Origin of the sequence: Taibaiella koreensis (genome assembly GCF_003545715.1) — a bacterium.
Taxonomy (GTDB): domain Bacteria; phylum Bacteroidota; class Bacteroidia; order Chitinophagales; family Chitinophagaceae; genus Taibaiella; species Taibaiella koreensis.
This window is the reverse complement of the sequence record NZ_QVNU01000011.1, coordinates 57,672-115,342: the sequence shown is the minus strand read 5'-3', so window position 1 is coordinate 115,342 and position 57,671 is coordinate 57,672. Positions and strand designations below refer to the sequence as shown.

Annotated in this window: 52 protein-coding genes (1 of these 52 only partly in view); 22 read left to right on the top strand and 30 right to left on the bottom strand. The window is 51.3% G+C overall.

The window, feature by feature from the left end:
- The 3 genes in view from DZK30_RS24960 to DZK30_RS24950 are tightly spaced (at most 57 nt apart) and all read left to right on the top strand, a layout consistent with a single transcriptional unit that may run on beyond the window.
- A protein-coding gene (locus DZK30_RS24960) for a hypothetical protein (protein ID WP_118976928.1) crosses the window boundary here: on the top strand, window positions 1-2,358 show its final stretch. It extends 2,493 nt beyond the left edge of the window; the window shows 2,358 of its 4,851 coding nt (coding positions 2,494-4,851); its start codon lies beyond the left edge, outside the window; the stop codon is at window positions 2,356-2,358.
- Window positions 2,359-2,370: 12 nt separating this feature from the next.
- Window positions 2,371-4,197, top strand: a complete 1,827-nt coding sequence (locus tag DZK30_RS24955; protein WP_118976927.1) for a hypothetical protein — start codon at window positions 2,371-2,373, stop codon at window positions 4,195-4,197.
- Window positions 4,198-4,254: 57 nt separating this feature from the next.
- Window positions 4,255-4,950 (top strand): glycosyltransferase family 2 protein, encoded by a 696-nt coding sequence (locus tag DZK30_RS24950; RefSeq protein ID WP_118976926.1) that lies wholly within the window; start codon window positions 4,255-4,257, stop codon window positions 4,948-4,950.
- Here the strand turns inward: DZK30_RS24950 and DZK30_RS24945 are convergent.
- Genes DZK30_RS24945 through DZK30_RS24935 form a run of 3 tightly spaced genes read right to left on the bottom strand, consistent with a single transcriptional unit; the run spans window position 4,917 to window position 7,034 of the window.
- Window positions 4,917-5,612: a glycosyltransferase family 32 protein gene (locus DZK30_RS24945; protein WP_118976925.1), complete on the bottom strand. Its 696-nt coding sequence runs from the start codon at window positions 5,610-5,612 to the stop codon at window positions 4,917-4,919. The genes DZK30_RS24950 and DZK30_RS24945 overlap by 34 nt on opposite strands.
- Complete coding sequence (locus DZK30_RS24940; protein ID WP_118976924.1) at window positions 5,609-6,283, bottom strand: glycosyltransferase family 32 protein; 675 nt, start codon at window positions 6,281-6,283, stop codon at window positions 5,609-5,611. Before DZK30_RS24940 ends, DZK30_RS24945 begins: the two co-directional genes overlap by 4 nt.
- Window positions 6,252-7,034 carry a glycosyltransferase family 2 protein gene (locus DZK30_RS24935; RefSeq protein WP_162903451.1) on the bottom strand — a complete coding sequence of 261 codons (783 nt, stop codon included), beginning with the start codon at window positions 7,032-7,034 and terminating at the stop codon, window positions 6,252-6,254. Before DZK30_RS24935 ends, DZK30_RS24940 begins: the two co-directional genes overlap by 32 nt.
- Window positions 7,035-7,219: 185 nt before the next feature.
- On the opposite strand from DZK30_RS24935, the gene DZK30_RS24930 reads away from it, so the two are divergent.
- From DZK30_RS24930 to DZK30_RS24920, 3 genes are all read left to right on the top strand, one after another.
- The gene (locus DZK30_RS24930; protein ID WP_118976922.1) at window positions 7,220-8,257 is read left to right on the top strand and encodes a bifunctional transcriptional activator/DNA repair enzyme AdaA; all 1,038 of its coding nucleotides are present in this window, start codon (window positions 7,220-7,222) and stop codon (window positions 8,255-8,257) included.
- 366 nt (window positions 8,258-8,623) lie between these two features.
- On the top strand, window positions 8,624-9,094 hold the full coding sequence (locus DZK30_RS24925; protein ID WP_118976921.1) for a carboxymuconolactone decarboxylase family protein: 471 nt from the start codon (window positions 8,624-8,626) through the stop codon (window positions 9,092-9,094).
- Window positions 9,095-9,178: 84 nt separating this feature from the next.
- The gene (locus tag DZK30_RS24920; protein WP_118976920.1) at window positions 9,179-9,517 is read left to right on the top strand and encodes a YciI family protein; all 339 of its coding nucleotides are present in this window, start codon (window positions 9,179-9,181) and stop codon (window positions 9,515-9,517) included.
- A 68-nt stretch (window positions 9,518-9,585) separates the two neighbouring features.
- Here DZK30_RS24920 and DZK30_RS24915 read toward each other — a convergent pair whose 3' ends face one another.
- On the bottom strand, window positions 9,586-9,939 hold the full coding sequence (locus DZK30_RS24915) for a hypothetical protein (protein ID WP_118976919.1): 354 nt from the start codon (window positions 9,937-9,939) through the stop codon (window positions 9,586-9,588).
- Between the two features lie 210 nt (window positions 9,940-10,149).
- Between DZK30_RS24915 and DZK30_RS24910 the strand changes: the two genes are divergently transcribed.
- Both DZK30_RS24910 and DZK30_RS24905 read left to right on the top strand, forming a co-directional pair.
- The gene (locus tag DZK30_RS24910) at window positions 10,150-10,956 is read left to right on the top strand and encodes an AraC family transcriptional regulator (protein ID WP_205529564.1); all 807 of its coding nucleotides are present in this window, start codon (window positions 10,150-10,152) and stop codon (window positions 10,954-10,956) included.
- Window positions 10,957-11,021: 65 nt separating this feature from the next.
- Complete coding sequence (locus DZK30_RS24905) at window positions 11,022-11,495, top strand: VOC family protein (protein ID WP_205529563.1); 474 nt, start codon at window positions 11,022-11,024, stop codon at window positions 11,493-11,495.
- A 5-nt stretch (window positions 11,496-11,500) separates the two neighbouring features.
- Here DZK30_RS24905 and DZK30_RS24900 read toward each other — a convergent pair whose 3' ends face one another.
- From DZK30_RS24900 to DZK30_RS24890, 3 genes are all read right to left on the bottom strand, one after another.
- Complete coding sequence (locus DZK30_RS24900; protein ID WP_118976918.1) at window positions 11,501-12,718, bottom strand: efflux RND transporter periplasmic adaptor subunit; 1,218 nt, start codon at window positions 12,716-12,718, stop codon at window positions 11,501-11,503.
- Window positions 12,719-12,741: 23 nt separating this feature from the next.
- Window positions 12,742-17,070, bottom strand: coding sequence for a CusA/CzcA family heavy metal efflux RND transporter (locus DZK30_RS24895; protein ID WP_118976917.1), 4,329 nt, complete (start codon window positions 17,068-17,070; stop codon window positions 12,742-12,744).
- A gap of 80 nt (window positions 17,071-17,150) precedes the next feature.
- Complete coding sequence (locus DZK30_RS24890; protein WP_162903450.1) at window positions 17,151-17,480, bottom strand: DUF6660 family protein; 330 nt, start codon at window positions 17,478-17,480, stop codon at window positions 17,151-17,153.
- Window positions 17,481-17,594: 114 nt separating this feature from the next.
- Between DZK30_RS24890 and DZK30_RS24885 the strand changes: the two genes are divergently transcribed.
- Together DZK30_RS24885 and DZK30_RS24880 are read left to right on the top strand one after the other, a co-directional pair.
- Window positions 17,595-19,184, top strand: coding sequence for a Na+/H+ antiporter (locus tag DZK30_RS24885; RefSeq protein WP_118976915.1), 1,590 nt, complete (start codon window positions 17,595-17,597; stop codon window positions 19,182-19,184).
- Window positions 19,185-19,487: 303 nt separating this feature from the next.
- Window positions 19,488-19,925 (top strand): hypothetical protein, encoded by a 438-nt coding sequence (locus DZK30_RS24880; protein ID WP_118976914.1) that lies wholly within the window; start codon window positions 19,488-19,490, stop codon window positions 19,923-19,925.
- Between the two features lie 35 nt (window positions 19,926-19,960).
- Here the strand turns inward: DZK30_RS24880 and DZK30_RS24875 are convergent, their stop codons facing one another.
- From DZK30_RS24875 to DZK30_RS24830, 10 genes are all read right to left on the bottom strand, one after another.
- Window positions 19,961-20,476, bottom strand: coding sequence for a hypothetical protein (locus tag DZK30_RS24875; protein ID WP_162903449.1), 516 nt, complete (start codon window positions 20,474-20,476; stop codon window positions 19,961-19,963).
- A 147-nt stretch (window positions 20,477-20,623) separates the two neighbouring features.
- On the bottom strand, window positions 20,624-21,217 hold the full coding sequence (locus DZK30_RS24870) for a hypothetical protein (RefSeq protein ID WP_118976912.1): 594 nt from the start codon (window positions 21,215-21,217) through the stop codon (window positions 20,624-20,626).
- A gap of 247 nt (window positions 21,218-21,464) precedes the next feature.
- Complete coding sequence (locus DZK30_RS24865; RefSeq protein WP_240432992.1) at window positions 21,465-23,294, bottom strand: ABC transporter ATP-binding protein; 1,830 nt, start codon at window positions 23,292-23,294, stop codon at window positions 21,465-21,467.
- A 323-nt stretch (window positions 23,295-23,617) separates the two neighbouring features.
- A complete protein-coding gene (locus DZK30_RS24860) occupies window positions 23,618-24,736 on the bottom strand; it encodes a LamG-like jellyroll fold domain-containing protein (RefSeq protein ID WP_162903448.1) in 1,119 nt (372 codons plus the stop codon).
- A 158-nt stretch (window positions 24,737-24,894) separates the two neighbouring features.
- A complete protein-coding gene (locus DZK30_RS24855) occupies window positions 24,895-25,635 on the bottom strand; it encodes a LytR/AlgR family response regulator transcription factor (protein WP_118976909.1) in 741 nt (246 codons plus the stop codon).
- Window positions 25,632-28,619: a histidine kinase gene (locus tag DZK30_RS24850; protein WP_118976908.1), complete on the bottom strand. Its 2,988-nt coding sequence runs from the start codon at window positions 28,617-28,619 to the stop codon at window positions 25,632-25,634. The genes DZK30_RS24855 and DZK30_RS24850 overlap by 4 nt, the downstream gene beginning before the upstream one ends.
- Window positions 28,620-28,888: 269 nt before the next feature.
- Window positions 28,889-29,080 carry a cold-shock protein gene (locus DZK30_RS24845; protein WP_118976907.1) on the bottom strand — a complete coding sequence of 64 codons (192 nt, stop codon included), beginning with the start codon at window positions 29,078-29,080 and terminating at the stop codon, window positions 28,889-28,891.
- A gap of 98 nt (window positions 29,081-29,178) precedes the next feature.
- Window positions 29,179-29,400, bottom strand: coding sequence for a hypothetical protein (locus DZK30_RS24840; protein WP_118976906.1), 222 nt, complete (start codon window positions 29,398-29,400; stop codon window positions 29,179-29,181).
- A gap of 212 nt (window positions 29,401-29,612) precedes the next feature.
- On the bottom strand, window positions 29,613-32,312 hold the full coding sequence (gene gyrA, locus DZK30_RS24835) for a DNA gyrase subunit A (protein ID WP_118976905.1): 2,700 nt from the start codon (window positions 32,310-32,312) through the stop codon (window positions 29,613-29,615).
- 382 nt (window positions 32,313-32,694) lie between these two features.
- Window positions 32,695-33,279, bottom strand: coding sequence for a hypothetical protein (locus DZK30_RS24830; protein ID WP_118976904.1), 585 nt, complete (start codon window positions 33,277-33,279; stop codon window positions 32,695-32,697).
- A 109-nt stretch (window positions 33,280-33,388) separates the two neighbouring features.
- Here DZK30_RS24830 and DZK30_RS24825 point away from each other — a divergent pair, with 109 nt between their 5' ends.
- Window positions 33,389-33,931, top strand: coding sequence for a glutathione peroxidase (locus DZK30_RS24825; RefSeq protein ID WP_118976903.1), 543 nt, complete (start codon window positions 33,389-33,391; stop codon window positions 33,929-33,931).
- A gap of 103 nt (window positions 33,932-34,034) precedes the next feature.
- Here DZK30_RS24825 and surE read toward each other — a convergent pair whose 3' ends face one another.
- On the bottom strand, window positions 34,035-34,859 hold the full coding sequence (gene surE, locus DZK30_RS24820; protein ID WP_118976902.1) for a 5'/3'-nucleotidase SurE: 825 nt from the start codon (window positions 34,857-34,859) through the stop codon (window positions 34,035-34,037).
- Between the two features lie 18 nt (window positions 34,860-34,877).
- On the bottom strand, window positions 34,878-35,672 hold the full coding sequence (locus DZK30_RS24815; RefSeq protein ID WP_162903447.1) for an ABC transporter permease: 795 nt from the start codon (window positions 35,670-35,672) through the stop codon (window positions 34,878-34,880).
- Between the two features lie 147 nt (window positions 35,673-35,819).
- Here DZK30_RS24815 and DZK30_RS24810 point away from each other — a divergent pair, with 147 nt between their 5' ends.
- A complete protein-coding gene (locus DZK30_RS24810; RefSeq protein WP_205529562.1) occupies window positions 35,820-36,404 on the top strand; it encodes a hypothetical protein in 585 nt (194 codons plus the stop codon).
- Between the two features lie 41 nt (window positions 36,405-36,445).
- The gene (locus tag DZK30_RS24805; protein WP_118976899.1) at window positions 36,446-37,102 is read left to right on the top strand and encodes a hypothetical protein; all 657 of its coding nucleotides are present in this window, start codon (window positions 36,446-36,448) and stop codon (window positions 37,100-37,102) included.
- Window positions 37,103-37,147: 45 nt separating this feature from the next.
- Here the strand turns inward: DZK30_RS24805 and serC are convergent, their stop codons facing one another.
- The 5 genes from serC to icd all read right to left on the bottom strand — a co-directional run bounded on the left by serC (window position 37,148) and on the right by icd (window position 42,830).
- The gene (gene serC, locus DZK30_RS24800; protein WP_118976898.1) at window positions 37,148-38,209 is read right to left on the bottom strand and encodes a 3-phosphoserine/phosphohydroxythreonine transaminase; all 1,062 of its coding nucleotides are present in this window, start codon (window positions 38,207-38,209) and stop codon (window positions 37,148-37,150) included.
- Window positions 38,210-38,246: 37 nt separating this feature from the next.
- The gene (gene radA, locus DZK30_RS24795) at window positions 38,247-39,620 is read right to left on the bottom strand and encodes a DNA repair protein RadA (protein ID WP_118976897.1); all 1,374 of its coding nucleotides are present in this window, start codon (window positions 39,618-39,620) and stop codon (window positions 38,247-38,249) included.
- Window positions 39,621-39,764: 144 nt separating this feature from the next.
- Window positions 39,765-40,541 (bottom strand): SH3 domain-containing protein, encoded by a 777-nt coding sequence (locus tag DZK30_RS24790; protein WP_118976896.1) that lies wholly within the window; start codon window positions 40,539-40,541, stop codon window positions 39,765-39,767.
- 29 nt (window positions 40,542-40,570) lie between these two features.
- Window positions 40,571-41,110 carry a hypothetical protein gene (locus DZK30_RS24785; protein ID WP_118976895.1) on the bottom strand — a complete coding sequence of 180 codons (540 nt, stop codon included), beginning with the start codon at window positions 41,108-41,110 and terminating at the stop codon, window positions 40,571-40,573.
- Between the two features lie 364 nt (window positions 41,111-41,474).
- Window positions 41,475-42,830, bottom strand: a complete 1,356-nt coding sequence (gene icd / locus DZK30_RS24780; protein WP_118976934.1) for an NADP-dependent isocitrate dehydrogenase — start codon at window positions 42,828-42,830, stop codon at window positions 41,475-41,477.
- A gap of 165 nt (window positions 42,831-42,995) precedes the next feature.
- Between icd and DZK30_RS24775 the strand changes: the two genes are divergently transcribed.
- Window positions 42,996-43,952, top strand: a complete 957-nt coding sequence (locus DZK30_RS24775; protein ID WP_118976894.1) for an MlaD family protein — start codon at window positions 42,996-42,998, stop codon at window positions 43,950-43,952.
- A gap of 128 nt (window positions 43,953-44,080) precedes the next feature.
- A complete protein-coding gene (locus tag DZK30_RS24770; RefSeq protein ID WP_118976893.1) occupies window positions 44,081-45,010 on the top strand; it encodes an NAD(P)/FAD-dependent oxidoreductase in 930 nt (309 codons plus the stop codon).
- A gap of 155 nt (window positions 45,011-45,165) precedes the next feature.
- Here DZK30_RS24770 and DZK30_RS24765 read toward each other — a convergent pair whose 3' ends face one another.
- Window positions 45,166-45,360: a cold-shock protein gene (locus tag DZK30_RS24765; RefSeq protein WP_118950158.1), complete on the bottom strand. Its 195-nt coding sequence runs from the start codon at window positions 45,358-45,360 to the stop codon at window positions 45,166-45,168.
- Window positions 45,361-45,523: 163 nt separating this feature from the next.
- Between DZK30_RS24765 and DZK30_RS24760 the strand changes: the two genes are divergently transcribed.
- Window positions 45,524-47,461 carry a T9SS type A sorting domain-containing protein gene (locus DZK30_RS24760; RefSeq protein WP_118976892.1) on the top strand — a complete coding sequence of 646 codons (1,938 nt, stop codon included), beginning with the start codon at window positions 45,524-45,526 and terminating at the stop codon, window positions 47,459-47,461.
- 216 nt (window positions 47,462-47,677) lie between these two features.
- The gene (locus DZK30_RS24755; RefSeq protein WP_118976891.1) at window positions 47,678-49,357 is read left to right on the top strand and encodes a S41 family peptidase; all 1,680 of its coding nucleotides are present in this window, start codon (window positions 47,678-47,680) and stop codon (window positions 49,355-49,357) included.
- 43 nt (window positions 49,358-49,400) lie between these two features.
- On the opposite strand, the gene atpA is transcribed toward DZK30_RS24755, so the two are convergent.
- The 5 genes from atpA to atpB form a co-directional block, all read right to left on the bottom strand.
- Window positions 49,401-50,978 (bottom strand): F0F1 ATP synthase subunit alpha, encoded by a 1,578-nt coding sequence (gene atpA, locus DZK30_RS24750; protein WP_118976890.1) that lies wholly within the window; start codon window positions 50,976-50,978, stop codon window positions 49,401-49,403.
- 59 nt (window positions 50,979-51,037) lie between these two features.
- Window positions 51,038-51,598: an ATP synthase F1 subunit delta gene (atpH, locus tag DZK30_RS24745; RefSeq protein WP_118976889.1), complete on the bottom strand. Its 561-nt coding sequence runs from the start codon at window positions 51,596-51,598 to the stop codon at window positions 51,038-51,040.
- Window positions 51,599-51,648: 50 nt separating this feature from the next.
- Window positions 51,649-52,143: a F0F1 ATP synthase subunit B gene (gene atpF / locus DZK30_RS24740; protein ID WP_118976888.1), complete on the bottom strand. Its 495-nt coding sequence runs from the start codon at window positions 52,141-52,143 to the stop codon at window positions 51,649-51,651.
- 120 nt (window positions 52,144-52,263) lie between these two features.
- Window positions 52,264-52,512 (bottom strand): ATP synthase F0 subunit C, encoded by a 249-nt coding sequence (atpE, locus tag DZK30_RS24735; RefSeq protein WP_118976887.1) that lies wholly within the window; start codon window positions 52,510-52,512, stop codon window positions 52,264-52,266.
- A gap of 56 nt (window positions 52,513-52,568) precedes the next feature.
- Window positions 52,569-53,693: a F0F1 ATP synthase subunit A gene (gene atpB / locus DZK30_RS24730; protein ID WP_118976886.1), complete on the bottom strand. Its 1,125-nt coding sequence runs from the start codon at window positions 53,691-53,693 to the stop codon at window positions 52,569-52,571.
- 326 nt (window positions 53,694-54,019) lie between these two features.
- Here atpB and DZK30_RS24725 point away from each other — a divergent pair, with 326 nt between their 5' ends.
- The 5 genes from DZK30_RS24725 (at window position 54,020) to DZK30_RS24705 (ending at window position 57,659) form a co-directional block, all read left to right on the top strand.
- Entirely contained in the window at window positions 54,020-54,277 is a 258-nt protein-coding gene (locus DZK30_RS24725) for an acyl carrier protein (RefSeq protein ID WP_118976885.1), read from the top strand.
- Window positions 54,278-54,281: 4 nt separating this feature from the next.
- Window positions 54,282-55,181, top strand: a complete 900-nt coding sequence (locus DZK30_RS24720) for an LpxL/LpxP family acyltransferase (protein ID WP_118976884.1) — start codon at window positions 54,282-54,284, stop codon at window positions 55,179-55,181.
- Window positions 55,182-55,342: 161 nt separating this feature from the next.
- Window positions 55,343-55,735, top strand: coding sequence for a 3-hydroxyacyl-ACP dehydratase (locus DZK30_RS24715; protein ID WP_118976883.1), 393 nt, complete (start codon window positions 55,343-55,345; stop codon window positions 55,733-55,735).
- 51 nt (window positions 55,736-55,786) lie between these two features.
- On the top strand, window positions 55,787-56,401 hold the full coding sequence (locus tag DZK30_RS24710) for a hypothetical protein (protein ID WP_118976882.1): 615 nt from the start codon (window positions 55,787-55,789) through the stop codon (window positions 56,399-56,401).
- Between the two features lie 106 nt (window positions 56,402-56,507).
- Window positions 56,508-57,659: a beta-ketoacyl-[acyl-carrier-protein] synthase family protein gene (locus DZK30_RS24705; protein WP_162903445.1), complete on the top strand. Its 1,152-nt coding sequence runs from the start codon at window positions 56,508-56,510 to the stop codon at window positions 57,657-57,659.
- Window positions 57,660-57,671: the final 12 nt, after the last annotated feature.

Genomic DNA, 57,671 nt, shown 5'->3' with positions numbered 1-57,671 from the left:
AACCAAAGGCTCAACGCGCTGCGTGGCATCCGGGATGGCAGCAGTGCCCGCAATATGGGTATTTACCTGGGAGCTTATGGCTGGGTAACCGATGTGCGCCGCACTACAGATCTGCAACCTGTACCGCCACCTACGCAGGATGGCCAGTTTGAGAGCGGCATTGTGCACGACCTCAGCAACAAAGGTTATATCCATGCCCCTTCGATCAACCAGGCCGTTACCGGCGCGGTGATGCTTAGCGGATATACCGACAGGGCAAACAGCAATATGGAAAACCCTTTATCCGTCAATCTTTCTTCAGAGCGTGTAAGAGCAGCGCTCGATATTATGGATGGGATAAGGAACGGGCAAAACCTTAGTGTGCTGCTCGGCTTTGAGCTGGAACGCCGGTTGCATACCTTCCATAATGCGCTTAATGTAAATCCGCTGATCCAGAACCTGAGGCGGTATTACCCGGTCGATGCCTTCGTAGTCGATCCCAATACGCAACCCGGTATTGTGGATAAGGTAAAAGCCAGGAATGTAATCAATGGCGCAAAGGTCATAGAGATATATAAGACAGACGGGAACATCAGTACCATAGCTGCAAACGGAGGTATCGGCAGTGGCGATCCGCTGTACAATCCGCTGCAAACTGAGATAGACTGGATATGGGACCTGATGGACGCTGTGGGCGATATTGCCATGGCGGAGGGCTTGTTTCATGTAGTGCAGGGCAACCCGGTAAAAGGGGGCGCCATCGCCGATGCCATATCCAAAGGCAACCTGGTGGCGGAGCCCGATGTGGTGAGCTCCCCCAAGTCGGGCCTCGAAGTAGGACAGCGTTTCACCATGCATTTCACGACTGCCGATGTGTCGGAGCTGTTCAATGACTGGGATGGTGGGGTCGACAGCCGCAGGAAAGACGCCGAGCCCTATATCAACAAATGGCTGTCGGGAATACTGCCTGCCCCTGGCAATATCATCTGTACGGTGACCGACCAGGACCATAACAGCCAGGTAGTGACGGCAGCGGAGCTTGCGCTGCAGCCTGCCGATCTTATGTACCTGGTAGGCGAGGAACTGGCTGACGACGATTCGATGCTTTCCCTTATCGTAAAAAAGTATGTCAGGAAAACCTACGGCTATACAAGGGCGACCACACTGACCATTAACTACGCACCGACCACCGGAGCCAGTAATATTTCCTTTACAGAAGTACTACCCGTATTGCTTTATGCCCGTAAAGTGATCACGGCTTCCCGTCCGCTGACTACCCACGATTACATGCTGCCGGGAGAAGCCCAGGAGACGCTGAGGCTGTATAATATTACCGAGATCAATACCCGGGCGACAACGGCCAGGTCGGTACTCATTACCGCAAAGAATGATCTGAATACGGCGCTTACAGGACCATTCAGCTTCACCGCGGTATCCGATGCGTTGTACGTGCTGAGTCGGTTTGGTTTTGAGCAAACGGTATATGAGTTTATCAACGATACCGATGCGGAAGCTGAGGAAACACTAAAAGCCTGGGGCGCCTCTGTGCTCGCACAGGCACAGGCACGGATCACGGCCAGCAATTTCACCATTCCGGTGCCGGGGCCCGCCGATGATCCTGTTCCCTTTGTCAATGGGGCGATTGATAGTCTGAAAGCTATATTTGGCGGATCCTTTGCCGTATTGCCCCTGTTCAGCATCCGGCCCCAGGAGCAGGCCTATTTTGTCCCGATGCTCAACGGTAGCAGCTCCCTGCTGCAGGACAATGGCAATCAAAGCAATGAACTGCTGATGGATGAATGGCTGGGTAGCATCGCCAAGGTGCGTAAGAATGCTGCCGATTACGAAATGCTCTCTATCCTGGCAGGTGCAGTGCAATTTACCGCTTTTGCCTCAAGACCCTTCCTGCCGCTGCAGATCCCTTATGCCGGCGATAGCACCGAACGCTGGCTTGGCGCCGCCGTGAATGCCGGCAATACCGCCGCGCTCAAGGAAGGCAGGATCGCTATTGGCGCCTCGCTGCCGGCCAGCTATGAGCTGACCGGTGACCAGGCCGGTATCCTGGTCGACGAATGGATCGATGTGATCCCTGCCAGGGAACAGACCTCCGGCATTAGCTTCCATCATAATCAGCCAAATGCAAAAGCACCGCAATGCCTGCTGCTGGGACTCACCCCGCAGATCACCGGCAACTGGCGTTGGGACGACCTGGTGGATATGTTGAATGAAACATTGGAGCTGGCCAAAAAGCGTGCCGTCGACTACGAGCAAATATCTTCCAGCGTAGTAGGACAGCTGCCGGGTATGATCATGCCCTTTGCCCAATCGGGCAATCTGATAGGTCTTTCCGCAGCACATATCTTATCTGTCAATCCTTAATATCACCATTGTATGCCCAGAATTGATATATTTCAGTCCGACATCGTCGCGTATACCCGCATTGAGCCGAGAGTAATAGCACGCGACTACAAACCTACGGTAAAGGCCCAGGTCCATGACGCCTTGTGGATGCTTACCCAGCAATGGCGTGTAAAGGAATTTAAAGGCGAAGATGCCGGTACCCTTGTCAAAGCCAGGATACAGACCCAATCCAATAAGATCAACCGCTTCCAGAGCCGGAAAGGACCAGTAGAGGCCTTCGACGAGAATGTGCCTGTAGAAGCAAAAGTGGAAAGGCTGCCGCTGAAGCCCGATCTGGCCCTGCAGCTGGAGCTCGGCAATATATGGTTCAAATTGGTGGCCAAAGCTTATCCGGCGCAGGCATCGGTATTGTTTGCCACTTTTATAGAAGCCTTTCCTATAGCATCGCTTACACCAACGTCGGACGCGGAGAAGAACAGCAACCTGGAAGCGGTGAAGATCAGGAACCTGGTGACCACAAGGGTCATGGATGGCTTTGCGTTATACCAGCATATCAAGAATGGCGGCAATGCCACCGATTATGCGCCGGGTTATCCCGATCTGGATGTGAAGCAGGTCCGTTTCCTGCAATGGCTGAAGAACACTTATTATCTTCCTGCTGACGAAGCCGATATTTCCTGGTCTGAACAGCAGCTGGAATACCAATGCGCCGTGTCGGCGCCTGTAACAGGCAATCCCGGCGCTTTGCAGCATGTGCTGCAGGCCGATAAATACAAGCGCGGTACGGTCGACTGGTATTCCTTCGACCTGAACAAGGATACCAATGAGCGACTTAATGAAACCGGAACGCCCATTGACAATGGCGTTGCCGTACTAAATCCGGAGACCTTCTCTTATATACCGCATACCATTGAGTTTAAGGGAATGCCCAAGGGCCGTTGGTGGGAGTTTGAAGACAAGAACAACGATCTGTCGAAGATGCTGACCCAAAAACAGGACGTATCCAAAATGGTCATTATGGAGTTTGGGTTGATCTATGCAAATGACTGGTTCCTGATCCCGCATGTGGTGCCCGACGGCACCGTCAATACCGTTAATGGCCTGGTGACCACCGATGTATTTGGCCGGCATTTCCTCATCAACAGATCGGGATCGGGCCAGGACGAGCAGTGGCAGCGCTGGGATATGTATAACATCAGCCGGCAGGGCACCGCTAACGTGAGCACCTTTGGCAAATTGCTGATGGTACCCTCGGTGAAAAACCGCATGGAAGGCGAACCTCTGGAACGTGTTCTTTTCTTGCGCGATGAGATGGCCAATATGGTATGGGGTGTGGAAGAAGTGGTGCCCAACGAACTGGCAGGCGGTATGGACGGAAAGAATGCCAACAACGAGCTGCAGAAGTACCTGGTCGAACAGGCCGGTCCGCCTTCGCCACCGCCCGGCTATACACCCAACGATGCGCTTCACCGCTTCCGGCTTTCCAACGCAGTCCCCGAAAACTGGATACCCTTTATCCCGAAGCAGGTGCCCGATCCCGGCAGTTACCAGGGACGCGAAGTGTTGCTGCAGAGGGCGGCCATGCTGCGCTATATCGACAATAACTACACGACGCAGATCATCAGGCCCAGGACCGATATCCTGTCTGTGGGCATCGCCGAAGGTAAATCCTATCTTATTCACGAAGAGGTACTGGGAAGGCAGGGCTTCGTGGTGAGCACCAATTTCCAGCGGACCCGCTGGTACGATGGCGCGACCTTTACCTGGACGGGCCGGAAAGTGCTCGCCGGAAAAGGCGAAGGCAACAGCGGCCTTAAGTTCGATATACTCGCGGATAAGGAGCCGGATACACCCTGATGCGAGAACCGTATCAGACAGACCTGTTGCACTTTTTTTGAACAGAAATCTTTAGCTATGCTGGTATCCTGCATCATGCCCACCACGAGCGCCAGGGCAGCATTTGTGCCGCTGGCAGTGCGCAACTTTCTCGCACAGGACTACCCGCAGACCGAACTGGTGATCTTTGACGATAGCGACGGCAGGGTGGGCGCCGCTTTGCATGGCGATGCCCGTATACGGTATATCCGGCATCCGCAGGCATGCACCTCGCTCGGTGAGAAACGGAACCTGGCCTGCGCTGCGGCGCGGGGAGAATTAATCCTGCACTGGGACGATGACGACTGGTACGCTCCCGGCTGGATCAGTAGCCAGGTACACACACTGGAACAAAGCGGCGCTGTCATCTGCGGATTGAGCAGCCTGCTATTCATAAGGCCCCTGTCGCAGCAGTGCTGGCAATACACCTATCCGGCCGGTGGTATGCCATGGGTGGCAGGCGCCACGCTGGCTTACCGGAAGCAATACTGGGAGCGGCATCCTTTTCCGCAGCGCAACAGCGGCGAAGACAATCACTTTGTATGGTCATCGGGAATGCCGGTAGCGGTCAACGAATCCGGGGCTGGCTTTGCGGCTTTTATCCATCCGGGCAATACCAGCAGGAAACACATCAATGATCTCTTATGGCAGGAGCTTCCCTTCTCTGATGCGCGATCGGTATTGGGCCACCAGCTGGCGTTCTATTCTGCTGCCTGCCACCAGGAGCCCCAGTAGTGATGAATGGCATAGGCCTTTTCTCTGATACGCGGGTCGCTACGGTGCGCAGCATCAATGGTGCCGGTTACCGGGTTCTTATGCAGGGGATAGAGCAGCTGATGATCAACGATACGTATCTCTTCCTTTGCAGGAAAACGCTCATAGGCCCTGCTAAGCATGAACGGCCCCGCACAGTCCAATACGGCGTTAAAGCCCCTTTCCCGCGAATAACGATAATAGTCGTTGGTTTTTATTATTCCGCAAAGATATTGGAGGAAGCCCGAACCAGGCGCTCCGGCCATAAAGGCGTTGCTGATGATATAAGCTTTGTGATGTGCTATGGCATGCGCGGCGGGCTCCAGTCCTGCCACAAATAGGGTATCCTTCAGTAATGGTGATATGGGGCGTAAACATTCAAAATCGAGGTCAATAAACAGGCCGCCCTGTTGCAGCAGGATAAAATAGCGCACGGCATCCACCCGCTGTATTGCCGTAGGATAGCGCTCGTATACCGGCAGGAATTCGGGATAATGCGTGGCGATGAAGCGGTCATTCATCTCATCCGTCCACAGGGTATATGCCCAGTCGGGATGAAGGCTTTTCCACGATTGTACGTAATGCTCCAGGTGCTCCGGTATCTGCTCGTCTTTCCAGGTTTGGTGCAGGTGTAAGGGTATCATAGCAGGGATTGTATTGATTGCCAGCGCCAGCTGCCAAGATGCAGGTGTGCCGCAAAGTCTCCGAAGTGGCAGGAAGGTTGCGGGCAGCAGTTCCGGATGCAGCGCCGCCCCGGATTACGTACCAGGTGGATATCCGGATATCCGGCGCTTTGTTCATGATAAAAATTGGTCAGCGCCCCGGGCCCTGTTGTTTCCAGCACATCGTTTTCCGTAGCGATCGGGCGCCGGGCCAGCAACTGCATGGTATCCAGGAAGGCATTCAGGAAAGGATGACCGGCCTGGCTGCCCATCAGGTAATTGCCGATCCGTAAGGCATAGTGATGATGGGGTAGTCGCATCTCTGCAGCAGTAAGCGTTTTTTCCTCGCCCAGCACCAGCGCATGTTCCCGTAAAGTTTCCAGCGATCGGAAGCAATGGATATCGGTGTCGAGATAGAAGCCACCCCTGGCATACAAGATCAATATCCGGAACATATCGCTGCGTTGAATAGCCGTGGACAGGCTCTGGTAGGCCGATAGTCGGTCGCTGTGCTGCCGGCTTACCCATGCCATCATGTCCGCATCGTCATACCGTACAATGTCCCATCCCGGATGCAGTGCCTGTACCCTGTCGAGATAAGGAGAATCTTTTTCCTTGTCTTTACAAAGCAGGTGTATCAGCCGGGGTATCATAAAGGCAGTTATAAGCGTATTGATGTTGAAAATATTGCTCCAGCCGGTCCAGGGCAGGTGAAACCGGGCCGGTTGCTGAGGTCAGATCGCTTACTGCCTCCGCTGCAGATTTCGGTAGACGCAAGCTATGGGGCAAAAAGCTTTTGAAATGCGCGTATTCCCAGGTATTCCTCCCATGGAACCGGTAAATATACAACGGTGTAATGGCGGTATCAATGTACAGCAATTGCTCCCGGTACAGCGCCGTTACCACCGGCGTATCTTCTCCTCTGCTCAGCGATGGATAAGGGTATCGCAGGACCGTTTCTTTATGGCAAAGCAAGTTACCTTCCCACAAGCGATAGCAGGATAGATAAGCAGCCGGTTCTATAGCATCGAAAATTATGATCCTGCCGAGCAAGGTAGCCGGTCGGCGATGCTTCAGGAGCAGGTAGTACTGATAGCGGAGCCGTTGCGGATGGTACCAGTCGTCGTCGTCCCACTGGCAGATATAAACTCCGTTGGCTACGCGGATAGCATGATTACGCAGCTGGCCCAGGCTGCCGTCCTCCCTGGTTACTTTGATCGTGTTGAGTAATCCCGAACGCAGCTGCAGGCTGGCAATGTATTGCGCCGTAGCTCCATCGCCGGCTTCCCATAGGAGCACCAGCTCTTTGTGCGGATACGTCTGAGCCTCGAAGCAGGATACGGCTTGCTGTAGCAGATCGGGACGATTGCGGGTAATACAAATGCAGGAGATCAGGGGAAGCATGAATGCACGGTATACAAGGGTTTGCTCTAAGTTACAGCTTTCTGATATTTCGTACAAGATCTTTCTATCGAAACATGCCGGCATGTAAGGGATGACATTCTGTTTTCCTGTTAAAAAAATACCTGTTCCGTTTTCGGTAGCCAGCCAGCGTTGCAGGTAGGTATCTTTGCGTCAAAATCATAGCAATGCTTACCGATGATATAATGTATGAGGCGATCCTGGCGAAAGATATAGCTTACGAGGGCAGCTTTGTTACCGCGGTGAAGACCACTGGTATTTTTTGCCGGCCCACCTGTACTGCCCGTAAGCCCAAACGGGAGAATGTGGTGTTCTATAAGACCATAAAAGAGGCCTTGACACACGGCTACCGCCCCTGTAAAGTCTGCCGCCCCCTGGAGCAGATCGGGGAGGTGCCGGCAGGTATCGCTGCGGTGTTGCAAGCCGTGCAGGCCGATCCTTCCCGTAAGCTTAAAGATGAAGACCTGCGGCATATGGGCGTAGAACCGAGCCTCATCCGGCGCTGGTTCCTCAGGCACCATAGCATCACCTTTCAGGCTTACCAGCGGATGTACCGCATCAATACCGCCTTTCATAAAATACAAGAAGGCGCGGGGGTAACCAGCGCGGCCTTCGACGCAGGCTTCGAATCACTAAGCGGCTTTACCCAGTCTTTTAAATCCGTTTTTGGCGTATCGCCCGGAAAGAGCAAAGTGGCCGGCATCATTCAGCTTAGCCGCCTGGAAACGCCATTGGGACCTATGATCGCTTGTGCTGTTAGCGAAGGTATTTGTCTGCTGGAGTTTGCCGATCGTAAGATGTTGGAGACCGAGCTGAAAGATATCAGCCGCTTGCTCCGGGCCACGATCGTCCCTGGCGACAGCCCACATTTCGATATCCTGCGTAAGGAGCTGAAGGCCTATTTTGAAGGTAAGCTCAAAGTGTTTACCGTAGCGCTATCTATGCCGGGAACGGTTTTTCAGCAGAAAATATGGCATGCCCTGCGTGAGGTGCCCTACGGCCATACTTCCACTTACAAACGACAAGCCGGCGTACTCGGTATTACCAGTAGTATAAGAGCGGTAGCACATGCTAACGGCATGAACCGCATCAGCATTATTGTGCCCTGTCATCGTGTGTTGGGCAGCGATGGCAGCCTTACCGGTTATGGCGGTGGCCTGCATCGCAAGCAATGGTTGCTGGAGCACGAACGTAATCATTCCTGATATTCCTTCTCTTGGGTATTTGCTCACCAAGCGGGAAGCAACCCAAACGGATTTTATAAATCATGTGTCGCTGGCGCACGCGCCCTCGCGTGTGCCCGTTACGTTTTCTCATAAGCCTAGCGCACCAATCTTTCTCACCAAGGCACAATGGCCCAAAGGAGTAACTATTACAGAATCTTTGTGAGCCACGAATCTTCATCCATGTGCTATACCGTCCCAAAGGCTACATAGCAGGCGAAGGGTTATCGACGCTTGTAAACATCTGCCGTGCCTGCAAAAAAAAAGTTTCGTGACACTGTCCAATCGATGAACATTCGTTTGTCAATAGATAAAGACAAACAGTGTTAATCTTTTAAAACAAAATAAATGAGACAGAGGATCAATGCCCTGGAAAAAGGGCCCGGCGCTATGAAAGCGTTGTTTGGTTTAGGTAATTATCTGGCAAAATCATCATTGGATCAGGAAATGCTCGACCTGATCTGCTTCAGGGTATCGCAGATCAACGGCTGTGCTTTCTGCCTCGATATGCATGCCAAAGACCTGAGGGCCAAGGGAGAAAGCGAACAAAGATTGTACCTGCTCAATGCCTGGCGGGAAGCCCCCTTCTACAGTGAAAGAGAGCAGGCTGCGCTGGCCTGGGCCGAGGCTGTGACCCGGATCACGGGCGGCGACGTACCCGATGATGTATATCTTATGGTCAGGAAGCAATTTTCAGAGGAGGAGCTGGTCGATTTGACCATCGCGGTAACCACTATCAATACCTACAACCGCATCAATATTGCTTTCCGCGTGCAGGCCGGCAGCTATGTACCCGGGCAGTTTGCTTCGGCCCAATAACAACTGCGGCTCATCCGTATATCCTTACACGAGATAGGGGTGGGCTGTTTTAACCATTTCAATCACTCCAAAAAATTAAAGATCATGCAGGAATTTCTTTTGATATTCAGAAGCGCTGTGGCGCAACCTACACAACAGTTTTCCCCGGAACAATACCAGACGATCGCTCAGCAATGGCAGGATTGGGTAGGCAGCCTGGCCGCTCAGAATAAACTTGTCAGCACCGGTAAGCGGCTGGGCGAGGGTAAGGTAGTGAGAGCAGACCATTCGATAACTGAGGGCTCTTATGCCGAAGTAAAGGAAGTATTGAACGGATACCTCTTTTTGTCAGCGGCCGATACAAACGAAGCTGCGGAGCTGGCAAAAGGTTGTCCGGTGCTGTCCGTCGGCGGTAATGTAGAAGTAAGGCCGGTAATCGCCTGAGATAAGGCCTGGTAAACCAGATAGCCTGCGGTGTAGTATCGCAGGCTATCATGCATGGGTAAGGTTTTTTAGCAAGGTGAAAGGACAGTTATCGTAGACAGGGAAGGTACCCTTATTTCGATGGTGGTGATCTGGGCCCCCATACCGGAGGTGCCTACCGGAACACTGCTGCCGGATGGAAGTGTGGTCCAGCTACCGACCGTAACGGTGCCATTTCGATAAGTGGTGGTAATGCGATACTCGGTCAGGAGCAGGGCAGGCGGGGCGCTGCCACCTACCAGTTGCCTGTTGATGTATACATTCCAGGAATCGGAAGTGGTTTGCACGGTGGCTTTACAATATTCGTAATGGCCGAAGGCATTGGCCTTATGGGCCAGGAACAGGAAGCAGAGCGGCAGGAGCGCGGAGAACAGTTTTTTCATAAGTATTAATGAATGTTTGGATGAATAATAAGGCTAAATTATAGGCCACCGTCATGCTGTGCAAGCGATAATGAGTAAGTGTAGGCGATGGGACGGTAAGTGTTTCTATATGTCTTTTTTCGCGGCCTAAGTTGTATTGATCTTACCAGGCAATCTTCTTTGCTCCGCCTTCCTTAATTTTACGGATAAAATCATTTCCATCTGGACTCATTGCTGTCTATAAGATCATTATACCGGCCCTTGCAGCCGGCGCTGCTACGCCAGGCAGGCACTGCCGTGATGTACAGGGAATTCCTGCCCCATACACTGCTACAACCCTATGTCTATTGTTACTGGCAGCTGAAGACGACAGCCGTGCTGACAGAGCCCTTTATTTACCGCGTGGTTGCCGATGGTTGTATCGACGTTTTTTTTGATCGCAACCGGCCGCAGGACGCTGCCATTATGGGATTTGCCGGGCAGCATACCGCCTTCGGACTCGGCACTGCTTTTCACTATACCGGTATCCGTTTTCTGCCGGCCATGCTGCCGGTTTTATTTCCGTTGAGCGCTGCTGATCTCAGCGGCCGGACTTTTGATCTGGATGCGGTATGGCCCTCATTGGCTGCTTTTGTACAAGACCGGATGCCGCCCCTTTTGACAGACAATGTTGTGAACCGGTTCCTGGATGAATGCCTGCTGCAACACATGGCAAGGCTGAAGCCTGCCTCCGATCATCGTTTGCTGGAAGCCGTAGCGCTGATCCTCGAACAATCAGGATCGGCACGGGTAGAGCAAATACGCACAGGCGCCAGCCCGCGTCAGCTGCGGCGTTTGTTTGCACATTATATCGGCGATACACCCAAAACATTTAGCAAGATTGTTCGCTTCCAAAAGCTCCTGCAGGCCGATCCTATGCTCCGGAGCATGCGGCAGGACAAGCGCTTTTTCGATTCCGGCTATTATGATCAGGCACATTTCATCCGGGAGTTCCGGCAATTGTACGGTCTTACGCCGGGTGAGGTGTTCCGGGATTGAATTTGTCCGTTTTTTACAAGGTTGTCCTCCTGTCATGGCCGAATTTTGCCGGTAATACGTTGGATATGAAACAAGCCGTCTTTCTTGCCCTTCTTCTCTTGCTGGCTGCAGGCAGCCATGCACAACCTTCATCCATCACAAAAGAGCAGCGCCCTATGAAAATGAACGCAGGTGTGATCACCGCCAAATTAGCGGAAACCAAAGCTTTCTACACCGAAGTCCTGCATTTCGGTGTCACTTTCGAGAATGAATTTTACCTCCTGCTGCATACACCCGGCGACCAGGCAGAGATCAGCTTCCTGCTGCCGGAGCATGCCTCGCAGCAAGCCTTGTTCCACAAGCCTTTTACCGGCCAGGGTATGTATCTGACCCTGGAGGTTGATGATGTAGACCAGCTGTACCGGGATATCCGTGAAAAAGGCATCCCGGTACAGGTAGCCCTGCGCGATGAACCCTGGGGCGACCGGCATTTCGCTATCGTCGACCCCAATGGTATCGCGATCGACCTGGTGCGCTACCGGGCACCCGACGGAGAGTAGTTGCGCTAATGCTCGTGCTCGCCCGTATTGGTCATTCTGGCCATGACGAAGAAGGCGCCTTTCACCACCACTTGTGCGTCATGCGGCAGATCGGCTACCGGCTGTATCTCGGTATAGCCCAGGTCGCTTACGCCTCTTACCACCTGTATCCTTTCAAAGCGGGTCTCCTCGTGATCTCCGTCTGCCGTTTTCTCTGCATGGCCATGTTCTTCTTTATCGGTCCGGATAAAAATGTAATCCTTCCCGGCATTGGATACGATGGCCTCGGTGGGTACGGCCGGCGCGGTGGTATTTCCTATGCTGATCACCGCCGTTACGTTCATGCCCTCGATGAGCCCGGTCTTATCGCCCGACACTTCCGCGTGAACGGGTACCGCCTTGGACTGGTCGGCAAAGGCTGTGCCGATGGAAAAGATGCGGGCATCATGTTCTTTGCCGGGGGCATTCGTTAGCGTAAAATGGATGGTCTGCCCTTTTTGTACCAATGGAAGATCTTTTTCGTAAACATAAAGATCGAGATGCAGCTGCGAATTGTTCACGATGGTCGCGACGGGAGTGGCTGCATCTACTTTGGAGCCGATCTCGGCATTGACTGTGCTGATGGTGCCGCTGATAGGGGCGGTAAGCGTGAGGGTAGAGGAAATAGCGCCGCTATTGAGCGAGGCCGTACCGATACCAAGCGTTGCCAACTGCTTTTTCAACGCGGCCTGCTGCGCCTTCAGGCTGTTCCGTTCTGCCTGGGCCCGTTGCAGGTTTTTCAGGGGCGCAGCATTGCCCGCTACCAGTTCTTTTTGCCGCGTATATTCCAGCTCGGCCAGTTGCAGCTGAGCATTGACGGAGATCAGGTTCTGCTGTAGTCCGGCCAGTTCTGTATTGGTGATGGTGGCTATCGCCTGACCTTTGCGCACCTCGCTGCCGGGCAATACCAGCAGGGTTTTCAGGATGCCGCTATACAATGAAGTAACGGCAGCCTTATTTTGTGCCGGTACTTCCAGCCGGCCGGTCACTTTTATCGATGAACCCAGGTTCTTATGTTCCAGCGTTGCCGATACGATGCCAGCAGTACGTATCTGTTCTGCAGATACGGATACGATATTGCTTTCGCCATGGGTTTCACCCGCCTCGGTGGTCGTTTCTTTAGCGGCAGGGGCCGCCTGTCTGCTGCCACAGGAGCAAAGGAAGGTCAGGCTGGCAATGAGCAAGATTATGGGGAAGGTTTTCATATGCTTTCTTTAAATGCTTCTGATTAAAGCTTATAATAATAAGCCAGGATAATGGCCGATTGGTTGTATTGATGCAGGGCATCGAGGTAATTCCGGCGAATGTCTATAGCCTGGGTGAGGAACTGGGACAGTTCGGCAAAGCTGATCTCTCCTGCTTTATACGACAGCTGTGCTGCTTTCAGTATAGCATCTGCCTGGGCGAGGCCCTGGTGCTCGTAAAAGGCCAGCAATTGCTTTTCTTTTTCTGCATTACGGCGGCTTTGTCCCGCGGCGGCTTCCAGGGCCTGGCGCTCCGAACGGAAAAGCGTTTGCTGATAATCCTTTTCCAGGGTTGCCGCCTTCACCTTCGCTTTATAGCTACCCATCCCCAGCAAGGGAATACCCACCGATACGGAAAATCCCGAGTAGGGGTCCTGCATGCCATAGAGCCTTTGGGAAAAGAAGCGACCGGAGAAATCGGGAAGCCTGTCCCGGCGGGCCACCTTAAGGGTAGCCTCACTTACGGCTATGTTTTGCTGCTGCACGCTGAGGTAGGGATGCGCTGCCAGGCTATCAGCAACGATATCCAGGCGAATAGGCTCCAGTGGCCCCGTTACGGGTAGGAAAATGCTATCTGTATTCAGCAACGTTTGTATCAGCACCTGCTGCGTCAACATGTCCTGCTGCAGCATATTGCGTTGTACCGCGATCTCACCGCTTTTGGCCCTGGCGGCGATGCTGTCCAGGCCAGCCGACTCTCCTTTTTGCACACGCAATACGGCGGTTTCCGCGAGTTCGCTGTACAAGCTGTCCAGCTGCTGCCATAGCTGTTGTTTGCTTTGGTAATACCAGAGCGTATAATAGGCTGTCTGCAACTCTTTTCTCAGTTCCAATGCCTTGAGCTGCCTGGCATAGACGGTAGCCTGCGCCTGCTCCCGAAGCACATCCTTACGGGCACTGTATATGCCGGGCCATTCCATACTTTGCGACAATCCGATCTTGAGAATGCCTTTGTTGTCGGATGGCCGCAAATCTTCGTTCTCAAAGAACACGCCGGTCTTCGGAGGCGAGAAGGCGCTGCTACTTAAGGTGTACGCGCGTCGTACGGCAATGTCGCTGCCTTGTAGCTGCAGGTTCTGCCGCAGTGCCAGCGCATAAGCGGCATCGAAGCTGATCCTTGTTGCCGGTGTCGCCGTTTGGCCCCTTACAAAAGCGGGGAGCAGCAACAGGACCAGGATACCGGCGAGTTTTGCCATATGGCCACTGCCAGGCTTTGCCCGTTTCCCAAAGATCAGGTAGAGTAGCGGTAGTACAAACAAGGTAAGCAGGGTGGCGCTCAGCAGACCGCCAATGACCACGGTGGCCAGGGGTTTCTGTACTTCGGCGCCGGCGCCGCTGGCAATAGCCATAGGCAGAAAGCCGAGCGAAGCCACAGTAGCGGTCATCAGTACGGGCCGCAACCTTGTTTTTGTGCCTTCGATCACGCGTGCGGTAATATCCGTTAAGCCGTCTTTGGCCAACTGGTTAAAGGTGCCTATCAGCACAATACCATTGAGCACAGCGACACCGAACAAGGCGATAAAGCCAACACCTGCTGAAATGCTGAAAGGCATGCCCCGCAGCAGCAAGGCCATTACACCACCGATGGCCGACATGGGAATGGCCGTGAAGATGAGCAATGCCTGGCGGAAAGAGTGGAATGTGAAGTAAAGCAGTGCGAAAATGAGCAGCAACGCTATGGGAACAGCAATCTGCAGGCGGGCGCTTGCTTTTTCCAGGTTTTCGAAGGTGCCGCCATAAGTGACAAAATAACCCGGGGGCATCCTGATCTCCCGGGCCAGCCCTTGCTGGATCTCCTTCACCACGCTTTGCACATCTCTTCCCCGTACATTGAAGCCGATAACGATCCGGCGCCTGGCGCCTTCACGGCTGATCTGTGCCGGGCCTTCCTTAATGGCTACCTCTGCCAGCTGGTTCAGTGGAACCTGGGCGCCATCGGCTGCAGGGACGTACAAGTTAGCCACGTCTTCTATCGAAGTGCGATGGGCCGAATCCAGCCGCACGACAAGGTCAAATCTTCTTTCATTTTCAAAAACGACGCCCGCCGGCTGCCCGGCAAAGGCTGTGCTCACCACCTGGTTGATATCGGCTATATTGAGACCGTAGGCGGCAATACGGGCGCGATCGTAAGTAATGGTGATCTGGGGCAGGCCGGCTGTTCGCTCGATCTGTGGCGCCGTGGCCCCTTTAACCTGCTGTATCAGCGCTGCCACCCTGGGCGCAAGGGCCGCCAGGGTATCGATATTTTCGCCGAATATTTTTATGGCTACATCCTGCCTTACACCCGTCATCAGCTCATTGAAGCGCATCTGTATGGGCTGGTTGGCCTCGAAGAATACGCCGGGTATGGCTTCCAGCTTTTCTTCCATAAGGCTGGCCAGTTTGTTGTAGTCTTTGGTGGTTGTCCATTCTTTTTTATCCTTCAGCACCACGATCAGGTCGGTTGCTTCGGGTGGCATGGGATCGGTAGGCACTTCGGCGCTGCCGGTTTTCCCGATCACTTCTTTCACTTCGGGAAATGTTTTCAGTATGCGGGAAGCCTGCATGGAGGTCTCTATGCTCTGTGACAGGGAAGAGCCTTGCGGCAGGATACAGTGAAAGGCAAAATCGCCTTCCTGCAATTGCGGAATGAATTCACCACCCATGCGGGTAAAGAGAAAGAAGCTGAAAGCCATCAATACTATTGCCGCAGCGATCACAGCGCCTTTTATTTTAATAGCACGCTGTAACAAAGGCTGGTATTGCCGTTGCAGCCAGTCCATCATACGATCCGACAGGCTGCGCCTGGTACTTATCTGCTTAGGCAAGGCCAGGGCGCACATCATGGGAATGTAAGTGAGCGACAGGATGAGCGCGCCCAGGATGGCAAAGCCCACTGTTTGCGCCATAGGGCGGAACATTTTACCCTCGATGCCGACCAGGGTAAGTACCGGAATATAAACGATGAGGATAATGATCTCACCAAAAGCAGCGCTGCTGCGGATCCGGGAGGCGGACAAAAATACCTCCTCGTCCATTTCCTGCTGTGTCAGCCTGGTCGTCCCTTTGCGCAAGACCAGGTGATGCATGGTCGCCTCCACTATAATCACGGCGCCGTCTACAATGAGCCCGAAGTCGATGGCGCCAAGACTCATCAGGTTGGCCGATACGCCAAACACATGCATCATGCCCAGGGCAAACAACAAAGAAAGCGGAATGGCAGAGGCTACGATAAGGCCTGCCCGCAGGTTGCCCAGGAAGAGCACCAGCACAAAGATCACGATCAGCGCGCCTTCCACCAGGTTTTTCTTTACAGTAGTGATCGCCCGGTCTACCAAGCTGGTGCGGTCGAGATAGGGCTCAATCACTACATCGGCAGGCAGTGATTGCTGTATCGTTTCCATTTTCTTTTTTACCCTGGCCACTACTTCGGCACTGTTGCTGCCTTTCAGCATCATTACGATGCCACTTACCACCTCGCCGTTGCCATTACGGGTTACAGCCCCATAACGGACGGCGCTGCCGATTTGCGGGCGTGCCACATCCTTGATCAGCAGCGGGATGCCGCCCTCTTTTTTAACTACGATATTGCCTACGTCCTCCAGGTTGCTGATAAGCCCGATACCGCGGATAAAATAGGCATTGGGCTTTTTGTCGATATAGGCTCCTCCGGTGTTTTGGTTGTTCTTTTCCAGCGCCGTCATCAGCTCGGCAATGGTTACATTCATGGCCTTCAGCCGTGAAGGGTCTACGGCCACCTCGTATTGCTTGAGCTGTCCGCCAAAGCTGTTGACCTCTGCCACACCCGGTGTGCCATACAGCTGGCGTGCCACGATCCAGTCCTGCATAGTACGTAGGTCCATCGCGGTATATTTATGCTCGCTGCCCTTTTTGGGGTGCAGTACATATTGGTAGATCTCGCCCAGACCGGTGCTCACGGGTGCAAGCTCAGGCGTGCCAATGCCGGGAGGGATCCTGTCCAGGGCCTCCTTGAGCCGTTCGCCTATCAACTGGCGGGCAAAGTAAATGTCGACCTTATCGTCGAAAACAACGGTTACGACCGATAAGCCGAAACGGGAAATAGACCGGATCTCTTCCAGGTCGGGTAGATTGGCGATGCTTTGTTCGATCGGGTAGGTCACAAATTGCTCTACCTCCTGGCTGGCAAGGGTGGGGGCATTGGTGATGATCTGCACCTGGTTGTTAGTGATGTCGGGTACGGCGTCGACAGGAAGCTGCTGTAGGGCATAAATACCCCAGATGATCAGCAGCAAGGTGAAGATGCCGACGACCAGTTTGTTCCGTATTGAAAAACGGATGATGCTGTCCAGCATAGTTGTATCATTGCTTGAAATGAAATAGGCCCGTCACGCACGGCATTGCAATGGCGCGGGATGATGTTTCAAAAAAATGATCAACAGAACCGGGGCGGTTGCCAAATGGTGAGTGCAATACCGGCAGGGCACTGCTGTATGAGCAAAGGGAAGGCGTTGTTCCGGGATAAAAGTACGGCAGCTGGCGACTGCGTGGGAAGCAAGGGCAAGGCATAGGCCAGGGAGCAACAGGAACATTGGCAAAAAGGAGAACACAGATCCCGGTGCTCTTCCTGGTGGCCGCCGGGATGCCTGTCGCCGGCTGCAGCAGAAGTCTGGTTCCGGGTAGGAACAATGGCCCCTGCATCGCTGCAAGGCATGCAGCTCAGCACCAGGATCATTATCGCTATGAGGAAAGACCAGAATTTCACAGGGCAAATGTAGAAAATAAATAATAAAATAAAGCACCTGCCCTTGCGAATAACACCTTCTTTAAGCCTGGCATTTTATATTTGCTTTTCATCATTTGATCCAAATGACTACTTATGGTCGAAAAATTTATTCCTTATGTCATTATCGTCATCGTGATCCTATTGCTGGTCATGCTGTCGCAAAAATTGAAGGTAGCCTATCCTGTCGTGCTGGTTTTGGGTGGCCTGGCGATCAGTTTTATCCCTGGTTTGCCGCCCATACAGATCGATCCCGAGCTGATCTTTATCATTTTCCTGCCGCCGCTGCTGTATGAGGCAGCCTGGTACACTTCATGGAAGGAGCTTTGGAAATGGCGAAGGGTCATCGGCAGCTTTGCCTTCCTTATCGTGCTCATTACGTCCCTGGTGGTAGCCCTGGTAGCCCATTCCTGTATCCCGGGCTTTACGCTGGCGCTGGGCTTCCTATTGGGCGGCATTGTTTCTCCTCCCGATGCCGTATCGGCTACCTCCATATTAAAACAGGTCAAAGTGCCCAAACGGGTTACCTCTATCCTGGAAGGAGAGAGCTTGCTGAACGACGCTTCCAGCCTTATCGTATTCCGCTTTGCCCTCATCGCTGTGAGCACCGGCAGCTTTGTCTTCCGTGAAGCGGCGACCAGCTTCGTGCTGGTGATCGTTATGGGCATCGCCACAGGTCTTATTGTGGGTGCGATCTATTATGCATTGCACCGCTGGCTCCCAACCGATGCGAATATCGACGTGGTACTCACACTTACCGCGCCCTATGTGATGTATATTGTAGCTGAGCAATTCCATTTCTCCGGTGTATTGGCGGTGGTAAGCGGCGGTTTATTCCTTTCGGCCCGTAGCCATCTTATATTCAGTCATAGAAGCCGGTTGCGGGGCGCGACGGTATGGTCGGCGCTCAGCTTCGTGCTCAATGGCCTGGTGTTTATCCTGATCGGGCTGGAGCTGCCGGTGATCGTAGCCGGCCTTGGCGGCGTAAGCCTGGCAGCGGCCATCGGCTATGGCGTGCTCATCACGCTGGTGCTTGTCATCAGCCGTATCTTGTGTACGCTCGGTGCATCGGTATTTACGGTGTTCATCAGCCGCTACATCACTACGGCCGACAACCGGCCGGGTTGGCGCGGCCCTGTTATTATTGGATGGGCAGGTATGCGTGGGGTGGTATCCCTGGCTGCTGCCTTATCGGTGCCGTTCTATCTGACCGATGGCGCTGCCTTCCCGCAGCGTAACCTTATCCTGTTCATCACATTCATGGTGATACTGCTTACCCTGGTGGTGCAAGGCCTCACATTGCCGTTTGTGATCCGTAAGGTGCATATGGAAGATCCCGACAGGCATTTGTCGCCCGAACAGCAGGAAGTACAGGTCAAGCGTATGCTAGCCGAGCGAAGCGTGGCCTTTATGAAAGCATACGAAAGCCCTATATTCGAAGAGCATGAAGCGCTCCGGTACATGAAGGTCAAATACGAGGGTGAGCAACATTTGCCCGATGAAGAGGACCCGGCTGAGCATATTGCTTTCCGGGATGCTTACTTGCAATTGCTGGACCGGCAGCGCACCTGGCTGATGGAATGGAACCATCGTGATGATATGGATGAAGAGGTGATCCGCAAATACCTCTGGCTTGTCGACCTGGAGGAGGAGAAGCACCGCGTCCGCTATGAGCACGAAGGATAGTGTATGTGCTGGCAAATTCCAAAGTTCAAGGTCCAAATCCCAAGATCTAAGATTCGATGAAATAGTTGGCAATAGGCAGTTAGCAATAGGCAGTTGGCAATTTTCAGATATTAAATTCCAAGTTCCAAATCTCAATACTCAATACCCAATACTCAATACCCAATACTCAATACTCAATACTCAATACTCAATACTCAATACTCAATACTCAATACTCAATACTCAATACTCAATACTCAATACTCAATACTCAATACTCAATACTCAATACTCAATACCCAATACCCAAAATCTTATCAGGTCATGGAGCAGCAGATAACGATCGATGGTGAAGAAATATCGGTGACCTTTGATGAGTATGCCATTCATATCACCAATGATGAGGCGCTGAAATCGTTGCTGGAGACGGGCAAAGGCAAAGCCATAGAAGCGCTGGTTGTCCTGTTGAAGCAGCGTTTCAGGCAGCTGTTTGGCAAAGCGCTGGACATCAGCGATGCTTCACTGGTTGTGGAAATATGGGGGCATGTCTACTTCGGTTACCTGGCGCAGGCGCTGGACAATTTGGTCCGCCTGAAGCTGGTTACGAACCTTATGGACAAGGTGATCGACTATTGCGCGACGATCGATTGCGGCGAAAAGGAGCACGACAACAACCGTGTCTTCTGGGATATGCTGGCGCCGTTCCAGTCGCATATCGTGGGATGGCTGCCCGATGAGCTGAATAAAGAAACGGATGTATAAAGGCAATGGCTGTTTTCAGGATTATAATGCCCCCTCTAAAAGTTGTATCCCAGGCTCAGCCCACCGGTAGGAATGATCTCTTTATTCTGTTCATACTCCAGCACAGGTGTAAATAACACTTTGAACATCCAGCGACCTTCGGGCTTTTGATAACGGTAGCCCAATGAGCCGGTAAAAAAGAGCTCGTAATCATAGTTACGCAAGGGCGTGGCGCCGTTGTCGGTATCGGAAAAGGTGAAAATGGCGCCAATACCCGATTCAAGGTGATGCCGGCCGAAAGAATAGAGCTGGTTTATTCTCACGGGAAACAACAAAGTAATGACACCGGTAGAAGGCGGATAGTAAGCGCCGCCGGTCTGAAAAGATGTTTTCAGGCGAGGTAAATTGACAAGGGTCCGTTCATAGTTCAACGAATAATAACCTCCCGGGCCGAAGGCTTCCAATTGAACACTGTTGCGGTAACGAAATATTTCCCCTGCAAATTTGCTTTCCTGGCCGGTTAACGGCCAGGAAAGCAGGATCATTGAGCATACGATGCATATGTGTTTCATAGGCTGAATATACCGATCGGTATTATTATCAAAAAAAATGTCGTCAGCGCTTTTTTATACCAGGGAGATCAGGCCGCAAAGAGGTGGCTAAAGCCCGCAATCTTTGCGGGTCCTTACTATAGAGGCTGTCCGTAACGGTACTATGTGCTATTTGACTGTATAAGCTGTCAGGTCGTATACCTGGCCCAGGTGCCGGCCGCCGTTGAAATCCATCGATTCCTGTTTTACAATGCCTATGCCTTTGGCAAAATAAAAATACTGCTCGATCACCGTGTCCTTTGTTGCATCATTGATGCCTGTTACCAGGTTTTTATAAGCATCGTAGCCGTTTACCTTTTGGGGGCCTGCAAAGGCCTTGCGTATATAATGGTAGCCATTTTCCACTTTGTCCCAGAGCACTTCATCCTGGTTCGTCGCTTTGAAATAGTCGCTGCCGCCGACGACTTGCAGTGCATTGGCATCCCGGTTGCTGTAAGAGCCCTGCAATACATGTCCGGGAAAGTAATAAACGGATGGGGACCAGCCCTCATTGCTGCAGGAAAGGGAATCATCCAAAGAGAAGGCCGGCTGGTTATCCTGGCCGTAGTAGGTCACTTTATAGAACCACCTGTTCCCGTTGCTGAGCGGAAGGATGCCGGTCTTGTTGTAAGGGTTGTTGTCTTTGGTGTAATCTATAGTTTCCTTTTTGCAGGAAAAAAGCATAAGGGCGGGCAATGCCATTACCAGCGAGGCTTTGATCATAGGGTGTGGTTTAAAGATGCAAGAAAACAATTGCTTTTCATAAAATAAACGCGTTTGCTTTCATTCTAGTATCCGGCCGGTACAAAATAGTAGCGATGTTCGGAGCGTTTATTAAGGCAGAGGGCCGCTCCCTTGTTTTGGGAAGCGGCCCTCTGTGGCGGTAGCATTTTATATACTTTTTACTTCATGGTGCTGCCTGCTTGAACAGAGAAGTCAAGTTTTTGAAAACTTGACTTCTCTGTTCCATTTATTTCATGGTCAGCTCAGCCGGTTCATCTTTACGCTCGCCGATCTGTTGCCGCCACATAGCGTAGTACAGTCCCTTAAGATCGAGCAATTCATGGTGATTTCCGGTCTCTACGATCTTCCCTTTTTCCAGTACAAAGATGTGATCGGCATACATAATGGTCGAGAGACGGTGCGCGATCATGACGGTGATATGCTGCCGCTGTGCCGTGATATGTCTTATGGTATTGGATATCTCTTCTTCGGTAATGGAGTCGAGCGCCGATGTTGCTTCGTCAAAGATCATCAGCCGTGGCTGGCGCAGCAGCGACCGGGCAATCGACAAACGCTGACGTTCGCCGCCCGACAGCTTCAGGCCGCCTTCTCCGATGACGGTATCCAAGCCTTTATCGGCGCGTGCCAGGATGCTTTGGCCTGCTGCTTTTTGCAGCACATCGGCGATCATCTCGTCTGAAGCCCCCGGGTTTACAAACAGCAGGTTTTCCCTTATTGTGCCGGAAAACAGCTGTGTATCCTGGGTTACAAAGCCGATCTGGTGGCGTAGCTCGTCGAAGTCAATGGCATCGTCAGCCAGGTCGTTATAGTACACATGACCGGTGCTGGGATGATAAAGGCCTACCAGTAGCTTGACCAGGGTGGTCTTGCCCGAACCGGAGGGGCCTACAAAAGCAATGGTATCGCCTTGCCGCACTTCGAAGGAGATCTCTTCCAATGCAGGCTGGGTCGCCGATTGGTGCTGGAACTTCACCTTGTCGAAGCGCAGACGGTTAATGGCATGCAATTGCTCTGGGTTGGCCGGCTGGTACTCGACCGGGCGGCTCATGAGGTCCTGCAGGTTATTCAGCGAAGCCTCGGCCTCACGGTACGACAGGATGATATTGCCCAGCTCCTGCAGCGGACCGAAGATGAAAAAAGAATAGAACTGCATCATCATCATCTGGCCCACGGTGATCTTATCGCGGAATACGAAAAAGAGGAGCGAAAACATAATGCACTGTTGCAGAAAGTTGACGAAGGTGCCCTGTACAAAGCTAACGGAGCGGATGCTCTTCACTTTCTTTAGCTCCAGCTTCAATATCTTCATGGTGGTGCTGTTGAGCCGGCGGATCTCCTGCTGGGTAAGACCGAGGCTTTTCACCAGTTCGATATTACGCAGGGACTCTGTAGTGGAACCAGCCAGCGCATTAGTGTCTTTCAGGATATTGCGCTGGATAAACTTGATGCGGCGGCTTAGTACACTGGTCAGGATCGCGAGCACCACCGAACCCACCAGGTAGATGAGGGGAAGCATGGGGCTTAACCGGAAGGCCACGATCACGACGAAAACGATGCCTACGAGCGTGGCAAACAATACGTTCACAAAATTGGTAATGAACTTTTCGCAATCGGCGCGTACTTTTTGCAGCACCGAAAGGGTTTCGCCGCTGCGCTGATCTTCAAAGTCCTGGTAGGGCAGGCGCAGGGCATGACGCAGGCCATCGGTATAAAGACGGGCGCCGAATTTCTGGATTACCACATTCACCACATAGTCCTGGAAGGCCTTGGCAATACGCGATACCATAGCTGCGCCGATGATCATGAGCAATCCAATGGTAATGCCGCGGAAATAGTCACCGCCGGCGCCCCTGGCCCTGAAAGCCGCCGCTTTATTGGCGTAGGGGTCGATAAGCACATTGCCCAGGATATAGGGATTGAGCAGGGAAAAGACCTGGTTGATAGCCGCCAGGATAAGGGCCAGGAAGATAAGCCCCTTGTATCGGCTGAGGTATTGTAAGAGTAGTTTCATAGATTCATTGGCAACGGGTGCAAAGGTAAGCGAATCTATTGCCATTTGTCATGGTATTGTCAGCATGTGGCGGGCTTGCTCTTTCCCGAAGCAGCGCTGCAGCGGCTTACAGCCCGGTGTGTCCCTGTATTAATTTTCATTATACACGAATAGTTTTTCCTGGTAATGGCCATGCAAAGAGAGACCCCGATTGCTGGAGGCCTCTCTTTGGTGTACAGAAATAGTTTTTTTTGAGTATTTGAATATAGGAAACAGAGCCGGTCCTTGAACTTGTCCTTTGGACAAAGAGGGCGCTTCGACAAGCTTAGCAACCGTTATTTAGAAGCAAATTGTATCTTGTTTCCTATATCCGGAAGTCACTTAGTTTTTTAGCGTTTAACGAGCTTTTGTTGTATACGTTCGGTGCCTGTACTGCATTCCAGCAGATAAATGCCGGCAGGGAGGCTACCCAGATTGAGTTGTTCCTGCACAGAGCGTATAGGACCGGTCTTCACCTTTTGTCCCAAAGCGTTGTAAACAGAGAACGAGCCTCCGATAAATTTTTGGGGAACATCCATCTTTATGTCACCTGTAAAAGGATTGGGATAGGTTTTCAGGTCGCCCGTGCTTTCCATACTTGCCGGCAGTGAGGCGCTTCCGCCAGGCTTGCCCTGCACATCGCAGCATCCCATAATGCCATAGTGATACAGGTTTGCCACTTCAGCAGCCGAAAAAGGGACGCGGTAAACCCTTACTTCGTCTATCTCACCCCTGAAGTCGTCGCCTATATAGAAATCTCCGTTGTTAAGGCTTACCGGGCCGCATACGCCCGGAGGAATATGATTGACCAGAATGCTGTTCCAGTATACGGCCACAGGAACCACGGGGCCACCGCCGGAAGCATAGTCAAAAACGGCGACCACGTGCTGCCAGCGATCATTAAGATAATGATTGGTTTCCTGGGTGCAATTGGGGGGAGAGGTTACCGCATGCCAGTCCCAGCAGCTGCTCTGGTTCATACCGGCCACCGGTTTTCTGCAATCGTAAAGCCCCAGTGAGTACTCTCCATAAGAATCGGGACAGTGCAATCCCAGTCCGCGACCGGCAAGCTGCTCGTATTTCCCGGGTGAGGTTTCTTCGGGATAGTACCACACTGATATGGTTACGGGAGCAGTGGCAAAGTCGAAGTCGGTGCTGGAGGGGATCTGAATGTGTTCGCCGGGATTTCCGGGAAAGCGGTAGGCGCAATTGGGGTTACCGCCGGCATCTTTATCGGGGAAAGTGCCGGGTGTCGGCGTTCCCATATGCATGTTTCCGCTAAGATCTGGTATGAGCATTCCGGCCGAAAGGTTTGAAAAATTGTAGTACAGTACCAGATCGCCCAGGTGCGGCGGATACATATTGCAGTCGCCGTAGCGGGGAGGATTGGGATCGCCGCTCGCGCGGTATTCCTGGCCAAAGGTGCTCAGAGAAGCAAGTAGTGCGGGGAGTAGTAGCAATCTGTTCATCGTTTTTGATTTTTGGTTGAACAATTCCGGCATTACCGGTGGTGTTGGTGTAATCAAAGCAATATAGCTCCTGTTGGCCGGTGTCGCTTCTTCCGGCCGACGACAGGTAGACATCCGGGTGTGGACCGGCGATATGATCCGCCGGATGGTAGTCTGGCTTAGCCGGGCAGTTTGTGGAGCGTGGTAAATTGGCGCAGGAGCGCTTCACGTGCCGAACGGGCAACCGGTATCTCTGTAAGGTCGGTCATTATGATGCCGGTATGCTCGTTGACATACCTTTTCACCGCGCTTAGATTAATGATGTACGAGCGGTGCACCTGGAAAAAGCGTTCTTTTTCCAGGTATTCGCGAAACCGGCCCAGGTGGTAAGAACTGTACATCACTTTATCCGTCAATACGATCTTGGTGCATTTATTATCGGCCTGCAGGTAGACGATGTCTTTCTTGTGGATATAGTTGATGCCTTTGCTATCCGGTATACCCAGCAATTCACTATTATTAACCGGTTGGCTTCCCGGTAGTGCAGCAGGTTGGGCCAGATCGCGCATAGCCCTGCTGATTACATTATACAGCGCTACGTCGTCGACAGGCTTTAGTAAATAGCCCGAAGCATGACAACGGAAGGCATCCAGCGCGTATTCTTCATGTGCCGTGATGAATATAAGCTTTCCGTACAGGTCCGGTAGAAGGCGGGCCAGCTCAATGCCTGTTCTGCCAGGCATCTGGATATCCATAAAAATGAAGTCAAAATGTTCCTGCTGCAATATCCTGAAGGCATCGGACCAGCTGGTACAGGTATGTTTGACGGTTATATCCGGGAAAAGCTCTTCCAGGCTCAGCTTCAACAGCCCTATCGCATTGGGCTCATCGTCTATAATGATGGTGGTAAATGTATTCATGCCGGTGGATAGTGTATGGTTATTTTTACGGTAGTTCCTGTTTGGGGTGGTATTTTATCGATAAACACAAGATCAATTTTGATGTGCTCATACTTATTGAACAGCAGCACAAGCTTGTTGACCAGGTCGCTGCCAAAAGAGGTTCTCGCCGGTTCCTGCAGCTGCAGTGCCCTGGCCTGTTCCCTGCCGATACCGTCGTCATCTATCTCAATAACCAGGCGGTCGTCTTCTTTTGAAAAAGAGAGTAGCAGAAGGCCAGGCGTCTTTTTGTGGAACAAGCCGTGTTGAATGGCATTTTCTACCAAAGGCTGCAATAGCAGGGAGGGGATCATTAACGCAGGGGCAACATTGGGGCCCATGTCGATCCTGTATTCAAATTGCTCTTCGAACCTTGACTGCTGCAGCTCGATATAGTTCCTGAGATGATCAATTTCTTCGCTTATGGTAATGTACTTGTGCCTGGAAGCCTGCAGAAAATTGCGCAACAGCCTGGAGAAACGGTTAATATGTTCATAGGCTTGCTTTATTTTATTGGCCTTGATAAAATACTGGGTAGTAGTAAGAGAATTAAAGATAAAGTGAGGGTTGATCTGCGCATGAATGCCGGCCATCTGCATTTCCAGCATCATGCGCTGCCTGGCCTGCTGGCGCAATACGATCCTGCGGGTAACCAGTATGATAAAAAAGGTCAGAACAACTCCTGCGCAGATGAGCGTCAGGAAAAAAGCTGTTGTCTGCCACCAATAAGGCTGGATATACAGGACAAGCATAATTGTCTTGCTTTGCCATACTTCATCCCTGGCAAAAAGATAAAAACGGTGATACCGGCCCGGCGCCAGCGTGTTTATATTAACCTCCCTGCCCGTGAGCTCCGCCCATTTCTCTTTGAGCGAAAAGGCTCCGGCAAGCCGGAGCCGGCCATTACCATGAGGGTTGATCACGTCCAGTTGAAATGTAGCCGTACCGGCTTGCAGCGACAAGGTATCGCCGTTCGCTATCCTGCGGGTCGTATCGTATGTAGCCGCAATAAAATGATAAGTAGTAGGCGCGCTTTCTTTTGAAAAGGCGGCGCCCGATAAGCTTAGGTCATACACACCCTTGTCTGTATTGAGTATGGCGGTAGAATCGATAACCTGCAAGCCATAAACAATGTTATAATAGCAGTTTTTGAAATTTTCGACAACAGATGGCGCGCCGAATTTCCCATGTCCGAGAATATCGCTCCACATCAGGCCCAGGCGCCCGGCAATAATAAGCCTGCTGCCGTTTACAGCCATATGCGCATCGCCATAGCGATAGCCGGTAAGCAGCGGCGTGATCGTATTCCGCTTGTCGTCGAACAGGAACAACTGATCGTAGTCCTTGATCACCAGATTGCCATATTGCTCATCGATTACGATGGATTCGATTTTTCGCAACCCCATTTTTTTCAGGGTAGCAGGATACCATACCCTGAAGCTGTTTTCCTTGATGTTGTAAAATGCTATCTGCTGGTTACGATAGAGCCATACGCCGTAACGGGTCCTGTCGAAAACCATTTTCCTGTAGTAATCCTGCATCAATATGGTTTGCGAGGCCGGTGTGATCCTGCTTAAATGATAATATGCGCCGCCCGAGATATAGAGCAGCGTGTCGGAGTATACCACAGCGGCTTTTACCCGCAGATTCGACAAGGAAGCGTCGCGGTGGGTACTAAGCTTGCCTTTACCGTTGTATCGGAGCGTATAAGTATCGGCATCTGTAAACAGTAGTGTACGTTCCCGGTCATTGGCCATCATATGTATATCCGGTACCCGGGACAGGCAAGCCAGCAACCGGCCACCGGGACCTATCAGCCTGAGGGTATGGGTAATACTGCTGTACCACAAGCCTGAGGTATCGCTGGTAATGCCCAGGAAGCGATAGGATGAGAGATGGATATCACTTCTTTTCCCAAAGCCTTTGGTATATTCCTGGTCGCTAAAGTAAAGGCCCCGGTCAAAAGTCCCCAATACGGTACCCCAAAGAGGATATTGTTCGAGGCTCTTAAGATTATGATCGATTTTTATATCGCCACCGCTCAAACTGGCTAAAGTATATTTCCGTAACAGGCGCAATGTACTGTCATAGAGATAGGCGTTTTCCGATCCCAGCAGGTAAAACAGATTGTCTCTGGCATAAGCAAAAGATATCGTCTCTTTTTTGTCAAGCGGGTTGATATTGTGCGGTGCAAATCTGTTATTGAGGTTCAATACCCGGCATTGCTTTCCGTTTATGGTGGTAAAAAACACATTATCATTGAGGAAATCAATCTTGCTGCGATACAGTGCTAATTGTTCCGTTTCATCAGGTACATACAAGGTGCTGTCCCAAACCAGTTGGTCTTCTTGTATACGCCCTTTCTGGAAGTAAAGCTTCTTGTTAAAATGACTGGCGACAATATTCCCTTTCTGGTCAATAAAAAAGGACGCTGAGGTGCCGGTTGCAGTACTTATCTTTTTAGACCCGCTGCTGTTACAAATAATGCATTCCCAGTCTTTTTTTGTCGAACGCATAACCGCTCCTTTATTGAACAGTGCAATGCCGTCTGAATAGCGCCCCGTGTAGACAGGGTAAATGAAGTTTTTGGGATCGCGTAAAGCGGTATAATACCGGCCGTTCCTGATATAGCCGACCTCGTTGGAGATATTGGAGAGCCACAACCGTCCCACCTGGTCTTCAAGCAGGCACCAGATATCTTCGGTGGGAAGGCCGTCATTTACGGTAAATACCCTCGTTTCATAACCATTGTACCGTGCTACACCGTTAGGGGTGGCAACCCAGAAATACCCATTCTGATCGGTGAGGGTATAGTAAATATGGTTGGAAGGAAGGCCTGAAATCGCATCGAGATTAAAATAAGGCGTTTGTGCGTAGCCGCCGGGGTGCGCGGCACAGATCACGATAGCTATCGCAATCCATGCCCGGAGACAATGGTCAATCGTTTTGGTGCTGTTGGTGAACATTACAGGGTAAAATCCTACAAAAGATACGCAACCATCAGTGTTTTACGCCTTTTGCGTTCTTAATTTATACCGCTTTTGGTATGCAGGATATATGTATAATGACGGTTTGGCAACCGAAATGGAAAGTATAGATGATGGTAAAGTTCCTGAGAGCTATTCCTAGCGTCGTAAGGCAGGTGTAAGATATTCTTTTAAGTCTTTCATACACAGGCTATGGCATAAAAAAAGCACGCCCTGAGGCGCGCTTTGAAAGACTCTATCCTGAAAAATCAGATAACTTTCACATCGACAGCATTCATTCCTTTAGGACCTTGCTTGGTAGTAAAGGAAACGGTATCGCCTTCACGGATCTCGTCAATAAGTCCGGTAACGTGAACAAACAGGTCGGCGCTGCCATCGGTGGGGGTGATGAAACCAAATCCTTTGGTTTCATTGAAGAATTTTACTTTTCCTTCTTGCATTGTGTAATCAATAAAAATGAATAAAGTGCAAAGTTAATGTAAAACGGCCGGATTAGCGGAATTTTTTGTCGGGAAATATCATTTTCGCTGCTGCGATGCTATCCGAAATGCTCCTGCAGTGCCACTCCGGCAGGCTGCAACGCCGCTGTAAACGACCGGGTACTGAGTATAAAGCGGGTCCGGTATTCGGCATAAAGAGTAGCGATCTCGTCAATGGCCCGGACAAACATATTGTCGTTGGCAACGGAACAGAAGTTTTCCCAACTTTTGAATCGCTTGCTCAGCGCATATTCTTGCTTGATTTGTTCGAGGGATTTCATACGCGTTACGGGGTGTTTAGCGGGTAAATTAATTTTTGGTTAACTGGTTGAGCAAGTAACACAAAATTTCGACACACTGTTTCCCGTTGCGGAGATTTTAACATTGGCTTGCCGGAGCCATGGCAAGCCATAAAAATGGAGCAGCACGGAACAGCAAAAAGAGCCGGTTATTATCCGGCTCTTTTGTATAATACTATGTGTGTTATAAATCCTTATTCGGGCGTTTCCTCCTGGGGTTCGCCGGCTGTATCGGCTGCAGGCGGTGTATCCGGACCATCAACAGAAGGCTGATCGTGTTCGCCTTCTTCGATCAGTTCTTCTTCCTGGTCCTGTATACGGGCAATGGCCGCAATCTCGTCGCCCTGGTCCAGGTTGATCAGCTTCACACCCTGTGTGGCCCTACCAGCCTCGCGTATGTGCTCTACCTTCATCCTGATCGTAATACCCGATTTGCAGGTGATCATCAGATCGTCCTTTTCTTCCACAGCGAGTAAGCCCACCAGGCCGCCTGTTTTTTCGGTTACATTGATGGTCTTTACACCTTTACCGCCACGGTTGGTAATACGGTAGGAGAGGGTATAGGGTATCTCGTTGCCGGCCTCGTCGCGGATCATGATGGCTTTGGACAGCTCTTCTTCGGGAGCATCGGCTTCCAGCTTTTCGAGGAAAGGTGTGCGTTTACCCAGGCCATTTTGCGATACCACCAGGATCTGGTTCTGAATACCGTCTTTGGGTAGACAGATCATGCCGATCACTTCATCCTGCTCGTTTTCCAGCTCGATACCATATACACCTATGGCGCCACGACCTGTCTCCCTCACTTTTTCTTCGGGGAAGCTGATCGCACGGCCCGATTTTACTGCCATCATAATATAGCTCTTACCGTCGGTGAGCGATACGTCGAGCAACTGATCGCCTTCCTGGATGGTAATGGCGTTCACGCCGCTCTGGCGCGGACGGCTGAAATCGCGGAGCTTCGTCTTCTTAATAATGCCTTGCTTGGTACAGAGTACGATGGAATGACTATCGACAAAGGCTTCGTCATCCAGCCGGGGCACATCGATCACCGTGCGGATCTTATCGTCGGCAGGTATCTGGATAAGGTTCTGTATGGCCCGTCCCTTAGCATTCTTATCGGTTTCGGGTATCTCGTATACCTTGAGCCAGAAACAGCGTCCTTTCTCTGTAAAGAACAGCAGGGTATGGTGTGTAGAGGCAACGAAGAGGTGTTCGATAAAGTCTTCCTCACGGGTACGGCCGCCCATAGCGCCGCGTCCGCCACGCTTTTGCGCGCGGTAATCGGCTACTGAAGTACGCTTGATATAGCCGAGATGCGATACGGTGATCACTACATCTTCTTCTTCGATCAGGTCTTCGATGCGCATCTCATTGGCCAGGTACTGGATGTCGGATTTGCGCGCGTCGCCGAATTTCTTTTTCACCTCTTCCAGCTCTTCCTTGATGATGTCCATACGCATCGACTCGCTGTCCAGGATCGCTTTCAGGTGGTTAATGGTCTTCTGCAATTCTTCGTACTCGGAGCGGATCTTATCGATCTCAAGGCCTGTGAGCGTACGCAGACGCAGCTCCAGGATGGCTTTGGCTTGTATCTCGCTCAGTTCAAATGCCTTGATCAACTCTTCACGGGCATCGTCGGGTGTTTTGCTTTCCCTGATGATCCTGATGGCGCGGTCCAGATCGTCCTGTGTACCGATCACCTTCATGTAGCCTTCGAGTATATGTGCTCTTTTTTCCGCTTCCCTCAGTTCATACTGTGTACGGCGCACGACTACCTCGTGGCGGAAGTTTACAAACTCCGAGATCAGATCTTTAAGGTTAAGCGTACGCGGGCGTCCTTTTACCAGCGCAACATTGTTGATACCGTAAGAGGTCTGCAGCTCGCTGTACTTATACAGCTGGTTGATGATGACCTGGGCTACCGCGTCGCGGCGCAGCTCAACCACAACCCTGGTGCCATCTTTATTGGATTCGTTGGCCACATTGGTGATACCATCGATCACCTTGTTGTTGACCAATGCGCCGATCTTTTCGGTAAGCGCGTCGCGGCTCACCTGGTAAGGTACCTCGGTGATCACGATCTGCTCTTTTCCGTTCTTTTGCATTTCTACGTTCACCTTACCGCGTAGTACTACGCGTCCGCGTCCGGTCTGCATGCCGGCTTTTATGCCATCGATACCGTATATCGTGCCGCCGGTGGGAAAATCCGGAGCCTTAACGTACTTCATCAGCTCATCTATCGTGATCTCATGGTTGTCGATATAGGCAATACAGCCTTCAATCACTTCCGTAAGGTTATGTGGCAGCATATTGGTAGCCATACCTACGGCGATACCGCTAGAACCATTTACCAGCAATTGGGGAACGCGGGTGGGCAGTACGGTAGGCTCCTGGAGGGAGTCGTCGAAGTTGAGCTGGAAATCTACCGTTTCTTTATCGATATCGTCCAGCATGCTTTCGGCATAGCGCTGCAGACGGGCTTCGGTATAACGCATGGCTGCCGGTCCGTCGCCGTCCTGGGAGCCAAAGTTACCCTGGCCGTCGACCAGCATATAGCGCATGCTCCAGGGCTGGGCCATACGTACCATAGCGTCGTATACGGAAGCATCGCCGTGCGGGTGATACTTACCCAGCACCTCGCCTACCACACGCGCCGATTTCTTGTAAGGCTTGTTGAATTGCATGCCCAGCTCATTCATAGCAAAGAGCACACGGCGATGCACGGGCTTGAGGCCGTCGCGCACATCGGGCAGGGCGCGGCCCACGATCACCGACATAGAATAATCTATGTAGGCGGTCTTCATCTGTTCTTCAATATTAACGGAAACCAGCCTGCTCGGGCTATTGTGTTCCCCGCCTTCCTGAGGCGGGATATTGTTTGTGTTTTCGTCCATTTTGACTGTTTAGAAAGGAATGCAAATGTACGAAATACGGGGCTAAAAACGGGGTTTAAAGCCCATGTTTTGATAGGAAGAAGAGAAATGTGGAGAACTTTTTATCTTTAAATTTAGATTCCTTTAGTGATTTGATTTTTAATTATATGTATATTGTGAAATATTATTTTATGAATCTAAAATTGCTAACGATATACAAAAGCGGAAAAAAGCATCTCCAGACCTTTGGTACGGTTAAAAGAAAAGGGATTATCTGGCACACCCCTGCCGCCTTTTTAGGTTGAATAAGTGGATAAAATAGCTTTTATTCTCCGAAATAAGAACCGATCAGATAATCTATGTCTCTGCATTTGGTAAAGTCTATCTGTTTTGTCTTGTTTTCTTAATCCCCGGGCGGAATCGTCATTATTAACCCTAAATGCTGATGTTGAAAATCCGGAGCCATTTTCCCGGTTAATTGTATGTAACAAAAATTGGAAGGCACGAGTATCGTACCACGTTTGCCGGTGGTTCGGTAAAAGGCCTGGAGCTTGTACTTTCCGGGATATCGAATACAATTTATGGAGAAGGGCTTTAAATGGTCCATACTGGTTTTGGTTTGAGGGTAAACAGGGAGGTAACGATCATCCTGGAAACCTTCCACATAGTCGACATGAGCGCAATAATCATTATATTCTACAAAATCTCTGATTGAATCTGCAAAGTACCAGGTCTTGAAAAATATATCACTTAGCAGGACTGGTTCGCTTGCATAGGTAACAAAGGGCACGTGGGGTAGGTAGAAGGTGTCATATGATCCGTTCTTGAATGTGATCGTAAAAGAAACGTTGTCGTATGCATCGTTGATATCAGTCTCAGGCTGGTTCGCTTCCAAAACAATCCTCATGCTACCGGTATCTCGAAGATTAGGCTCTTTTGCATGTGCCTTCGATATTAAAACAAAACAGAAGAAAAATAAATATTTCATACTTAAAGATAATTTTTTTACCTAAAAAGAGCATCACAGGTTAACCAACTTTAAACGTTCCCGCATTTTTTGTTGTTGTACCTTGCATTAAATCTCAACTCAAATCTCTATGCGATTGCTTTCTCTCTTGGTCTCGCTTTTTTTTCTTAGCCCCAAAAGCCAGGCGGGCGATGTGCCCAAATCCATTTACGACTTTAAAGTAGAAGGTCTGGAAGGTGGATCGATCGATTTCGCCCAGTTTAAAGGAAAAAAGATACTGATCGTCAACACGGCGTCCAAATGCGGTTTCACACCGCAATATGCCGAGCTGGAGAAGCTGTATGAGCAGTATAAAGACAAACTGGTGATCGTAGGATTCCCGGCCAATAACTTCATGTTCCAGGAGCCTAAAGGCAACAAGGAGATTGCTGAATTCTGCCAGAAAAATTATGGTGTTTCTTTTCCTATGGCCGCTAAAATATCGGTTAAGGGTAAGAACATGGCCCCCATTTACCAATGGCTGACCAACAAAGATTATAATCACTACGACAATACTTCGGTAGGTTGGAACTTTCAAAAATACCTGATCGATGAGCAGGGTAACCTGGTTGCCATGTTCCCTTCCAAAGTGAAGCCGCTGAGCGATGAGATCGTAAATGCGATTAAAAAATAAGATACGCCTCCGGGTCCGAAAAGACAAAGGGCTGTCCCGTTTCCCGCGGAACAGCCCTTTGTCTTTTTGATTGCTCTTTATGTAAGGGCACAAGACAGCTCTCCTATTCTGTATCGGGCAGCGCATCTGAGCGCTGGAACTGCGCGAAATCCGGATATTTGTTTTCCAGCCATTGCCTGATCCTGTCGTCGGTAAAATCGATACGTACCGGAACAATAGATGCATAGCCCTGGTTCAGCGCCTCGATATCGGTATCGGCGCCCCGGTCGCGGTTAACGAACTTGCCCGTCATCCAGTAATAGTCGCGGCCGCGCGGGTCCTTCCTTTTATCAAAGTTTTCGGACCATTTGGCATCCGCCTGACGGCATACCTTGATGCCTTTGAAGGCAGTCTGCTTCACCTTGGGTATATTAACGTTAAGCAGGAAATTTTCGGGCATAGGCTCTGCAAGCATACGCTCCACCACCTCCCTGGCCACCATTTTGGCGATGCTGAAATCTGCATCAAAATTAAAATCCTGCAGGGAGAAGCCTGCTGATGGTATCCCTTCAACGGCCGCTTCCATGGCCGCGCTCATAGTGCCCGAATAGATCACATTGATCGAGGCATTGGAGCCATGGTTGATACCGCTAAGGCAGATGTCGGGTTTATGATGCAGAATCACATCGTGGGCCAGCTTCACACAATCTACCGGCGTACCGCTGCTTTGGTAGGCCTTCACGCCGAGGTCCTGGAATAGATTCACCTCGTCGAGGCGGAGCGGCTTTCCTATGGTAATGGCATGGCCCATGCCGGATTGCGGACTGTCGGGCGCTACCACTACGATCTCGCCCATGCCATGCACGGCTTCTATAAGGCTGCGGATGCCCGGCGCTGTGACGCCGTCATCATTGGTAATCAGGATTACCGGTCTTGTATCTTGGTCCATAACGATTTGATCAGTTCACTACCAGTCTGTCTTTGCCAGCCTCCTGCGACCCAGCAGGTAATACAGTACAATCCAGGCTACAGTCGCACCGAGATAAGTCCAGTCGCCGGGAACAGAACCGGCGGGGAGCGTAGCCCGCAGCATCCGGGAGGGGTTGGCCGGAAGCAGCTCGTCGCTGCATTGCAGGGGCAGGAAAAGATCGCCGGCCGGGTATTTATATTTGAAAAGAATAAGCACATGGAGGATCGCTTCTACAATAAGGCTGTAGCACATGAGGATGCCTATGCTGAGGCCACTGCGCCGGAAGAAGAACGATAAGGTAAGCGCGAAGCCGAAATAATTAAGACAAAGGAAAAACAGGTAGACCAGCTTTTCGCTGCCATCGAATAAGGTACCGATCGATAAGCCGCCCACTATGCCCGACAATAAGCCCAGCAGGAAAGTGAACAGCGTGGTGGCCAGACTAAAGACAATAATGAGGAGCCATTTGGCATGGAAGAACTGTAACCGGGTCCAGCCATCGATAATATTCTGCCGGTTGGTCCGGTACTGGAATTCGTTTGTGGCGATAATCGCGACCAGGATGGCGAGAATGATCACGAAATAGCTGGCAAAAAAGCAAAGATCGTCCCATACCCCCGAGAAGCTGGAGGCCTTCCCGAAAAGCGTAATGCCACCTGCGCCCACATTGAACCAGCCAAAAGCAATCGATATGTAGAACAGGGAAAGTAGGAGGGCAAAGAGCAAGGTCAGCACACGGAAGGTGGCATATTTCCGCTGTTTCATCCATTCTATACTAAGCAATTGTATCATAAGCAGGGCATTTTGCAGCATCAACGCCGCATCGACGGAACCACCATTCAAAGATAAGCCCTGAAGATGTTGGAATCGTTATTTTTACCGGAAATTATTGTCATGTCTTGTTTTTACCCGCCTGTAAGTCCGCTCCGGATAATGATCATGCGCGCTATAGTTACGTTGCTATTGGGCAGTCTGCCGCAGCTTGCCGGTGCGCAGAAAGCGATGCCGGCACAGGTAAGCGTATCGGTTGTCAAGGCTACGGACGACGATAACCTGATTTTGTACCGGCAGGATCGCCCGCTGAAGAGCGGCGATTTTAAAGGCCGGTCCGATAAGGCTTCACCGGGCGTTGGCACTACGTACAGCGGTATTCTTATGACCATAGAAGGTAACGAAGAGCGTGGCGTAATGAAGGTTGCTGTAACCCTCACCATTTACTTCGACAAGTCCCGCTCCTGGATGAAAAAGGAAGGTCGCAATGCCACTGTGCTGGCGCATGAGCAGCTGCATTTCGACCTCACGACAATCAAGGCCTGCGATCTCGTGCGGGCCATTGCCGCAGAGCATTACGATATCGATAACGTGAAGCCGCGGCTACGGGCGCTCCAGCAGCAATATACGCAAGCGCTCGGCGAGTTGCAGCAGGCCTACGACCGCGAAACCCGCCATGGCACTTTACCGGAGGAGCAAGAACAATGGGCGCAGCGTGTGGCCCGTGACCTGGCAGCTGATTCCTGCTGGTAGGTATCTTCCTTATTTGGCTTTTCTGGTTAACTTTGCGCCCGATGCAGACAAAACTACAGTTTCCGGATGTACAGGCATACAAAGGATTGCGCGGTCCCTCCCGCGTCATCTCTTATATCTTTCACCCGGTATTCATGCCCACCATCATGGCCATCCTGGTCAGCTATCTCAACCGGTCGGCTTTCGCCGCGCTGGATACGCCGCATCGTTTGCAGCTCCTGGGCAACATTGCACTCAATACCATTTTCTTTCCTATCATCAGCACACTGCTGCTAAAAGCCCTTGGCTTTATTGAAAGCATACAGATGCATAACAGCAGGGACCGGATCATTCCGCTCATCGCTACCATGATCTTTTATTTCTGGGCCTACCTCATTATGAAGAATGTGCAGGCGCCCTTGTCTTTACGTGTGCTCATGCTGGGGGCTTTCTGGGGTATCATTGCCGTTTTTATCATCAATATCTTTATTAAGATCAGCATGCATACGGCTGCCGCCGGCGGTGTGCTAGGTATCGTGCTGGTGGTCATGATGATCAGCCATATCAATCTTTTCCTGCCCTTGCTGGGCGCCTTGCTTATCGGTGGTATTATCGGCACCGCCCGCATGGTGCTGCATGCGCATAAGCCTTCCGAAGTGTGGCTGGGCTACCTGGTAGGCGTGGTGGTACAGCTGGCCGCCTACTGGTATCTGAAATAGGCGACTTGCAGAAAAAAGACCATTTTTTGCATTTAGTATACAGTCCTATTGCTGCTGCTCGAAGGCTTGCATTGCTGCTATCAGCTGTTGCACATTCTCGACACTGATCGCGTTGTACAACGACGCCCTGAAACCACCGACGCTGCGATGCCCCTTGATGCCTGTAATGTTCCGTTCCCGGGCAAAATTGAGAAAAGTCTGCGTATGATTGTCATCATGTGTTCTGAAGCAAACATTCATCAGGCTGCGATGTTCCTTTTGCGCTACACCATAAAATAGTTGGCTGTCGTCTACTGCCTGGTACAGCAAGTTTGCTTTTTCGCGGTTGCGCTGCTCTATGGCATCGATACCGATGCTGTCGATCCAGCGCAGGGTAAGCAAGCTGCAATAGATGGCAAATACAGGCGGTGTATTGAGCACGGAGTTATTAGCGGCCTCGTCCTTGTAGGAGAGAATACCGGGCAGCTCCCGTTTTTGCCTTTCGAGCATCGATTTGCGTACGACCACCAGCGTAACGCCGGCAGGGCCTATATTCTTTTGCGCCACAGCATAGATAAGGCTAAACCGGCTGTAGTCCAGCCGGCGGCTGAAGAGCTCCGAGCTCATGTCGGCCACCAGTGGTACGGTCGTTTGCGGGAAACGAAAGAATTGCGTGCCGTAGATCGTATTGTTCGAAGTGAGGTGTACGTATTGGAGTTGCTCGGGAATATCGCCCCAGTCGGGTATATAAGTGTACTGGTCGGTTTTGGAAGAGCCTAGCACTTCGGTATAGCCATACAGCCGGGCGTTGTGCAGGGCCTCTTCGGCCCAATGCCCGCTTTCGATATAGCCGGCCGTCTCATCGGTTCCGAGAAAGTTCATCGGCAGCATGGAGAATTGCAGGCGTCCGCCGCCCTGCAGCCACAATACAGCATAGTCGTCGTCCAGGCCGAGCAGCTTTTTGACCAGTCCATTGGCTTCTTCAAGAATAGCGGTAAAGGCTTTGCCCCTGTGCGCGATCTCCAGGATAGACAGACCACTGCCATTGTAGTCGAGTATGGCTTCGGAAGCCTGCTGCATTACGGAGCGGGGCAGGGTAGCCGGACCGGCGTCAAAATTAATGAGCATAATAGATGGTCTTCAAAGATGGAACAAATAGGATAAACTAATTGAAAAAAGTCTGGTACACGTCACTCACTTTATTGGCCAGTCTGATCTCGATACCGAAATGGGTCTTATCCAGGCCCTTGGCATTGGCCTTGGGAATAACGATCATATCCATACCCATTTTGGCGGCTTCCGCAATACGCTGTTCGATACGGTTTACCGCCCTGATCTCGCCGCTGAGGCCTACTTCGCCTACCAGGCATACATTGGAAGGCAGGGCTACATCTTCGTAAGAGGATAGCAGGGCGCATACGATAGGCAGGTCGATAGAGGGATCTTCGATCTTGAGACCACCTGCGATATTGAGGAATACGTCCTTCATACCGAAGTGAAAGCCGCCCCGTTTTTCAAGCACTGCCAGCAGCAGCTGCAGCCGGCGCAGGTCGAAGCCGTTGGTGGTGCGCTGCGGTGTGCCATATACCGCCTGCGTCGCCAGGGCCTGCACTTCGATCATCATAGGGCGCAATCCTTCGATCGCTGCGGCAATAGCGATGCCGCTCAACGGTTCATCGTGTTGGGTCAGCAATACTTCCGAGGGGTTGGTAACACCTCTCATACCCTGAGAGGTCATTTCGTAAATGCCGAGCTCGGATGTAGAGCCGAAGCGGTTCTTCAGCGTACGGAGAATGCGGTAGGCGTAGTGACGGTCGCCCTCAAACTGAAGCACGGTATCTACCATATGCTCCAGTATCTTGGGACCGGCAATAGCGCCGTCCTTGGTAATGTGGCCGATAATGCATACCGGCGTATGGGTCTGTTTGGCGAAGCGTTGCAACTCGGCGGCACATTCCCTTACCTGGGATACACTGCCTGGTGCGCTTTCGATATAGGGCGATTCCAGCGTCTGTATCGAATCGATGATCACCCATTGCGGTCTTATCTTCTTGATCTCCTGGAAAATGGTGCTGGTATCCGTCGCGGTGAGCAAGTACAGGTTCTCATTCTTCATGCCCACCCGCTCGGCCCGCATCTTGATCTGGTGCGCGCTTTCCTCGCCCGACACATAAAGCGTTTTTCCCTGGACCCATTGCATGGCGCACTGCAGGAACAAGGTCGACTTGCCTATGCCGGGCTCACCGGCTACCAGCACAACGGAGCCCTGTACCAGGCCACCACCGAGCGTACGGTTGAGCTCGGTATCGGGCAGCAGCATACGGGTCTCCTCTTCTGCAACGATCGATTCGATGCTTTTGGCCTTGCCCGTATCTTTGCGTTCTTCGCTCCATAGCTCGGTTACAGAAGGTTTTCCACCGGGCTTTTCTGTTTTTTCTTCTACAAAAGTATTCCATGCGCCACAGGAAGGACATTTACCGGCCCATTTCGGGCTTTCAAAGCCGCATTCCTGGCAAAAAAAAGCAGTCTTCGTCTTCAATTGAAATCATTTAAGTTGCCGGCCAGGGCCAACAGCATGCAAGTTACCGATTCTCTCCCGGATATATTTTCCTGTCATCAGTCTTCCGCATTCACGCAGGCAAAGCACCATGGCAGAAAAGCAGGGATGTATAACAAGCTGTTTTTATACCCCGCTGCTATAGGTAACGATTACTTCGGCTTCTATATTCCTTACCGAGAGGGAGGAATAACCGCCGTCTTCCCAGCTCACCTTGATCTCGTCCAGCCAGAGACCATTCTCATGCGTGTACCTCACTTCCCAGGTATATACAACGCCCTGCGCATCTTTGGTGGTATACTTGCCTTCTTTGAGCTCGGGGCTTGTCTTGAATACAGGTGCATACTCCGTAAGGTTCCGGATAAGGTTGTACACAGTTACCGTTGTCTGGTCGGGAAACTGCAGTGATTCGGCCATGTATTCGTAGCCGGTAAAGCTACTGTACACCATCCCGTTCTTATACAGCTGGCGGCTAACCGACACGCCGCCTTCCGAAATGCGTTCGTGTTGCTCTTCTTTAACCAGCGGGGCGCCGGCTACGGGCGACAGCTGTGCGGCATAAGCCTTCAGGTCTTTGGTGCCGGAACGGGGCGGTGCCAGCCGCGACAGGTAGGCGTCGGCCACATAGCCCAGGGTATCTTTATACTTCACTTTGCGCCAACTGGAGGGCAGGCCGCCGATAACGGCCTGTTGGCCGGATAGGGTATCGTCGCTCATGCTCATACCGGTAATTTTGGTACCATAAGCGATGCGGGTAAGCACCCTGGCTTTATCGCCCGGACCCTGCCGCAGGCTAAGGCCGGCGGGTGCAGTGGTGTACAGGGCTTCCTGCGCCGAAAGGCTGAACGTAATGGCCAGGAGCAACGATACGGTAAGCATCGTGATGCGGATAGATCGTTTCATGGCCGCTAAGATAGGGAAGTCGGATGACCTTATGATAATCTTCCGGTTTGCCTGTCGCGGATAAATAGGCTGATGACGGAAACGGCCAGTATATAGCCTGCCAGCGTAAAGGCCAGCTGCAGCAGATCGGGTAGGGCATAGGGCAACGCTGCAAAAAGATCCAGTTGCAAGGTACCCGCCGCGGTTGCGATGCGTTCTGTGGCTATGGCGGCAAGCATGAGTATGGCCAGCAATAACGTGGCAGCATGGCTATTGCGCAGCCGGCGCCACCAAAATGCCATAGGCAATACCAGGTACACGATGATAAGGAATATATAGATGGCATTGCCCCTGACCGGCGGCGGAGTAAGGGGGAAAAACCGGTAACACCATAAGACATATATACCCGTGATCCATTGGCAGGTCGCTGTAACCAGTAAAAGAACGTTGGAGGCCAGCAGTAGGTGTCGGAAAAGACGACCCTGGTTCTTCCAAAGCCAGGCCAGCAGGAGCAGCAATAAGGTCAGCAGGGCAAAGCCGTTATACACGCCGTTGGTCCAGCGGCTGACATAAGTATACCACTCATTCATAGGATAAGGATATTAGCTGTTTACTTGTGAGAGAAAAAATAACCGTCCCGGAAAAACCGGGACGGTATCTTACTAACCCATTAAATTCACTAGTATGGCTACAAAAATAAGCTTCTGTCCAGAATAAATGAAATCGAATTTATCAACATTGCCTATAAGGTCGAAAGGTGATTTTTATTTTTTTACTATAAATTGATTTTCATATTATTGGGGTGGATATTGAAAGTCAATTATCGTACCCTGTTCTATGGGATAAAATGCCGGTTGGGGTAAAGTATCTTCCGTTAAAAGGGCTGGGCCCATAAAAAATACCAGCCGGAACAAACTCCGGCTGGTATCGATTTGAAATAACGTATATAACCACTTACAGCTCTGCTTTCTTCAGGATCACCGGAGAAATATGCAGGCCCATATTGCGGATGATCTCGTTGGCAAACTCGCTGGTCTTGAGCAAGGTGGCATCGGTCATCAGGTTGTAGAAATCGATGGTCACCGTTTTGCGCATAATGGTAGCGCTAAGGCCGCCGGTAATCAGCTCGGCCGCTTCGTGCCAGCCCAGGTATTCGAGCAGCATCACGCCGCTGAGGATAAGGGACGAAGGGTTCATGGTATCCGTATTGGCAAAGCGGGGCGCGGTGCCATGGGTAGCTTCGAATATCGCATAGCCGGTATCGTAATTGATATTGGCGCCGGGTGCGATGCCGATGCCGCCTACCGCTGCCGCCAGGGCATCGGAAATATAGTCGCCGTTCAGGTTAAGCGTAGCCACTACAGAGTAATCTTTAGGCGCCAGCAGGATCTGCTGCAGGAAGTTGTCGGCGATCACATCGTTGACGAGGATCTTGCCGTTGCTCTTAGCCGTGCGTAAAGCTTCGTTGGCTTCTCTTTCCCCTTTCTCTTTCTTGATGCCTTCCCATTCGTCCCAGGTAAATACTTTGTCGCCGAATTCGGTACGGGCGAGCTCGTAGCCCCAGTTTTTGAAGCCGCCTTCGGTATACTTCATGATATTGCCTTTATGCACCAGGGTGACCGTAGGCCTGTGGTGGGTAATGGCGTATTCGATCGCTGCACGGACAAGGCGCTCCGAACCCTCTTTGGAAACCGGCTTAACGCCAAAGGAAGAGGTCTCGGGGAAGCGTATTTGCGTTACGCCCATTTCTTCGAGCAGGAATTTCTTGAATTTTTCGGCTTCGGGGGTGCCGGTCTTGTATTCGATGCCGGCATAGATGTCTTCGGTATTTTCCCTGAAGATCACCATGTCTACCCACTCCGGATGCTTTACCGGTGAAGGCACACCCTGGAACCAGCGTACCGGACGAAGGCATACATATAGGTCAAGTGTTTGGCGCAGGGCCACATTGAGCGAGCGGATACCGCCGCCGATGGGCGTGGTCAGCGGCCCCTTGATCGATACCAGGTATTCCTTTGCGATATCCAGGCTTTCTTCCGGCAGCCATTCGCCGGTTTGGTTAAAGGCTTTTTCGCCAGCCAGTATTTCTTTCCAGTGTATCTTGCGGGTGCCGTCGTAAGCTTTTTCCACTGCTGCATCCAGCACCTTTACAGATGCTTTCCATATGTCGGGGCCTATGCCGTCGCCTTCGATATAAGGAATAATGGGCTGCGCCGGAACGTTTAGCTTTTTACCGGGACCCATTGTGATCTTTTCGCCCGGAACCGTAGAAGAAGCGGTATGATTGGTGGCTGTATTTGCCGCTGTCATGATAAAAACTATTTTGAATTTGAGGCGTAAAATTACGTATTTACGGCGGTATTCCGGGCTGGAAAAGCAAAAGAATTCGTAGGTTTCATTCTTAACAACCACTTAAACATAAATGGTCCGTGAATTGTATTATTAATTACTTTTGGTGAACAAATACAATCATCTATGGCCATTAAAATGAAGAATGAAGTTAAGATCGGGATATTAGTTGCTGCGACCATTACTATGTTTATCCTTGGCTTCAATTTTCTCCGGGGCCGGGGCGTTTTTTCTTCAGACAAATCTTATTATACTTACTACGACAATGTGCAGGGCCTGCAGGAAGCTGCCGTGGTACAATTGAAAGGCTATGCAATAGGCAAAGTGTCTGAAATAGAACTGCAGCCCAATCGCACCATTAAAGTTACCTTTCAGCTGAATAAGGATATAAAGGTACCCAAAGGAACCACGGCGCAGCTGGCAGCCGGTGATCTCATCTCCGGTACCAAGCTCATCAGCCTGCAGATGACCAACGATCCCAACTACCTGCCCGAAGGCAGCTTTATCCAGGGCAAGGCCTCGCAAGGTATCCTGGATAACCTGAGCGACCAGGTGTCGCCGCTGGTAGGCGTGGTGCAGCATACGGTAGTAACGCTCGATACCTTGCTGAATACGGTAAACAATATTATTAACGATGATACGCGCAAGCACCTCAATAGCAGCTTTGCTTCGTTGGAAGTAGCCCTGGGCCAGCTTTCGGGCCTGGCTTCGCAGTTGAATGCCCAGAGTGGCAGCCTTGCCGGTGTGATCAAAAATGCCAATAGCATTACCGGCAACCTTGCCAACAGCAATGCCCGCATTTCCAATACGCTCACCAACCTGGAAACGTTTTCCACTTCGCTCAACAACGCCCCCATACAACAAACCGTGGAGGAGCTGCAGCGCACAGCTACCGCGCTACAGGGCATTGTATCCAAGATCAACGACAACAATGGCAGCCTGGGTATGATGCTAAGCGATAAACAACTGTACAATAACCTGACCAGCACGCTGGGCAGCCTCGATGTGTTGCTGACCGATCTGAAAGCACATCCTGCCAAATACATCAATGTATCTGTATTTGGCCGCAAAGCCAAAGAATAGCATACAAAGGCATTCAAACCAGATACTACATGGTCCGGCTATGGCCGGATCATTTTTTATGAACTTTTTAAATGCAACTATGTTGCATTTGTGATTATCTTTGTGGTCAGATAAAATTTCTGTCAGGTATGAATGGTAAACTGGATTACGAAGTGATTATTGTAGGCGGAAGCTATGCCGGCCTCTCGGCTGCTATGGCCCTGGGCCGGGCTTTGCGCCGCGTGCTGGTGATCGATGCAGGGGAGCCCTGCAACCGGAATACGCCACAATCGCACAATTTTATAACACACGACGGTACGCCGCCTGCGGTGATCAGCCAGATCGCCCGGTCTCAAGTACGGTTTTACCAAACAGTGCAATGGCAGGAAGGGCGCGTAAGTACATTGCTGAAGACAGCAGATGGATTTGAGGCCGTGCTGGAAGGCGGCGAGCGCTATACAGCGCGAAAAGTGCTGCTGGCAACGGGTATGAAAGACCTGTTGCCCGATATTCCCGGCATGGCCGAATGCTGGGGTATTTCGGTGCTGCATTGTCCCTACTGTCATGGCTATGAGGTTCGGGGCCGTGAGACCGCAATATGGGCTAACGGCGCTATGGCCCTCGAAATGGGAAAGCTGATCGCTCACTGGACCAGCCGGCTGCAACTGCTTACCGATGGGTCTTCCACGATACCGGAAGCCGATAAAGCAGCGCTGGAAGCCAACGGCATTAAGGTGATCGAAAAACGGATCAGCCGGCTGTCGCAGCAGGCAGGGCATCTGGATGGTATCCTGTTTGACGATGGTAGCCGGCTGGACCTGGAAGTGTTGTATGCCCGTGTACCCTTGCAGCAGCAGCTCGATGTAGCCGGCCAGCTGGGCTGTATCCTTACCCCGGCGGGCTTAATACAGGTCGACGAGATGCGACAAACATCGGTGCCGGGTCTTTATGCCGCCGGCGACAACAGCATACAAGCGCGATCGGTAGCCGCCGCGGCAGGCGCGGGTAACTTTGCAGGAGCGGCCATTAACCGCGAGCTTATCGAAGAGCATTTTCTCGCCACCGGTACATTCGGCTGATCGCCGTTATACATCCTGCTGAAAATAGTAGCAGGCGCAATTGAAGCAGGTTTTTCCCGATGTTCCCTATATCATCGGGATAATCAAAATATAAAAGGAGCCGCCCGGGAAAGAGCGGCTCCTTTTGTTGCTGCAAAGGTGTAGATATGTTCTGATCAGATAACGGTAACGTTAACTGCATTCAACCCTTTTTTGCCATTTTTTACCTCGAAGGTAACCTTGTCGTTCTCCCTGATCCTGGCGCCTTGAAGGTCAGAAACGTGGACAAAAACGTCGGGGCCGCCGTCGTCGGGTTTAATGAAGCCAAATCCCTTGGTTTCATTGAAAAATTTTACTGTACCTTCTTGCATTGTGTTCAAATGAAATAATGAATAATGCCCGAAAGTACCGGAAAAACCCTAAAAGAAATCTTAAATGATTGGTTTGAAGCCGGGTATTTTTTGCAAATAATGCAGGTTGCCAACCGGTACTTTTATAGATTTTAGGTGTCAAATAGATAAAATATTCTATACCATGAATAAAAATCTATTATTAACCATCTTGCTGCTGCTCGGATGGCATACCGGCATTTGGGCGCAATCTGTTCCCGACAACGCCGAAGGCCGCCTCTGGCGGTTATGCAAAGTATGGGGCTATCTCAAGTATTATAGTCCACGTACCTGCCAGCTGAATTGGGATAGCTTACTGCGGGTCAATGTTCCTCTTGTTAAAAATGCTGCTACCAATACCGAGTTCAATGACCATATCAACGATCTGTTGCAATATGTCGGTCAAATCCCCACGGCCCAGACATCTTTACCACCTGTCTCCGACTCCAACCTTAATTTACAGCTTGGATGGGTCGAAGACATCGTTTTTTCTGCAGCGGTCCGCGGCTTCCTGGATACCTTTAACAGCAGGGCAGGGCACAACGATTCACTGGCTTGCCGGGTAAAGCTCAATGATCGCACCGATCCTGCATTTACCAGTTTTGTTGATTTTAGAAAAGACCAGGTAGGCTACACCACCAACTTTAATTTGGAGACAGACAGGCTGGTTACCCTGTTTTTTCACTGGAATGTCTTTAATTACTTTGGGCCATATCGCCGTCTGGCCAATCAAAATTGGGATAGCGTATTGCTAAACCTCATTCCCGAAGCGATTGCCGTACCCGGAGGGATCGATTTCACCAAAGTATTAGCCAAGCTTCAAAGTCGCAAAGATGACTCGCATGCCTTCCTGTCGGCCTTCGTATGGGATAGGTATCTTGGTAGCTTCTACGCTGGTTTGAAGCTAAAGAAGGTTGAAGGCCGAATTATTGTTGCTAAGGTCAGACCGGAAGTAGCCGGCGTCGCTATGGGTGATGAGCTATTGGCGATCGACGGTATGCCGGTGGACGGGATTATCGGCAGCTATCCAGACCTGTTTGCTGCTTCCAATCCATCTTCCTTTTACAGGGACGCCTGCAACCTGCTTGTGAGGGGGAATGGGCCAACGAGCTATACATTCCGTAATGCTTCGTCCCAAACCTTTACGGTCACTGTCGATCATACGATATACGCAGGCGATTGGTATCAATGGTGGTCGGGTACGCCGGGTACGCCGGCATGGAGTACTCTATGCAATGGCTATGGCTATGTACATATGGGAAGGTTGCAAAGGGCACAGGTAACGCAGATGTACGAAGAGCTGAAGGATAAACCGGCGATTGTCTTTGACGTGCGCAACTATCCCAATGGAACTATGATAGATCTGGCACGCTACTTGTTTCACGAACCAGTAATCACAGCACGTGTTTTCCAGCCCGACCCGGTTGCGCCGGGTTGGTTCACGGTGATCAATGACAGTACCAACCTGGGAACATGGTCTAATCCCAATCCCTATAGCGGCCGCCTTTATTTCCTGGTTAATGAGGAAACCCAAAGCCATGCGGAATATACCGTGCAATACCTGAGTCATGTACCCGGGGCGAAAGTAATAGGCTCGCAGACGGCGGGTGCAGACGGTAATGTCAATATCATCCTGGACAGGAACATTTATTTTTACTTTACCGGTCTGGGTTGGTATTACGACGACTGGTACCAATGCCAGCGCAACGGCATCAAGATTGACGAGGTGGTCACACCCACTATAGCCGGTATTCGCGCCGGTCGCGACGAGGTGCTGGAAAGCATTACCGGCTGCCCCACAGGCGTCAGTAATGCGGCGCCTACATCACTGGCCGTCAGTCTGTATCCCAATCCGGCTGCCGATCAGCTGACCCTTCATATCGGTGCTGACGGGGATGAAGTGCTGTCACTGCGCATCAGCGATGTGGTGGGTAAGATTTGTTATCGTATGGCGGGAAAGAATGTAGCCAAGCCGGGTGGCCATATCGCTATCGATGTACACGCCTTGCCGGCTGGAGTTTATTTCCTGGACATGCGCTCGGCCACAGGAAAGGTTTTTACCACAAAATTTGTAAAGCGATAGGTTGGGGTACCGGTTAATCTTTACGGACTATCCCGATATAGGCAACATTAGCCAAATTCTTCTTGATAACGGTTGCTGAGCCCGTCGAAGCACCTTTTATAGCTGTCCTTTACCTTCGGTAAGAAAAGTTCGACATGCTCAAGGACCGGAAATTGTTTTGTTTCCTATATCGGGATAGTCATTTAATCTTTTATTTTGTGATCGAACCTATCCCTCATGAAAAAAGAGCTTTTCCTGCTTGTTCAGCTGCTATTGGTGTTGTATACCGGCAGCAGGGCACAGGCAGTACCCGATAATACGGAGGGGCGCCTCTGGCGGCTTTGCAAAGTATCCGGCTACCTCAGATACTACAGCCCGAATACCTGCCGGATCAATTGGGACAGCCTGCTGCAGCAGACGATCCCATTGGTGAAAAATGCGACCAGCAACGCGGCATTCAACGATCACATGGATCAATTCCTGCAGTACGCCGGTCAGATACCTGCGACGCTGGCAACACTGCCCCCGGTTGTTGATTCGAATATGAACCTGCAGCTCGCATGGACAGATGATCCTGCTTTTTCTGTAGCAGTGCGCGACTTCTTAGATACATTTAAGTGCCGGGCCGGATATAACGATTCCCTGGAGTGCCGCCTGATCCGCAACCAATATAGGGATCCGGCCTACAGAAGCTATGTCGACTTCAGCAAAGACAAATTGTCCTGTGTTACAAGCGACAGCCTCGAAGCGGACCGGCTCCTGCAGCTGTTTTATTATTGGAATGCTTTCAATTACCTGGGGCCTTATCGTAATCTGGCCGATCAAAGCTGGGACAGCGTTTTGCTGCAGGCTATCTCCGAAGTAATGGCGGCCCCGACCACCACAGCCTTTGTTAAAGCCCTGGCCGGAATGCAAAGCCGTTTAGACGATTCACATGGCTTTTTTAAGTCGGAGGCCTTGCGTCTTTTCCCAGGCTCTTTTACGGGCTTGCGCCTGCGTTGGGTAGAAAACAAAATCATTGTAGACCGGGTGATGCCGGATATCCCTGGTGTTTCGACAGGCGATGAGCTGTTGGCGATAGACGGTGTGCCTGTGGCCACGATCGTCAATTCCTATCATGACCTTTATCCCAGTTCCAATGAGCCGGCCTTTTACAGGGAAGCCTGCAGCTTGCTGGTCCGTGGCCCCGGGAAAGGCCGGAGAAGCTTTATGTTCCGCAATGCCTCTGCCCATACCTATACAAGGGATATCAATGATACCCTGGACGGTGCACAATGGTCCCGGTGGCTGACACAAACAGACCGGATGCCGGTATGGACGACATTGTGCAATGGCTATGGCTACGTAAATATGGGTAAATTGATGCCCGAGCAGGTAGACAGCATGTATGCGGCGCTGAAAGATAAGCCGGCGATTGTGTTTGATGTACGTAACTATCCCAATGGTACCATGGCGGAGCTGGCGCGTTACTTGTTTTCCGCACCGGTAACTACGGCACTTATCTTCCGGCCCAATCTGAAGGCGCCAGGTTGGTTCAGCCGGGATAACGATAACACCAACCTGGGGACATGGTCCAATCCCCATCCATATAAAGGCCGCCTTTATTTTATGGTCAACGAAATGACCCAAAGCCATGCAGAGTATACCGTACAATACCTGAGCCACGCGCCCGGCGCTATAGTGGTCGGTTCGCAGACGGCGGGCGCAGATGGTAACATCAATATCATCAATCACCAGGACAAAACATTCTGGTTTACCGGCCTGGGCTGGTACTACGACGACGGATACCAGTGCCAGCGTAACGGACTGAAGATCGACCAGGTAGTACGGCCAACAATAGCCAGTATGCGCGCCGGCCGGGATGAGGTGCTGGAAAGTATTACCGGTTGTCCGATAGTGGACAATAAAAACAAATAAGCCCCGCGTAAGCGGGGCTTATTCTATAAAATGGTGTCGTTATTTATTTGAATTGCGGGATCAGGCCTTGTGCCAGCGCTACCATTTTGCTCAGTCCTTCTTCGGGCAGGTTGCCTTTCTTGAACTCAGCCAGCAGCTGTGGCATTTTGCTTTCCAGCTCCATCATAAAAGCATCTTCGAACGCTTTTACCTTTTTCACCGGCACTTCGCGCAGCAGGTTATTGGTACCCAGGTAAATGATCGCTACTTGCTTTTCTACAGGGTAGGGATTGAACTGGGTCTGCTTCAGGATCTCCACGTTACGGGCGCCTTTGTCGATTACGGTCTTGGTAGCCGCATCAAGGTCGCCGCCAAATTTGGAGAAGGCCTCCATCTCGCGGTACAGGGCCTGATCGAGCTTCAGCGTACCGGATACTTTCTTCATAGATTTGATCTGAGCGCTACCACCTACGCGGCTTACAGAGATACCTACGTTGATCGCAGGGCGGATGCCGGCGTTGAACAGGTTACTTTCCAGGAAGATCTGGCCATCGGTGATCGAGATCACGTTGGTAGGGATATAAGCCGATACGTCACCAGCCTGGGTTTCGATGATCGGCAGGGCAGTAAGGCTACCGCCGCCTTTCACCATATGTTTGATGCTTTCGGGAAGATCGTTCATGTTCTTCACGATGGCGTCGTTGTTAATCACTTTGGCAGCACGCTCGAGCAGACGGCTATGCAGGTAGAATACGTCGCCGGGATAGGCCTCACGACCGGGCGGACGACGCAGCAGCAGAGAAACCTCACGGTAAGCTACGGCCTGCTTGGACAGGTCATCGTATACCACCAGGGCAGGGCGTCCGGTATCGCGGAAGAACTCACCGATAGCAGCGCCGGCAAAGGGAGCATAGAACTGCAGGGGAGCCGGGTCGGCAGCGGAAGCGCAGACTACAGTTGTGTAGGTCATGGCACCGTTCTCTTCCAGCGTCTTCATTACTGCAGCTACGGTAGATGCTTTCTGACCAATCGCTACATAGATACAATATACAGGTTTACCTGCTTCGAAAAATTCTTTCTGGTTGATAATCGTATCAAGACAGATGGCAGTCTTACCCGTACCACGGTCACCGATTACCAACTCACGTTGGCCACGTCCGATGGGGATCATGGCATCGATAGACTTGATTCCGGTCTGCAGCGGCTCTTTTACCGGCTCACGGAACAATACGCCGGGGGCTTTACGCTCGATCGGCATTTCGTACAACTCACCGCTGATAGGACCTTTACCGTCGATGGGTTCACCCAGGGTGTTGACCACGCGGCCGATAAGGCCTTCACCTACTTTAATGGATGCGATCTTGCCGGTACGGCGCACTTTAGAACCTTCTTTGATAGAATCACTTTCACCCATCAGTACCACACCCACATTGTCTTCTTCCAGGTTCAGCGCGATAGCCTTGGTGCCATCTTCAAATTCTACCAGCTCGCCCTGGCGTACACCACCCAGACCGTAAACGCGGGCAATACCATCGCCCACCTGCAGTACTGTTCCTACTTCTTCCAGATCGGCAGAGCCGTTGAAGTTGCTTAACTGTTGGCGCAATATCGCCGATATTTCATCCGGTTTGATCTCAACCATTTTCTATAGGAATTAAAAAGATAAAATGAATTGTTGTTTTTGTTTGTCAGCCCTGTCGCTTACATATCGGCAACGAACAGGTTTTTGGTAAACTGTTGCTTGATGTCGTTCAGGTCTCTCCTGATGCTCGCATCAAACAGTTTGTCGTCTACCTCCAGAGTAAAGCCGCCGATCAGGTCCTCGTTCACAAAAGTATTCAGTTCCACGTGTCCATCGGCGATCGAGGCTGTTACTTTATCAAAGATCAGCTTTTTAACGTTATCGTCAATGGCTACAGCAGTAGTCAGGTTTACCGTACGGATATGCTTCAGTTCTTTATACTGGGTAGAGAATGCCTCTACGATCTCGGGCAGATAGAACTCGCGTCCCTTGTTCACCAGCAGATTAATAAAGCCCATAGTGACCGGCTGTACCCTGCCATCCAGCACCGTGTGCAGGATAGCCATTTTCTTATCCGATTTTACCACAGGGCTTTTCAGCATCAGTACAAAGTCGTGATTGCTCTGGCATATCTGCTGTATCAGCTCCATATCATCCAGTACCGCTTCCAGGGCGTTTTGTTCCTGGGCGATATCGATCAGCGATTTGGCATACCTGGATGCGAGACGGGGATTTTGCATATATTCAATTGTCGCGTTGACGGAATAGCGGCGGCGCTATCCGGGAATGATTAATTCAGTTTGATCTCGTCGGCCAGCATCTGCACAAAGCCCTGCTGCGCTTCTTGTCCTGCAAGTTGCTTGCGCAGTATCTTTTCGGCTACTTCTACGGCCAGGTTGCCGATCTCGTTCTTTACCTCGGTCATAGCGGCCATTTTCTGGCGCTCGATCTGCAGACGGGTATCTTCCAGTATCTTATTCGCTTCCGTTTTGGCTTGTTCTTTCGCTTCGTTAATGATCCTGTCCTTGGTTTCTTTAGCCTCTTTCAGCATCTGGGTGCGCTCTTCGCGGGCCTGGATCAGCAGGCTCTCGTTCTGAGACTGCATTTCCTTCATTTCTGCTTTTACCTTTTCGGCAGCAGCAATGCTGTCGGCGATACCGCTTTCACGCTCTTGCAGCGCTTTTACGATAGGGCCCCAGGCAAATTTCCTCAGGATGAATAAAACGACCAGGAAGGCGAGCAGGGTCCAGAAAAACAAACCTAAATCAGGAATAAGCAAATCCATTGCTGTAAAATTTGAATTGTGAATTAAATTATAGCGCTTTTACTTTCTATTTTCGTAAAGAACAGCTGCGTCCTCGGCCCTTTGCGTCGGGCGCAGCTGTTGTAAATGACCGTACCGAAATTATTTCAGTACTACCGCCAGCAGACCGGCAATTACCCCAAACAGGGCAACACCTTCCACGAATGCAGCGGTAAGGATCATGTTGGAGCGGATATCGCCTGCAGCTTCGGGTTGACGGGCGATAGATTCTACCGCACCTTTACCGATCTGACCGATACCAACACCAGCTGCCAGAGCAGCAATACCTGCACCGATTGCGCCTAAACCTGCGCTTTCAGCTGCTAACATTACAGTGTTCAACAGAGACATTGTATTATGGATTTAAAAATGAAAAAACGTGTTTGTCAAATAGCTTAAGCTTCTCTTCAGGCGATGATCTCCTGCTCCGATACATTATAGCCCTGTCCGGTTACCGGATGCTTGGCATGGTATTCTTCGTGCTCATGATCGTGATGATGCGCTTCTTCGATCGCCTGGCCGATGAATACTGCGGTCAGGTTGGTAAAGATGAAGGCCTGGATGGCAGCTACCAGCAGCTCCAGGAAGAACATGAATATAGCGAAAGCCAGTGATACCGGTACGAAGCCCCAGCCTGCATAGCTGCTGATGGCGCCGAAAATAAAGATCATGGAAATTACGCTCAGGATAATGATGTGTCCCGCCAGCATATTGGCGAAAAGACGGATCATGAGGGCAACGGGCTTAATGAACAGGGAAATGATCTCGATAGGGACCAGCAACAGCTTGATGCCGAAAGGCACGCCGGGAGGGTTGAACAGGTGCCCCCAGAAGTGCTTGTTGCCGCTGAAAATGATCACGATGAACGAGATCAGCGACAGGGCGGCGGTAACGGCGATATTGCCGGTAAAGTTGGCGCCACCGGGCAGCAGGCCTAGCAGGTTGTTGATCCAGATAAAGAAGAATACGGTAAGCAGCAAAGGCATATAGCGCATATACTTATGACCCAGGTTGGGCTTGGCTACCTCGTCGCGTACAAACACGATCACAGGCTCCAGCGCATTCTGGAAACCGGAGGGTGCTTTCATCGCGCCGTTCTTTTTGTATTTTTTCGCCACGCTGGTCATGATCAGCAGGAGCAGGATCACAGAGATCAGCATGGAGGCTACATTCTTGGTAATGGAAAAATCTTTGATCGCTACGCCGTCTTCGGAAACGATCTTGTTTTTTTCATCAAGGGCATAGCCTTCGTAAGATTCATGACCATGATGAAAACGTGCAGAGGAGAAAACGGAGAGCCCTTTTTGCGGGTGGTAAACGATTACCGGAAGCGGTACTGAAAAGGGGTGGCCGTTCCAGTCAAAAAAATGCCAGTCGTGGTTGTCGCCGATGTGGCCAAATATTACTTCCGAAGCGTCAAATTCTTTCTTTTCGCCATGGGACGCTCCAGCATGCTCTTCAGAGGCAAAAGCGCTGAAACCCGCTACGATAAAGAATAAGACAGCAAATAACCGTTTACAAATAGTTAACACAGCACTGAAATTTTGCGCAAAGGTAAGCGTTTTAATTAGAAAACAAAGCTTCTACATCAAAATGAAGAATTTTTTTATGCTGTTTTCTCCCGGAAAACAGGGGGAAGAGCCGGATGAAAACAACAGGTTTTTGCCTGCCTGTTTTTGCCGCTTTTCAGGATCAGCGGTTTGCATGCGATCACCCGGTAAAAAGGCGTAATTCTTAACCGGGTCTCTTCTCTTATTCAAAAATATATTTACCTTTGCATGTTTTATGGAAAGCCCTGTGTGTATTTCCGAGAACCCTATAACAACCCTATAACAAAGATCATCGAAGCAGTATTGACATGAATTATCAGGAAATAGTAAGTCGTATAAACGATTTTTTGGCAGAAGACTTTGAGGTAGAACCGTCTGCTATTACCCCCGAAGCTACCCTTAAAGAGACCCTTGATCTGGATAGCCTTGATTACATTGATCTTATTGTGGCTATTGAGAGTAATTTCGGCTTTAAAGTAAGGCCCGAAGATTTCCAGACCATGATCACCATCAAGGATTTCTACGATTATGTAGCCAACCGGCTCGAAACCAATATAACTGCCTGAGGAAATGTCCACCTGGGATGGACAATCGAAAGGTAACCGTCTCGGTTATTCGATTTTTATTTTACTGTTGCGTTGGGGAGGCATTACGCCCGCTTACTGGCTACTACGGTTTGTAGTGCTGTACTACCTGTGGTTTGTACCCAGGGCCACACGGCCGCTACGCGACCTGTACCGCGACCGCTTACAGCTGGGCCCGGCACATACCCGCCGCCTGATCCGTAGCAATATCCTCACCTTTGGGCAAACCATCATCGATCGTATCGTAGTGATGAGCGGGCAAAAGCACCGCTTTACCGTAGAGCGCACGGGAGGGCAATACCTAAACCAGTTGGCAGACGGCGGCCAGGGCGGCATCATCGTCAGCGCGCACCTGGGTAACTATGAAATGGCCGGCCACTTGCTGCAACGGCTCAATTCCGTCATCAACATCGTTATGTACGATGGCGAGGCACAGCAGATCAAGCAATACCTGGACAAGGTGACCGGGCCCAAAACATTCAACATCATTTTTATTAAGGAAGATATGTCTCATATTTATGAGATGTCGGCCGCTTTACGCCGCAACGAGCTGATCTGTATCCATGCCGACCGTTATGTGCCCGGCAACCGCACCATTGCTCATTCTTTTCTCGGGGCAGAAGCGCATTTCCCTCTTGGTCCTTTTGTTTTGGCCAGCAAGCTGAAAGCACCGGTCTGCTTCGTATTTGCACTCAAGGAGTCCAAATACGGGTATCATTTCTACGGTAATCCTCCCAAAGTCTACGAAGGGCGGGGTACCACCGGCGCCGAAGCGATGCTCGCCGATTATGTAGGCCTTTTGGAAGAAAAAGTGAAGCAATACCCGGAACAATGGTTCAATTATTTTGATTTCTGGGCTGTTCCGGAAGCGCCTGCTGTATCTTAAAAGCATCCTTGTAAGTGTCGTGCTATGGGCCTACAAGGATGCTTTCCCTCTGGATCAGTTGTTCTCAGCTATGGCAGTCATCGCCTGAAAAATCCGCCTTTCCCGGTATTGCAGAGCTACCGGTTAATGTTTAATTTCGCCGCACCAATCAGATTTTAACCATGCAATACATTCCCCAGGCGGCCCCCTTCGAGATGATCGATGCAGTAGAGCAGGTTACCGAAACGGAGACCTGCACCCGCTTCACGATCCGGGAAGGGCACCTGTTTGTCGATGATGGGGTATTTACAGAGCCCGGGCTGATCGAGAATATGGCGCAAACCGCTGCCGCAGGTACGGGCTGGAAGGCGGCGCAACAGCAGCAACCGGCCCCGGTAGGCTTTATCGGCGCAGTAAAGAATTTTGAGGTGACCCTGCTGCCGGCGGTCGGCGATACGATCGTGTCTACGGTGACTATGCTGCACCAGGTAATGAATGCACATGTGGTGCAGGGACGGGTGATGCTTAATGATGAACTGATCGCAGAAGCTGAGTTCAAGATTTTCCTGCAATAAGGACCTGCTTTGTCTTTTTTATAACATCCATAACCCTTAAAATGCCGATTTATGAAACGGATCGCTTTTCTTTTTCTCTTTTTCCTGGGCACAATAACCCTAGTGCGGGCACAGGACGTATTTGATACCAAACAACAGGTAACCTGGCTGGGTCTTGATTTTTCGGCACTGAAGCTGGTCAAATCAGACGAGATGGTCACCAACGATGAGCTACAGAACAAGTATTTCCCGGGCTGGAACGACCTGGTGATGAATGAACCTAAGAAATTCGATATTGCCAAGGCGGTAGACCGGGCTTCTGTGGACAATGATCTCAGCGCTGTGACAGACGCCAATAAAAGCGCCAAGGGCGATTTCATCACTACCGACAAAGCTGCCTTTGAGCACCTGAACAAGGCCCAGATCCAGCAGATGGTGAAAAAATACAACCTTAAAGGCAAATCGGGCATCGGCCTGGTACTGGTTGTAGAAGCCATGGACAAGAATCGGAAGGAAGCATCCATGTGGGTAACCTTCATCAATATGGGCACGAAAGAAGTGCTGTTGAGCAAGGCCATCATTGGCGAGAGCGGCGGCTTCGGTTTCCGTAATTATTGGGCCGGGGCCATCAATAAGGTGCTGAAGGCGATGCCCGGCGAAATGAAAAAATGGAAAAAGGGAAACTAAGAGCGCACAGCGGAAAACTCCCTAAATTTGAAACCTCGTAGCCCTTCCGCTACGGGGTTTTATTGTAAAAGCACAGGAATGCTTTCCTGCATAGAAATCAGTTATCGTGTCCCGTATATTCGCTATCAGTTCCGCCTTGCTCAGTCCGGTCGGGCATACACCGGAGCAGCATATGACTGCGCTGCGAGAGCAGCAGCCGGCCATCAGGGTTTTTGAAGACGCCGCCATTGCGCCGGGACCTTTTTGGGCTTCACGGTTGCGGCCCGACCAGCTTCAGATGATAGCCGCACGCTATCCGGGCCACGGACTGGCCCTTAGCCCTTTTGAACAGATGTGCCTCTATGCTGTCGAAACAGCAATGGCCCAAACCGCAGTAGACATCCGCAGCGAAGATTGTATCCTTATCCTGTCGACCACCAAGGGTAATATCGAATGGCTGAACCGCCAACCCGACGACAGGATCAGCCTGCACCGCTCCGCTGCGCTGATAGCGGAGCAGCTGGGGCTGGCTCACCGGCCAATGATTGTTTCTAATGCCTGCATTTCGGGCGCCCTGGCGCTGATTACCGGCATGCGGCTGCTGGAAGGGGGGCATTACCGGCATGCGATCGTGGTGGGCTGCGACAGGTTCAGCAGCTTTATCTACAGCGGGTTCCAATCGTTCCATGCGCTGGCCGAAGGCCTGTGCCGGCCCTTTGACCGCGACCGAAAGGGTATCAACCTGGGCGAGGCTGCGGCCTGCATGGTGCTCTCGGTCGATGAGACCGCCGGCGTAGAAGCGCCCCTGGCAAGGCTTATGGGCGGCGGCGTGAGCAATGATGCCAACCACCTGTCGGGGCCCAGCCGCACGGGAGCTGAGCTGGCCATGGCGATCACACAGGCGATGCAGCAGGCCGCTTTAGTACCGGCGCAGATCGGTGCAATTTCGGCACATGGCACTGCAACTGCATTTAACGACGAGATGGAGGCCAAAGCCCTTACACAGGCAGGCGTGGCGCATGCGCCGCTGCACAGCTTTAAAAGCTATACCGGCCATACCCTGGGCGCAGCGGGCATCCTGGAATCGGTAGTGGCCTGTATGGCCATGCAGCAGGATATATTGCCTGCGTCGCTAAACTACGCGGCTTCGGGGGTATCGTCACCGGTAAACGTGCAGGCGGATACGGTCGCCGGACGATACGACTACGTATTGAAGACCGCTTCCGGATTCGGAGGCTGCAATGCAGCGCTGATATGGGAAAAATACCTGACCACCTGAAATACCTGATCT

Excerpts from the sequence above, each read along its gene's own strand:
- DZK30_RS24860 (WP_162903448.1), bottom strand. The coding sequence starts at position 24,736 with ATGAACAGATTGCTACTACTCCCCGCACTACTTGCTTCTCTGAGCACC.
- DZK30_RS24725 (WP_118976885.1), top strand. The coding sequence starts at position 54,020 with ATGAATTATCAGGAAATAGTAAGTCGTATAAACGATTTTTTGGCAGAA.
- DZK30_RS24720 (WP_118976884.1), top strand. The coding sequence starts at position 54,282 with ATGTCCACCTGGGATGGACAATCGAAAGGTAACCGTCTCGGTTATTCG.
- DZK30_RS24915 (WP_118976919.1), bottom strand. The coding sequence starts at position 9,939 with ATGAAAAAACTGTTCTCCGCGCTCCTGCCGCTCTGCTTCCTGTTCCTG.
- gyrA (WP_118976905.1), bottom strand. The coding sequence starts at position 32,312 with ATGGACGAAAACACAAACAATATCCCGCCTCAGGAAGGCGGGGAACAC.
- DZK30_RS24925 (WP_118976921.1), top strand. The coding sequence starts at position 8,624 with ATGAGACAGAGGATCAATGCCCTGGAAAAAGGGCCCGGCGCTATGAAA.
- DZK30_RS24760 (WP_118976892.1), top strand. The coding sequence starts at position 45,524 with ATGAATAAAAATCTATTATTAACCATCTTGCTGCTGCTCGGATGGCAT.
- atpE (WP_118976887.1), bottom strand. The coding sequence starts at position 52,512 with ATGTCTCTGTTGAACACTGTAATGTTAGCAGCTGAAAGCGCAGGTTTA.
- DZK30_RS24845 (WP_118976907.1), bottom strand. The coding sequence starts at position 29,080 with ATGCAAGAAGGAAAAGTAAAATTCTTCAATGAAACCAAAGGATTTGGT.
- DZK30_RS24850 (WP_118976908.1), bottom strand. The coding sequence starts at position 28,619 with ATGTTCACCAACAGCACCAAAACGATTGACCATTGTCTCCGGGCATGG.
- DZK30_RS24755 (WP_118976891.1), top strand. The coding sequence starts at position 47,678 with ATGAAAAAAGAGCTTTTCCTGCTTGTTCAGCTGCTATTGGTGTTGTAT.
- DZK30_RS24785 (WP_118976895.1), bottom strand. The coding sequence starts at position 41,110 with ATGAATGAGTGGTATACTTATGTCAGCCGCTGGACCAACGGCGTGTAT.
- DZK30_RS24790 (WP_118976896.1), bottom strand. The coding sequence starts at position 40,541 with ATGAAACGATCTATCCGCATCACGATGCTTACCGTATCGTTGCTCCTG.
- DZK30_RS24945 (WP_118976925.1), bottom strand. The coding sequence starts at position 5,612 with ATGATACCCTTACACCTGCACCAAACCTGGAAAGACGAGCAGATACCG.
- DZK30_RS24840 (WP_118976906.1), bottom strand. The coding sequence starts at position 29,400 with ATGAAATCCCTCGAACAAATCAAGCAAGAATATGCGCTGAGCAAGCGA.
- DZK30_RS24920 (WP_118976920.1), top strand. The coding sequence starts at position 9,179 with ATGCAGGAATTTCTTTTGATATTCAGAAGCGCTGTGGCGCAACCTACA.
- serC (WP_118976898.1), bottom strand. The coding sequence starts at position 38,209 with ATGCTCATTAATTTTGACGCCGGTCCGGCTACCCTGCCCCGCTCCGTA.
- DZK30_RS24805 (WP_118976899.1), top strand. The coding sequence starts at position 36,446 with ATGCAGACAAAACTACAGTTTCCGGATGTACAGGCATACAAAGGATTG.
- icd (WP_118976934.1), bottom strand. The coding sequence starts at position 42,830 with ATGACAGCGGCAAATACAGCCACCAATCATACCGCTTCTTCTACGGTT.
- DZK30_RS24715 (WP_118976883.1), top strand. The coding sequence starts at position 55,343 with ATGCAATACATTCCCCAGGCGGCCCCCTTCGAGATGATCGATGCAGTA.
- DZK30_RS24810 (WP_205529562.1), top strand. The coding sequence starts at position 35,820 with ATGCGCGCTATAGTTACGTTGCTATTGGGCAGTCTGCCGCAGCTTGCC.
- DZK30_RS24895 (WP_118976917.1), bottom strand. The coding sequence starts at position 17,070 with ATGCTGGACAGCATCATCCGTTTTTCAATACGGAACAAACTGGTCGTC.
- DZK30_RS24865 (WP_240432992.1), bottom strand. The coding sequence starts at position 23,294 with ATGGCAATAGATTCGCTTACCTTTGCACCCGTTGCCAATGAATCTATG.
- DZK30_RS24885 (WP_118976915.1), top strand. The coding sequence starts at position 17,595 with ATGGTCGAAAAATTTATTCCTTATGTCATTATCGTCATCGTGATCCTA.
- DZK30_RS24905 (WP_205529563.1), top strand. The coding sequence starts at position 11,022 with ATGAAACAAGCCGTCTTTCTTGCCCTTCTTCTCTTGCTGGCTGCAGGC.
- DZK30_RS24710 (WP_118976882.1), top strand. The coding sequence starts at position 55,787 with ATGAAACGGATCGCTTTTCTTTTTCTCTTTTTCCTGGGCACAATAACC.
- DZK30_RS24870 (WP_118976912.1), bottom strand. The coding sequence starts at position 21,217 with ATGATCAAAGCCTCGCTGGTAATGGCATTGCCCGCCCTTATGCTTTTT.
- DZK30_RS24930 (WP_118976922.1), top strand. The coding sequence starts at position 7,220 with ATGCTTACCGATGATATAATGTATGAGGCGATCCTGGCGAAAGATATA.
- DZK30_RS24855 (WP_118976909.1), bottom strand. The coding sequence starts at position 25,635 with ATGAATACATTTACCACCATCATTATAGACGATGAGCCCAATGCGATA.
- DZK30_RS24775 (WP_118976894.1), top strand. The coding sequence starts at position 42,996 with ATGGCCATTAAAATGAAGAATGAAGTTAAGATCGGGATATTAGTTGCT.
- DZK30_RS24765 (WP_118950158.1), bottom strand. The coding sequence starts at position 45,360 with ATGCAAGAAGGTACAGTAAAATTTTTCAATGAAACCAAGGGATTTGGC.
- DZK30_RS24950 (WP_118976926.1), top strand. The coding sequence starts at position 4,255 with ATGCTGGTATCCTGCATCATGCCCACCACGAGCGCCAGGGCAGCATTT.
- surE (WP_118976902.1), bottom strand. The coding sequence starts at position 34,859 with ATGGACCAAGATACAAGACCGGTAATCCTGATTACCAATGATGACGGC.
- DZK30_RS24830 (WP_118976904.1), bottom strand. The coding sequence starts at position 33,279 with ATGAAATATTTATTTTTCTTCTGTTTTGTTTTAATATCGAAGGCACAT.
- DZK30_RS24955 (WP_118976927.1), top strand. The coding sequence starts at position 2,371 with ATGCCCAGAATTGATATATTTCAGTCCGACATCGTCGCGTATACCCGC.
- DZK30_RS24935 (WP_162903451.1), bottom strand. The coding sequence starts at position 7,034 with ATGCTTCCCCTGATCTCCTGCATTTGTATTACCCGCAATCGTCCCGAT.
- DZK30_RS24900 (WP_118976918.1), bottom strand. The coding sequence starts at position 12,718 with ATGAAAACCTTCCCCATAATCTTGCTCATTGCCAGCCTGACCTTCCTT.
- DZK30_RS24875 (WP_162903449.1), bottom strand. The coding sequence starts at position 20,476 with ATGAAACACATATGCATCGTATGCTCAATGATCCTGCTTTCCTGGCCG.
- atpF (WP_118976888.1), bottom strand. The coding sequence starts at position 52,143 with ATGGATTTGCTTATTCCTGATTTAGGTTTGTTTTTCTGGACCCTGCTC.
- DZK30_RS24815 (WP_162903447.1), bottom strand. The coding sequence starts at position 35,672 with ATGATACAATTGCTTAGTATAGAATGGATGAAACAGCGGAAATATGCC.
- DZK30_RS24825 (WP_118976903.1), top strand. The coding sequence starts at position 33,389 with ATGCGATTGCTTTCTCTCTTGGTCTCGCTTTTTTTTCTTAGCCCCAAA.
- atpA (WP_118976890.1), bottom strand. The coding sequence starts at position 50,978 with ATGGTTGAGATCAAACCGGATGAAATATCGGCGATATTGCGCCAACAG.
- DZK30_RS24770 (WP_118976893.1), top strand. The coding sequence starts at position 44,081 with ATGAATGGTAAACTGGATTACGAAGTGATTATTGTAGGCGGAAGCTAT.
- DZK30_RS24880 (WP_118976914.1), top strand. The coding sequence starts at position 19,488 with ATGGAGCAGCAGATAACGATCGATGGTGAAGAAATATCGGTGACCTTT.
- atpH (WP_118976889.1), bottom strand. The coding sequence starts at position 51,598 with ATGCAAAATCCCCGTCTCGCATCCAGGTATGCCAAATCGCTGATCGAT.
- DZK30_RS24940 (WP_118976924.1), bottom strand. The coding sequence starts at position 6,283 with ATGATACCCCGGCTGATACACCTGCTTTGTAAAGACAAGGAAAAAGAT.